Raw genomic sequence first — 48,695 nt, forward strand, 5'->3', positions numbered from 1 at the left:
GAATTCCTCGCGCAGGGCCATCAGGCCGGGCATCTCGGTCTCGGCGATCTTGATCTCGGCGCGGCCGAAATCGGCCAGGCCGATATCCTTGATGACGTAATCGTTCTTGGTGGCGGCAGTCGTGGACACGACGAAACTCCGTGCAAAATGGGGCCGACCAAGACGTGACACACGCCGATCGGCACGGCCGACGCCTTAGCGGCCTTCGCTTTACGGATCAAATATAAAGATATCTTTATATCGCGAAATGGAGTGTGCCCCTCAGGCGGTGCCGCCCCCCGTCACGAGCTGGCGCGGATCGACGCCCGCCGCGCCGAAACCCGCCTGCCACCGATCCTTGGCCAGCATGTCATACAGGATCTCCCGCTCGCCGGCGACATTGAACCAGCAGCCGGGCTCGCACAGTTCGTCCTCCAGCTGTCCGGCATCCCAGCCGGCATAGCCCAGCGCGACGACCCAGCGTTCCGGCCCGCTCCCCTCCGCAATGGCGCGCAGCACGTCGATCGTGCTGGACAGAACCCAGCGGCCCGCGACATCGACGCTGTCCTGCCCCTGCCAGTCATGGGTGTGGAGGACGAAGCCACGCCTGGGCTCGACCGGGCCGCCATAATGGACCGGCGCGTCAGGGGCGTCGCCATGCGCGATCTCGAACTGGTCGAGCAGCGCGTGGAAGCCGATTCCGTCGATCGTCGCGCCCAGTCCGATGCCCAGCGCGCCGCCTTCGTCATGGGCGCACATGGCGATGATCGCATGGTCGAACCGGGGGTCCGCCATGCCCGGCATGGCCAGCAGGAATTGGCCGGATAGAAAGGTCAGTTGATGCACGGGCCGACTATAGGGATCACCGCTTCGCCTCGCCATGCTTGAAATATCCCCGCGTTCGGCCACATCAACCGCTGCCGAAGCCCGGCATGGTGCCGGGACATTGCCCCTAGGATCCCCATAATGACGATCAAGGTCGGAGACCGTCTTCCCACCACCACGCTGGTCAAGGTCACGCCCGAGGGCCCCGAACAGGTATCAACGGCCGATTATTTCGCGGGTCGCCGCGTCGCGCTGTTCGCGGTGCCGGGCGCCTTCACACCCACCTGTTCGGCGCAGCACCTGCCCGGTTTCATCGCACAGGCGGATGCCCTGAAGGCCAAGGGGATCGACGAGATCGCCTGTATCTCGGTCAACGACGCCTTTGTCATGAAGGCCTGGGGCCAGACCAACGCGGCGGACGACATCACCATGCTGGCCGACGGCAATGCCGACTTCGCCAAGGCGATCGACCTGACGCTGGATGGCACCAAGTTCGGCATGGGCACGCGCAGCCAGCGTTATGCGATGCTGGTCAAGGACGGCGTGGTCGAGCAGTTGTTCGTCGAAGCGCCGGGCGAGTTCAAGGTCAGCTCGGCCGAGCATCTGCTCGACAATCTCTGATCGGACGAAAGGCCGAAACGTTCGGATCGCGCGCGGAACAGTGGCTCGGGCCTGCGCGTTTTCCCTGACGAAGCGTTCATAGATGAGAGGAATCCGGTCATGACCACCTATGTTCCCCCCGAAAAGCAGGAGCAGGCCAAGAGCTTTGCCGAAAAGGCCCAAGGGGCGGCCAGGGCAGCCGGCGACAAGGTCAAGGGCCACCCCTATGCGGCGGCCGGTATCGCGGCTGGCGTCGCCGCCGCCGTGGCTGGCGCGGCGCTCGGCGCGGCCAAGCTGCGCACCCCCGCCGATGACGACAACTCGGCCCAGGGTGCCTGATCCTTAGGGACGGTATCGATTGACGGGGCGCGGCTGGCGGCATCGCCGACCGCGCCCCGCTTGCCAGCTTCCGCAACAGGGCCTAGCTCCTGTGTGATGACCCAAGCCGCGCAGATCGTCGAGGAACTCGACAAGCTTTATACCGCCTCCGTCACGCGCCTGAAGGACGCGCTGACCGCCTATCTTGCCGACGGCGCCGTGCCGAGCCTGGAGGATCGGGCCCATGGCTGTTTCACCTATCCCGAAATCCGCCTGACCTATCGCGGCGAAGGCGGCCGACCGACGCCAATGCGCTCGTTCGGGCGGCTGGTATCGCCGGGCGAATACCGGATCAGCGTGACCAAGCCCGCGCTGTTCGCCGATTATCTGGTCGAACAGCTCACCCTGCTGATCGAGGATTACGACGTCACGGTCGAGGCGGTGGCGGGGCGGCAGGAAATCCCCTTCCCCTATGTGCTGGACCCCGGCCATGCCCTGAGCCTGGACACGGTGTCGGCCGCCGAATTGGCGCGCTTCTTCCCCGCGACCGAGCTGGCGCATATCGGTGACGAGATCGCCGACGGGCTCTGGATGACCGCCGACGGCAACCGGCCGCTGGCGCTGTTCGACGGGCTGCGCACCGACTTCTCGCTGGCGCGGCTTCGCCATTATACCGGCACGCCGCCCGAACATTGCCAGCGCTATGTCCTGTTCACAAACTATCACCGCTATGTCGACGAGTTCGTCCGCTGGGGCGCGTCGCAACTGGGCGAGGGATCGCGCTTCACCGCGCTGTCGGGCGCGGGCGGGATCGTGATCGAGCGGCCCGAGGATGTCGACAAGATCGTCACCGACAGCGCGTGGCGGCGGCACCAGATGCCCGCCTATCACCTGGTCGCCAAGGACGGCACCGGCATCACGCTGGTCAATATCGGCGTCGGCCCGTCCAACGCGAAGACGATCTGCGACCACCTGGCGGTCATGCGGCCCGAGGCATGGCTGATGATCGGCCATTGCGGCGGCCTTCGCCCCAGCCAGCGGATCGGCGACTATGTGCTCGCCCATGCCTATCTGCGCGACGACCATGTACTGGACGATGTGCTGCCCCCCGAAATCCCGGTGCCCGCGATCGCGGAGGTCCAGGTCGCGCTCGCCAAGGCGGCCGAGATCGTCTCCGGCCAGTCGGGCGACGAACTCAAGCGCCGCCTGCGCACCGGCACGATCGTCACCACCGACGACCGCAATTGGGAACTGCGCTATTCCAAATCGGCGCTGCGCTTCTCGCTCAGCCGGGCGGTCGGCATCGACATGGAATCGGCCACCATCGCCGCGCAGGGTTATCGCTTCCGCGTGCCCTATGGGACGCTGCTCTGCGTCTCGGACAAGCCGCTGCATGGCGAGCTGAAGCTGCCCGGACAGGCCAATCGCTTCTACGAACGCGCGATCAGCGAGCATATGCGGATCGGCATCGAAACGTGCGAGCAGCTTCGCCGCGAGGGCAACAAGCTGCACAGCCGCAAGCTTCGCGCGTTCAGCGAACCGCCCTTCCGCTGATCCGCAACCGGCGGCGGGGGTGAGCGTTACGGGTACGAACTGAAAACAGGGGATAGTCGATGGTCGAGCCTGCAGACCCGAAAAAGCCACGCCCACCCCGCCGCCGTGCCGCTCCGAAGACGGCAGGCAGCGCCGCGCCGCGCAAGCGCCCCGTGCCCAAGGCGATCGAAAAGCCCGAGCATTCGGCAGAAGAGCCCCCCGTCGCGTCGACCGGAGATACCGCGTCGGACGCGCCGCCGCCTGCGCCCCAGCCCAAGTCGCCGTCCAAGGCGCCGCCCAAGCCCCGCTCCACCAAGCGCACCGCGCCGCGCAAGGCCAGCCCACGCAAACCCGCCACGATCAAGCCCGCCCCCGCTCCGGCACTGGGGAAACATGGGCTGGACAGGATCGGCGGCAAATGGGGCGTCGCCTCGATCCTTGGCAGCCTGGCGGCGGCCGCGGGCGTAACGGCGGCTTTGCTGTCCCTGCGCGGCAGCAGCCCGAAGCAGGACGAGACCGGACATGAGGACGACAAGGAGGTTTAGGCAAGCAGAGTCAGGGCCGATCGACGTTCAGACCGGCCCTGGGATTCCGACGCCGCCCGCAATGGCGGGCCGCCGCCGTCAGGTGTTCAGGAATTGCGCGATCGCCGCGCCCAGTTCGGGCTTCGTCACCGAACTCATATGGTTGCCCGGTATCTCGACATAGCGGCCGCGCGGCAGGGCATCGGCCAGATCGACCGCCGCGCCATTGTCGAAATCATCGACGCCCGCCACGACCAGCGCGGGCAGGTCGAACCCCTCGATCGCGGACATCGGCGTATCGGCAAAGGTCTTGAGGATATGGAGCAGCGCCACCGGGTCGCCGCCGGTGGTCTTCAGGAACGCCTCCGCCATCCATTCCGGGCTGCCACGCTTGTGCTCGCCCAGCCGGGTCAGGATATTGGTGAAATGCTCGACCCGCCGCCCGGTGTGGAGCAGGCCCTCCAGCCCCATGCCCGCAAAGATCGCCTTGCCCGGCTCCGCCCCGGTCGCCAGCATCCGGCTGACCGTCCGCGCGCCCAGCGAATAGCCGCCCAGATCGTAATCGGTCAGCCCCAGATGCTCGACCAGCGCATGGCCGTCGCGGGTCAGGGCGTCCACCGGATAGGCGGCGGGATCATGCGGCTTGCCGCTTTCGCCATGCGCGCGCAGGTCGGGCATGATGACGCGATAGCCACCGGCCGCGATGGCGGCCGCGTGGCCATAGCGGATCCAGTTGGTATAGGCGTCGGAGAAATAGCCATGGATCAGCACCAGAGGCCGCCCCTCCCCCATTTCGCGCCACGCGATCGGCGTCCCGTCGAAGCTGTCGAAGAAGCGGGTTTCGGGGGCGGTGTCGGCCAAGGGTCATCTCCGGTCAGGGCGCGGGTTGGAGGCGTCCTATACCGTATCGCGCGGGATTGGCACGGGCTTTGGCAGGATCCCCGCGCCGCTATCCGATGGTGATGCCCGTAATCCGCCATTCGCCACGTTCGCGCTCCAGCGTGACCGTCTCGATCACATCGGCCGAGGATTCGAAGCGCGTCCTGAACCGGACCATCTGATATCCGGCGGGCGGCGCGGGGATATCGTCCTGGCTCAGGAAGGTCCGCGACACGAGTTTCCCCAGGGGTGTCCGCGCCTTTTCGGATGCCGCCGCCCAGACCGGCTCGGTGTTGAGCTTGCGAAAGGCCGAGCCGGTCGCGCGGTAGCTGTCGGCCCAGCGCCCCTGGTCGACCAGCGCCAGAAAGCGTTGCGCGGCATCCACCACCGCCGGATCGGGGGGCACCGTCGAAGTCGACGCGGTCATTTGCGCGGGAGGGGTCATATGGGTCAGGCCAGCAAGAGCCAGCAGGCCAAGGGCAAAGGTCATGAGCGTTGCTCCCATCAGGATCAGGGGACGGCGAACACCACCCGTTGCGCCGACGATCGGCGCCGGGCCGTCATCGGCCGACGCGGGCGATCGATCTTCCCCAATCCTTCTGTCCCCGACATTTTCGGGGAGCGACACGCCCCCTTCCGCATCGAGCAGCAGGCGGGCCGCCTCCCGACTGCTCGACACCGCCAGCTTGCGACGGGCGTCGCGCAGCCGCTCGTTGATGGTGTGGACCGACAGGTCGAGATTCTGCGCGATCGACTTGGCATCATGGCCCCGGACAATCAGGCGCAGCGTCTGCTTCTCCTTGTCGGTCAGCGCCGCGATCCCGTGTTTATCCCGCATGGTCATCGCCCCGCCCTATGTCCGCCCCCAGCGCGTCGCCACCCCCAATAATTTGTACCCGCGCTTCGAGGGCGTGCCCCATTTGGCTTGGCCCGGCAGATGCGTTAGAAGCGCGCGACCTGCCGCCAGAAGCAGGACGATCAGGATAGGATGCCGGACCCATAACCGGACCCTCGATGACCGCAGCCACAGCCGATACTCCGCCGCCCAGCCCGATCGGGCGGCCGCACAGCCTGCTTGAGGATGCCTATGCAATCTTCATCGGCTGTACGCTGCTGATCGTCGGGCTCGTGTTCCTGAAGGCGGCGGGGCTGGTCACCGGCGGGATCGCGGGTGTCGCACTGCTGCTGTCCTACCTGATCCCGCTGCCCGCGGGCGTGCTGTTCACGCTGGTCAACATCCCCTTCTTCCTGTTCGCGCACAAGGTGATGGGCGCGCGGTTCGCGGTGAAGACCGTGCTGGTCAATGTCGGGATCGGCGTCGCCTCGGCGATTACGCGCGTGTCGGTGCATGTCGATACGGTCCACCCGGCTTTTGCCGCGCTGGTCGGCGGCACGGTGATCGGCATGGGGATATTGTCGCTCGCCCGGCATCAGGCCGGGGTCGGCGGAACCGGGGTCATCACCATCTGGCTCTATCGCAAGCGCGGATGGAATATGGGACTGACCCAGGTCGCGCTCGACGTCTTGATCCTCAGCCTCGCCATCCCGGTGGTGACAGGCACCCAGTTGATCTGGTCGGCGATCAGCGCGGCGGCGATCAGCCTGATCCTCTTCGCCTGGCACCGGCCGGGGCTTTACATGGGGCGGTGAATCACTTCCTCCCCTGCAAGGGGAAGTGGCAGGCCGCCACGCCTGACGGAGGTGTGTCACCCCATCGAGCGCGGGACACCCCTCCACCAGCTTCGCTGGTCACCCTCCCCTTGCAGGGGAGGAATTTTCAGCTTCAGCCCTTCTTCAGGTGGCGACGGCCGAGAAGCTCGGCGATCTGCACCGCGTTCAGCGCGGCCCCCTTGCGGAGATTGTCCGACACGCACCACAGCGACAGGCCGTTGTCGACCGTCGAGTCCTCCCGCACGCGGCTGATGAAGGTCGCATAGTCGCCCACGCATTCGATCGGGGTGACGTATCCGCCGTCCTCACGCTTGTCGATCAGCATGACGCCGGGCGCCTCGCGCAGGATGTCCTGCGCTTCCTTGGCCGAGATTTCCTCTTCGAACTCGATGTTCAGCGCCTCGGAATGGCCGACGAACACGGGCACGCGGACGCAGGTCGCCGTCACCTTGACCTTGGGGTCGAGGATCTTCTTGGTCTCGGCCACCATCTTCCACTCTTCCTTGGTGGAGCCGTCCTCCAGGAAGCTGTCGATGTGCGGGATCACGTTGAAGGCGATCTGCTTGGTGAACTTCTTGGGCTCGGCAGGGTCGCCGACGAAGATGTTGCGGCTCTGCTCGAACAGTTCGTCCATGCCCGCCTTGCCCGCGCCCGACACCGACTGATAGGTCGCGACGACGACGCGCTTGATCGTCGCCTTGTCGTGGAGCGGCTTCAGCGCCACGACCATCTGCGCGGTCGAGCAGTTGGGGTTGGCGATGATGTTCTTGGCCGTATAGCCGTCGATCGCGTCCGGGTTCACTTCCGGCACGATCAGCGGCACGTCCGGGTCCATGCGATAGAGCGACGAATTGTCGATCACGACGCAACCGGCGGCGGCGAATTTGGGGGCATAGACCTTCGTCGCGTCCGATCCGATCGCGAACAGCGCAATGTCCCAGCCGGCGGGATCGAAATGCTCTATATTCTTGATCGTGAGTTTCTTGCCGGTCTCACCAAATTCGATCTGGTCGCCCTGGCTGCGCGACGAGGCGACGACCGCCAGCTCGTCGATCGGGAATTCCCGCTCCGCCAGAATGTTGATCATTTCCCGGCCGACATTGCCCGTCGCCCCGGCGACCACCACGCGATAACCCATTAAACCCTCCACTCGGAAGCGTGAGCCGGTAGCGTCATTGCGCGGACACGTCCACCGACTTTACGAATAGTGCGCATTTGGGAGAAGCAAGCGGGGGTTTAAGGGAGCCATCGCCAGGAAAGGCCCCAGCCTGCGCTGCCGGGGCGACGGAGTGGCGTTCAATCATGCGTGCTGGCCGCCCAGGTGGCGTGGGCGATGCCATGGACGGCCTGGAAATGATCGGTGATCCGGTCGAGTTCGCCCGCCTCGATGATGGTGCTGGTCAGGGTGGCAGTGACGGCCGCCTGATCCTCGCCGCGCTCTTCCGTTTCCAGTTCCGCAACGGGGAGGCCCGCGCGTTCCAGATGCTCGACCAGAAGATCGCCGACCGGCCCGGCATTGGCGGCGGTCGTCGTCAGGCTGACCGTGTAGGTCGCCTCGACATGTCGCCCCTCGACCGGGATGCGGTTGATCGCATCGACCAGCGGGCGCAGCGCGGTGTTCGCCAGCAACACCATGCCGGTCAGCAGGATGGCCTCCGCCACCATGTCGCTGCCCGCGATCGAGCCGACCGCCGCCGAGCACCACAGGGTCGCCGCCGTGTTCAGGCCACGGACGTTCATCCCCTCCTTCATGATGACGCCCGCCCCGAGGAAGCCAATCCCCGACACGACATAGGCGATGATGCGGATCGACTCGACATCGCCGCCCAGCCGCTGGCCAAGATCGACAAAGGCCGCCGCGCCGATCGCAACCAGCGCGTTGGTGCGCAGCCCGGCGGTGCGTTGGCGGTACTGCCGCTCCGCCCCGATCACCGTGCCCAGCACGAACGCGGTCAGATAGCTGACCAGCGTGTCGAGGAACGGCCAGAGATGGAAGGTCTTCAGGAATGCCATATGCGTCACCCTAGTTCCTCCCCTGCAAGGGCAGGGGAACCGCCGCGAAGCGGTGGTGGAGGGGTGTCACCGCCAGCGTGGACACCCCTCCGTCAGGGCTGCGCCCTGCCCCCCCCTTACAGGGGAGGAATGACGGCGTTATTTCGCCTTCTTGTCCTTCACCGTCCGGTCGAGGAAGTTCAGGATCGTGTGCCACAGATGCTCCGACACGCCCGGGCCGCCGACGCGGTGGGTCTGCCCAGGATAGAGCATCATCTCGAACGGCGTATCCGTCTTCTGCATCTCGGCCGCGAAGGCGGTCGCATTGTCGAGGAACACATTGTCGTCCGCCATGCCGTGGATCAGCATCAGCGGGTCGCGGATCTTCGCGGCATCGGTGATCGCCTGCGACGTTTCATAGCTCTTCGGGTCGGTCCGCGGATCGCCCAGATACCGCTCGGTATAATGGGTATCGTAAAGCTGCCAGTCGGTGACCGGCGCGCCCGACACGGCGGCGGCATAGACGCCCGGCGTCTTTTCCAGCATCTTGATCGACATATAGCCGCCGTAAGACCAGCCATAGGTCGCAATCCGCGCCGGATCGACGAAGGGCAACGTCTTCAGATAGTTCGCGCCCGCAAGCTGGTCGGCGACCTCGACCGTGCCCATCGCGTGGTAGATGGCATCCTCGAACGCCTTGCCGCGATTATACGAGCCGCGATTGTCGATCTGGAAGAAAATCCAGCCCTGATCGACCAGATATTGCGGCAGAGCGCCCTGCCATCCGCGCGTGACCTGCTGGCCGGTGCCGGGACCGCCATAATGCTGGAAGAAGACGGGGTAGCGCTTGCCCGGCTCCAGCTTGGGGGTGATCATCTCCCAATAGAGCGTCGTGCCGTCATCGGCCTTGATCGTGCCGAACTTCGTCTCGCGATGGCTGGCGAGATAGGGCGCATAGGGATGGCCCGCGACAATCGCATTCTCGTTGATCCAGCTCAGCCGCTTGCCGGTGGTGTCGGCCAGATAGACCTGGGTCGGCTGGCTCGGGCTGGAGCGCGAGACGATGAAGCGGCTGGCCGACGAGTCCATCGTCGCGCTGTTGGTATAGCCGCGCTCGGTCAGGCGGGTGATGACGTTCGGATGCGCGATGTCGACGGCATAGAGATGCTGTTCGAGCACATCGTCCTTCAGGCCGGTGAAATAGAGCCGCCCCTTGGCCTCGTCGACGCCCACCAGGTTGGTGACGACCCACGGCCCCTTGGTCAGTTGCGTCCACTGGCCGTTTGCGAAGCGATAGAGATGGCCATAGCCGTCGCGCTCCGACCGCCAGATCAGGCTGCCATCCTTCATCGGGCGATAGGCGTCGGACAGGTTCAGCCAGCTCCGCTCACCCGAACGCTCGGTGAAGAGCAGGGTCGACTTGCCCGTGGTCGGATCGACGCGCAGCATGTCGAGCGTCTTCTGGTCGCGGCTTTCGCGCTGGACGAGCAAAGTCTTGCCGTCCGGCGTCCAGTCGACACGCGCCAGATAGATGTCGGGATTCGGGCCGAGATCGACCTTTACCCGGCCCGATCCGTCCGCCTTCATGACATAGAGGTCGACCAGCGCGTTGGGCGTGCCCGCCGCCGGATAGCGTTGCTCATAGACCTTGGTGCCCGCCGCACCGATGGCGGCGCGGACGGCGACCTTGACGGGGGCCTCATCGAACCGCTCGACCGCGATGTAGCGCTCGTCGGGACTCCACCAATAGCCGGTGAAGCGATGCATCTCCTCCTGCGCGACGAACTCCGCCTCGCCGAAATGGACAGTGCCGCCGCCTTCGGTGGTCAGCGGCCGCGCCTCACCCCCGCCCAAGGGCATGGCCCACAAATTCTGGTCGCGCACGAAGCTGACATAGCCGCCCTTGGGGCTGACGATCGGGTTCAACTCACCGCCCGGCGTGTTGGTCAGGCGACGGACCTGCCCGTCAAGGCCGGCGAGATACAGGTCGCCGTCGAGCGGCACCAGGATCGACTTGCCGTCGGGCGCCCAGTCATAGGCGACGATGCCCTTCGATCCGCCGATGCGCGCGCGCTCGCGCTGCATCTTCTCCGCCTCGGACAGTTCGGCGCCCGAGCCGACCTTCTTGGAATCGACCAGCATCCGCTCCTCGCCGGTCCGCGTGTCGCGCGCCCAGAGGTCGAGCCGTTCGCGTTCGTCCGCGCGCGGGCGCAACGACGTCAGCAGCGTCCCGTCGGGCGACAGGCGCAGCCCGCGCGGCTGCGATCCCGACAGATCGGGGCTGCCAAAGACCCGCGCCAGCGTCAGCTCGCCCTGCTTCGCATCCGTCTCAGCGGCCATGGCCGGCGCTCCCGAACCCATTGCGATCGAAACCCCGACCGAAGCCAGCGCCAGCCCCAGCACCCATTTGCGCATCCATACCACTCCAGACCCTTCACCGCCGGATCGAACCCGGCGCATGGCGGCGCGTTATCGCGAGGGCATGGCGATCCGTAAAGCGGGTTTGCCGCAAGGCCGCCGCCTCACGCCGCCCCCGCCTTCGCCGCCGAGGCAATCCGTAAACTCCGCGTTAACAAATTTGGATTAAGATGTGCGATGGAAACGGTACCGGGACTGCCCATCTCTTGCCGTGGCCGGGGCTTTATCGGAACGGACATGGCGATCTCGACGGCAATCGACACTCAACCCGATCGGCGGGGTGACATTCTTGCTATCCTGGCGCAGCTCGGTAGCGCGGCGCACCCCCATGTCCATGCACTGCTGATGCCGCAGGCGTTGCTCCACGACCTGACCGATGCGGTCCACGCCATCTGCACCGTCCATGGCAACCACCCCAGCATGATCGATTACGCCATGGCGCGCGGTATCGAGATCGAAACGCTGCCCTGGCTGATCCAGTCCTCCAGGGCCTTTGCGCAGGAGCGCGCCTTCCTCGCCAATCTGACCTCCGCCGCCGGTCCCCTGCCTTCCACGCCCGGCCAGGCGCTGACCGACGCGGCGCTGACCCAGTTGCGCCACACGCTGGAGATGCTGGCCAATTCCGATCGGCGCGGTTGCGCCACGGGTGCTGTCTCCGCGCTGATCCTCGACTGGCGGGCGATCCGGCAGGTCCTCGATCAGGCCGCGCGCCGATTCGGCGTGCCAGTCCTGCCACTGGATCTTCCCCCGCCGATCCTCGACGTGGCGCAGGACGAATTCGCCCTCGGCCTGCCGCGCGCGCGGGGATTCGGGGCGACTCAACTGCTCGGCCAGCATCGCGGCCTGTGGGACATTCTGGAGGCCCGGGCCAGCGCCCGCAGGGGATAGTATGCCGACCGTCCGGGGGGTTCGCCATTCGGCGTGGATATCCCTCGACTCATCACCCTAACGCCGCGTTAACCGACTCGCACCATTCCCGATTAAGCGGTCGATGCTAGCGTGATCGCCATGAAAGCCATGGTGTTCAAAGCAATAATATCGCTCTGCGCACTGACGATCGCGTTGCCGCTCCAGGCGCGATCGTTGCTCGATTATGTCGGCCAGTGCGTACCCTTTGCCCGTCAAGCCTCCGGTATCCCGATCTATGGCGATGCCTGGACATGGTGGGGCCAGGCGGAGGGCAAATATCCGCGTGGCCACAGCCCCCGCGTCGGCGCGGTCGTCGTGTTCGAGAGGACGAGCCGCCTGCCGCTGGGCCATGTCGCGGTGGTCAGCCGCGTCGTCGAGGACCGCGTCCTGATGCTGACCCATGCCAACTGGTCGCTCCAGAATGGCGAGCGCGGCCATGCCGAACAGGACGTGACGCTGTTCGACGTCTCGCCCGCCAATGACTGGAGCATGGTCAAGGTCTGGTTCCGCGACTCGGACGGGCTCGGCAGTTCGACCTATCCCATATACGGCTTCATCTATGGCAAGGGGCGCACGGCCCCCGAACTGACCGGCGACAAGCCCGATTATGTCGGCGCGCTGATCGACGCCTATGTCGCACGCTGATCGGCGATAGGCACCCCCTCGAACGGTCCCCGAGCGGCGCTCGGGCAGCTCCGGCTCAGACCGATGCCGGCCGGTGCACCACGCCCCCCGTCATCGGCGCGGCCACCCCGGTCGTGCCCGGAAAGCTGATCGGCCGTTCCGTCAGCCGCCGCACCGCCATATAGGCGAAGCCCTGCGCCTCCAGCGCATCGCCGTCCCAACCCTGCCCATCGGTCGGCTCGGGAGTCAGGCCCGTCTCGGCCGCGATCATCGCCAGCATCGTGGCATTATGCCGCCCGCCGCCCGCGACCAGCAGGCGGTCTGGCCGCTCGGGCAGATGGTCCAGCGCGCGCGCCACCGTCCGCGCGGTAAAGGCGGTCAGCGTCGCGGCACCATCCGCCGCCGACAGCCCCCGCGCCGGCTGGATAGTGAAGTCGTTGCGATCGAGCGACTTGGGCGGGGCGAGGTCGAACCAGCCATTGTCCATCATGGTGTCGAGCACCGTCGGCTCGACCCGCCCCGCCGCCGCCATATCCCCGTTCGCGTCATAGCGCTGGCCGGTCTCCGCCTCCATCCAATGGTCGATCAGGCCATTGGCCGGGCCGGTGTCGAACGCGATCAGCGCCCCGTCGCGACCGATCCAGCTGATATTGGCGACGCCGCCCAGGTTCAGGATCGCCACCGGCTTGGCAAGATCGGCGGCCAGCGCGGCGTGATAGATGGGGATGAGGGGCGCGCCCTGCCCACCCGCCGCGACATCGGCCGAGCGGAAGTCCGACACGGTGACGATGCCCGTCGCATCGGCCAGCGCCTGTCCGTCGCCGATCTGCCAGGTCCAGCCGCGGTCGGGACGATGCGCGACCGTCTGGCCATGGAAACCGATGACGTCGACCGCCTCCGCCTCGACGCCCGCATCGCGCAGCAGCTTCTGAACGACCATCGCATGGGTCCGCACGATCAAATCGCTGGCCGCGACGATCGACGGGCTGGCGCGCGGCCGGTCGAAGGTCAGCGCCAGCGCGGTCGCCTCCGCCAGTTCGGCCCGGGCCAGGTCGGAATAGGCCTCGCCCCGAAAGGCGATCGGCCGAACGAGCGCCTCGCCATCGGTTTCGATCAGCGCGGCGTCCACCCCATCCAGCGAGGTCCCCGACATCAATCCGATCGCCAGCATCACGCCTTCACCCACCTATGTTATATGCCCCTCTTGCCGGGATCGCCGCACGCTGTCGACCACATGCGTTGAGGCCATCTGGAAAAGCGTCGCATTTTGCCCTATGTGCGCGCGTATCCCATGGCAACCAAACTCCCTACTCCGCCGCGCGTCGGCATGGTCTCGCTCGGCTGTCCCAAGAATCTGGTCGACAGCGAACGCATCCTGACCCAGCTTCGCGCCGATGGCTATCAGATGTCGCCCGACTATGCGGGCGCGGACGTCGTGCTCGTCAACACCTGCGGCTTTCTCGACTCCGCCAAGGAGGAAAGCCTTGAGGCGATCGGCGAGGCGATCAAGGAGAATGGCCGCGTCATCGTGACCGGATGCATGGGCAAGGAAGCCGAGGCGATCCGCACCCGATTCCCGGACGTGCTCGCCATCACCGGCGCGCATGAATATGAGCAGGTGGTGGAGGCCGTCCACGCCGCCGCGCCCGCCAACCTGTCGCCCTATATCGACCTGATCCCCGATGCCGGCCTGAAGCTGACACCGCGCCATTACAGCTATCTGAAGATTTCGGAGGGCTGCAACCATCGGTGCAGCTTCTGCATCATCCCGTCGCTTCGCGGCGATCTGGTCAGCCGCCGCCCCGACGCCATCCTGCGCGAGGCGGAGAAGCTGGTCGCGGCGGGCACGCGCGAGCTGCTGGTCATCAGCCAGGATACCTCGGCCTATGGCATCGACATCCGCAAGGAACCGCGGATGTGGAAGGGGCAGGAGGTCGTGCCGCACATGACCGACCTAGCCCGCGAACTGGGCAAGATCGCGCCGTGGGTGCGGTTGCATTACGTCTATCCCTATCCGCATGTGGATCAGGTGATCCCGCTGATGGCCGAGGGGCTGGTGCTGCCCTATCTGGACATTCCGTTCCAGCATGCCGCGCCATCGGTCCTTCGCCGCATGAAGCGCCCCGGCAATGACGCCAAGGTGCTGCAACGCATCCATCAGTGGCGCGACATCTGCCCCGATATCGCGATCCGCTCGACCTTCGTTGTCGGCTTCCCCGGCGAGACGGAGGAGGATTTCGAATATCTGCTCGACTGGCTGGACGAGGCGCAGCTCGACCGGGTCGGTGCCTTCCGCTTCGAGCCCGTCGAGGGCGCGGCCGCCAACGCCCTGCCCGATCACGTCCCCGAGGAAGTGAAGGAAGAGCGTTACGCGCGGATCATGGAAAAGACCGCCGCCATCTCCGCCGCCAAGCTCGCCGCCAAGGTCGGCCGCACCCTGCCCGTCATCATCGACGCGGTGGATGACGAAGGCGGCGCGACGGGCCGTAGCCAAGCCGACGCGCCCGAGATCGACGGAGAGGTCTTCCTGCGTGACGCCGGGCATCTGACGGTCGGCGACATCGTGGCGGTCGAGATCGAGGATGCCGACGAGCACGACCTGTACGGCGTGCCGGTCACAGGAAACGCATGAGCATCATCACCAATCCGGCCATCGACACCAGATAGGCCAGCGACCGGACATAGCGGACGCCAAAGAGGTACAGCGGCACATAGGCGACCCGCGCGAGGAACCATATCCACGCGCCGGTCGCCGCGATCCCGCCGCTCCGCCCGGTGACCGCCAAGCCCAGCGCCAGTGCGATGAAGACCGGCCAGGTCTCGCGATAATTGGCGAAGGCCCGCTCGGCACGCCCGGCATGGCGACCCAGCGGTGCGGGCGTCCCGTCCCGCGGCCCCGCATTCCATCCGATCCCCCGGTCGATCGTCGCCATCTGCGACTGCAGCGCGATGTGGATGAACAACAGGATGATCGACCAGCCCAGGATCGTCAGTTCGGTGGTCATGAGCTTCCCCTCCCGTTCAGTCCACCCCGGCGGGGGCCGGGGTCCCTTTACGGCGTCGCCCGAGGTGCAATATGCCCTCTCCAACGCAAGGCATTGCAACTCGACCCCGATCTTCGCGGGGGTGGCATCAATTTCTGCCGAACCGTTCGCATCGAGCGCAGTCGAAGCCCACGCCCCTGCCCCCAACGCTCCCGTTGCACCGTCCCCGCAAACCTGCTTCCTTGGGCGCCATGAAATACCCCTTTTTGCTGGCGGCCGTCGCGCTCGTCGCTCCCGCTCCGCTTCTTGCCCAAGCGCTGACCCCGGCCGAAACACAGAAGATCGATACGCTGGTGGCGAAGACGCTGGCCGATACCGGCGTTCCCTCCGCCTCGATCGCGGTGGTGCGGGGCGGCCGGATCGTGTTCGCCAAGGCCTATGGCAAGCAGTTCGAGGGACAGACCAGCCCCGCCGACCCCAGCCTCCCCTACCAGATCGCGTCCGTCTCCAAGCAGTTCACCGCCACCGCCGTCCAGTTGCTGGCGGATGAGGGCAAGCTGTCGCTGGATGATAGCGTCAGCAAATATGTCCCCGGCATCACCGATGGCGACAAGATCACCATCCGCCAACTCCTGAGCCACACCTCGGGCCTGCGCGACTATTGGCCGCAGGATTACAGCTTCAAGGCGATGGCGACCCCGACCACGCCGCAAGGAATCGTCGATCGCTGGGCCAAGGCACCACTGGATTTCCAGCCCGGCACCCAATGGCAATATTCCAACACCGGCTATGTCGTCGCGGGGATGATCGTCGAGAAGGTGTCCGGCCAACCGCTGCTCGATTTCCTGCAGGCGCGCGTCTTCCGCCCCCTGGGCATTCGTGCGGTCGATCAGGACAAGGCGGTCGGCCGCGGCTTCCCGCAGGGCTATCTTCGCCACGCGCTCGGCCCCGTCCGGGTGGAGACGCCCGCGGCGTCGGGCTGGCTCTATGCGGCGGGGGAACTCGCCATGTCGCCGGGGGACCTGGCCAAATGGGACGTGGCGCGGATGAACCGCACACTGTTGCCACCGCAGGACTGGGACGAGCAGGAAAAGGCGGTCAAGCTGACCGACGGCTCCAGCACCAATTACGGGTTGGGCGTCGGCGTCGGCACGGCGGACGGCCGCCGCGTCGTCGAGCATAGCGGCGAGGCGGTCGGCTTCCTGACCGAGAATATCGTCTACCCGGATGACAAGGCCGCCGTGGTGGTCGCGGTCAATGCCTGGTTCGCGGATGCGCAGAGCCGGATCGCGAAAGGCATTTCCAGCATCATCCTGCGCGCGCCCAAGCCGAGCGCCGAGGACGCCGCCGCGCTCGACCGGACCCGCCAGGTCTATACCCAGCTTCAGGCGGGGAAGCTCGACCGGTCGCTGCTGACCGAGGACGCGGCCTATTATTTCACGCCCGCGACCATGGCCGATTACCGGGCCAGCCTGTCGCCGCTCGGCGTGCCGACGAAGATCGAACAGGTGGGCAGGACGCGCCTGCGGGGCGGCTTCGTCAACCGGTCCTATCGCGTGACCTACCCGGCCCGCGCTCTGCGGATCAGCACCTATGCCGAGCCCGGCGCGAACGGAAAGATCGAACAATTCCTGGTGAGCCCTGCAGAATGATGGATTTTACCCCCCTGCTTCAACCCGATCGGGGACAACCCGCGCGGGCGATCACGCTGCTGGCCGCCGACGCCCTCGACGCCTGGCTGAACGGCCAGTCGGCGACGATCCGCGCGCTGGCCGCCGCGCAGCGTTTCGCCGCCAAACCGAATACGCATCTCCTCATCCCCAGGGATGATGGGATTGCCGTGGTCGCTGGCATCGCCGATGCCGGATCGCCCTGGGCGCTGGCGAAGCTGGCGGAGGCGCTGCCCGAGGGCGTCTATCGCCTCGACGGGATGGACGTCGGGGCGAATGCGCTCGGCTGGCTGCTCGGCCAGTATCGCTTCACCCGCTATCGCAAGGCGGAGGATGCGGGCGCTCGCGTCCTGCTGACCCGTGACGTGGCGCACCGCGACGAGGTGATCCGCATCGCCGCCGCGACCGCGCTTGTCCGCGATCTCGTCAATACCGGCGCAGGCGATCTCGGCCCGGCGGAGCTGGAAGCGGAAGCGGCGGCGCTCGCCAGCGCGCATCATGCCCGGATCACCGTGACGGCGGGCGAGACGCTGGCGCGTGACTATCCGATGATCCATGCGGTCGGTCAGGCCGCCACGCGCGACCGCGCGCCGCGCCTGATCGAACTGCAATGGGGCGACCCCGCGCATCCGCGCATCGCGATCGTCGGCAAGGGCGTATGTTTCGATACCGGCGGACTCGACATCAAGCCGTCCTCTGGCATGCGCCTGATGAAGAAGGACATGGGCGGCGCGGCGCATGCGCTGGCGCTGGCCGGGCTGGTGATGGCGGCAAAGCTGCCGGTGCGGCTCCACCTCTTGATCCCGGCGGTCGAGAATGCCGTATCGGGGGCGTCCTTCCGCCCCGGGGACGTGCTGCGCACGCGCAAGGGTCTGACGGTCGAGAACACCAATACCGATGCCGAAGGCCGCCTGATCCTGGGCGACGCATTGACCCGCGCGGGCGAGGAAAAGCCCGAATTGATCCTCGACTTCGCCACGCTAACCGGCGCGGCGCGCGTGGCGCTGGGCCCGGACCTGCCGCCGCTGTTCAGCGATGACGAGGCGCTGGCGACGGCGCTGCTGGCGGCAGGCGTGGCCGAGGACGACCCGGTGTGGCGGCTGCCGCTTTGGGATGGCTATGACGACATGCTCAAGTCCGACATCGCCGACATGGTGAACGCGCCGGACGGGGGTTTTGCGGGCGCGATCACCGCCGCGCTGTTCCTGCGGCGGTTCGTGCCCAAGGACACCGCCTGGGCGCATCTCGACGTGTTCGCATGGCGGCCCGCGGGCAAGCCGGGTCGGCCCAAGGGGGGCGACGCCTATGCGCTGCGGGCGGCGTACCGGATGTTGAAGGAACGCTATTCGGGAGCGTGAGCCGGGCTGGCGGGCCTGGCTTCCTACAGGCCCGCCGCCGCCTCGATGATCGGCACGAACTTCTCGGCGGTCAGGCTCGCCCCGCCGACCAGCGCGCCGTCGACATTCTCGACCGACAGCAGGGTGGCGGCATTTTCCCCCGTCACCGATCCGCCATACAGGATGCGCACGCCGTCCGCCGCATCGCCGATCAGCATGCGCAGCTTGGCGCGGGCGATGGCATGGATGCTGGCGACCTCTTCCGTCGTCGGGGTCCGCCCCGTCCCGATCGCCCAGCGCGGCTCATAGGCGAGCGTGAACCAACTGCCGTCCGCATTGTCGGGCACCGACTTCTCGATCTGCGCCTGCACCACCCGCTCGGCACGGCCCGCATTGCGCTCCGCCTCGGTCTCGCCGCAACACAGGATGACGTTCAGCCCGGCCCGACGCGCCGCCGCCGCCTTGGCCCAGGCATCCTGGCTGGTCTCGCCCTGATCCGCGCGCCGCTCGGAATGGCCGACGATGGTGAAGCGGGCCCCTGCCTCCTTCACCATCCCCGCCGAGACGCAGCCGGTATGCGCGCCGGAATCGCGTTCATGTACGTCCTCCGCGCCGATCGACAGGGTGGGCACCCGTTCGGCCGCCGGCGCGATCAGGGTAAAGGGCACCGCCATCGCCACATCGATCCCCGGTGCGGCGAGCGCCGCCTCCGCGATGGCGTCCAGTTCGGCCAGCGCCGCGCGCGAGCCGTTCATCTTCCAGTTGCCCGCCACCAATTTGCGCCGTGCCATTTCAGGGGCTCCTATCGAGTCTTCTGTTATACGCGTTCAACATCGATAGCGTATCGTGCGCGCGGCACAAGCTTGATGCGAGCGCGTGAGCCCCCTAAAGCACGTGCGTTTTTATTCCTTGCCGATCGGTCGTCCATGCTCAGCTTCTTCCGCCGGATCATCAATTCCAAGGCCGGCGTCGTCGTGACCTTCATCGTGCTGGGCGTCATCGCCATCGCCTTCGCGGCGGGCGACGTGTCCAACATCTCCGGCATGGCGGGCGGACTGACCGGCTCGTCCGTGGCCAAAGTGGGTGGCGCGAAGGTCACCGCCGACGACCTGCGCAACGCCGCACAGAACGAGGTGGCAGCCTATCGCCAGGAACAGCCGACGCTCGACATGGCGCAGTTCATCGCGGCCGGCGGGTTCGAGGGCACGCTGAAGCGGGAGATCACCGGCCTGGCGCTTGAGGAATTCGGCAAGCAGCAGGGCATGATCGTGTCGCGCCGCCTGATCGACGGGCAGATCGCCTCGATCCCGGCCTTTCGCGGCCCCAATGGCCAGTTCGACCCGGCGCTCTATCAGCAGCTTCTGGCCCAGCGAAAGATGACCGACGCGCAGGTCCGTACCGACCTTCAGCGCACGCTGTTCGCCCAGCAACTGACATTCCCGACCATCGGCGCGACCCAGATGGCGCAGCAGATGGCGCTGCCCTATGCCTCGCTGCTGCTCGAAAAGCGCAACGGCGAGGTCGGCTTCCTGCCGACGCGCCTGGTGCCGGCGAGCGCCGCGCCCAGCGACGCCGATATCCAGACCTTCTACACCCGCAACGTTCAGCGCTACACGCTGCCGGAACGTCGCACCGTCCGCTACGCGCTGGTCGACCCGGCCGCCGTCGCCGCCAAGGCGACGCCCAGCGAGGCGGAGATCGCCCGTTATTACCAGACCAACGCCTCGCGCTATGCCGCCACGCAAAAGCGTGACGTGACCCAGGTGATCGTCATCGACCAGGCGGGCGCGAACGCGCTGGCCGCCAAGACCAAGGGCGGCGCCAGCCTGGCCGAAGCCGCCCGCGCCGCGGGGCTGGAGGCATCGGTGCAGAAGGGCGTCGACAAGGCCGCCTATGCCGCACAAAGTTCGGCCGCGGTCGCCGATGCGGTGTTCGGCGCAAGCCAGGGTTCGATCGTCGGCCCGGTGCGCGGGTCGCTCGGCTTCGTGGTGGCGCGTGTCGATGCGATCGTTCAGGTGCCGGGCAAGACGCTGGCGCAGGCCCGTCCCGAGATCGTCGCCGAACTGACCAAGCAGAAGCAGGCCGCCGCCCTTGGCGAATTGCGCAACGCGATCGAGGATTCGCTGTCGGGCAATGCCACCTTCGATGAGGTGGTCGCCGACCGCAAATTGCAGGCGCAGACCACTCCGGCGGTCACCGCGCAGGGCCTTGCCCCCGATGCCCCGTCCTTCCAGCCGACCCCCGATCAGCGCGCGATGATCACCGCCGCCTTCACCGCCGAGCAGGGCGACGCGCCGCAGATCGTGCCGGTCGGCAAGGATGGCGGCTTCGCGATCGTCGGCCTCGGCCAGATCCAGCGCGCCGCGCCGCGTCCGCTGGCGCAGGTTCGCGCGCAGGTGCTCGCCGACCTGACCGCCGACCGGGCGCGTGCCGCCGCGCGCAAGCTGGCCAATGCCGTGCTCGCCAAGGTCAACAAGGGCATGACGATGGCGCAGGCGCTGAAGGAAACCGGCCTTGCCGTGCCGCCGGTCCGCCCGATCGCCGCCTCGCGCCGCGAACTGGCCGCCGCGCAGAATAGCCCCGCCGCCGCGCCGCTCGCGCTGCTCTTCTCCATGCCGCAGGGCAAGGCGAGAACACTCGAAGCCCCCGGTAACGAGGGCTGGTACATCATCCGCGTGACGAAGATCGATGCGGGCGATGCGACCGGCAACGAAGCCGCGATCCGCGCCACACGCGCCGATATCGGTCGTCTGATCGGCCGCGAATATGTCTCGCAGTTCGCGCGCGCGGTGGGCGACTCGATCGGCGTGAAGACCGATGCCAAGGCCGTCGCCAAGGTCCGCTCCGAGTTGCTGAACAATGGGAGCAACTGAGCCCTCCATGGCTGACGGTGCGGTCGCCCGGCTGGCCGGTGGCCGCCCCGTGCTCGTCTGGCGGCGGCAGATCGCCGATACCGAGACGCCGGTTGCCGCCGCGCTGAAGCTGATCGAGCCGGGCCGGGGCGACTTCCTGCTCGAATCGGTCGAGGGCGGCGCGACTCGCGGCCGCTACAGCCTGATCGGGCTGGCCCCCGATCTGGTGTTCCGCGCGCATGGGCATGAGGCCGCGATCAACCGCCACTGGGCGACCGATCGGGACGCGTTCGCGCCCTGTGCCACACCGACGCTGACCGCACTGCGCACGCTGGTCGCCGAATGCCGCGCCGATGTGCCGGAGGGGCTGCCCCCCGCGCTCGCCTGTCTGGTCGGCTATTTCGGCTATGAGACGGTGGGGCTGGTCGAGACGCTGGCGCAGCCTGAGGCCGATCCGCTGGGCCTGCCCGACATGATCTTCGTTCGGCCCACCGTCATCCTGGTCTTCGACCGGCTGGCCGACGCGCTCTACCTCGTCGCGCCGGTCTGGCCCGATGCGGCCCGCGATCCGGCACGCATGATCGGCGAAGCCGGGGAACGGCTGGACGCCACCGCTGCCCGCCTGGCCTCGACGGCGCTGCCCGCGCCGGTTCGCGCCGATTTGCCTGAGCCCGCTTATACGCCCGCGCTGCCCGCCGGTCGCTATGCGGAGATGGTCGCGCGCGCGAAGGATTATATCGTCGCGGGCGACATCTTTCAGGTGGTGCTGGCGCAGCGTTTCTCCGCGCCCTTCGCACTGCCCCCCTTCGAGCTGTATCGCAGCCTGCGGCGGATCAACCCCTCTCCGTTCCTCTATCATCTCGACCTGCCGGGCTTCTCGCTGATCGGGTCGAGCCCGGAGATCCTCGTCCGGGTGCGCGAGGGCGAGGTCACGATCCGTCCGATCGCGGGCACGCGTCCACGTGGGCGCACCAGCGCGGAGGATGCGGCCAACCGCGACAGCCTGCTCGCCGATCCCAAGGAACGCGCCGAGCATCTGATGCTGCTCGACCTCGGCCGCAACGATGTCGGTCGGGCCTCCTCATCAGGCAGCGTGCGGGTGACCGACAGCTATACGGTCGAATTCTACAGCCATGTGATGCACATCGTATCCAACGTGGTCGGCCGTCTGGGCGAGGACAAGGATGCGCTGGACGCGCTGTTCGCGGGCTTCCCGGCGGGCACGGTCAGCGGCGCGCCCAAGGTCCGCGCCTGCCAGATCATCGCCGAACTGGAGCCCGAGCGGCGTGGCGCCTATGCGGGCGGCGTCGGCTATTTCTCGCCCGACGGATCGATGGATTCGTGCATCGTGCTGCGGACCGCCGTGGTCAAGGACGACACCATCCATGTCCAGGCGGGTGCGGGCATCGTCGCCGATAGCGACCCCGCCTATGAGCAACGCGAATGCGAGGCCAAGGCGGGCGCGATGTTGGCCGCCGCGCGCGATGCCGTCGCACGGGCCGGTGAAGGGGCGTTCGGGCAATAGATACAGGCGACAGGGCTGACCGGCATCAACCCGACATGCCGCCCCTTAAGGGTGGGGTCCTCCGTCATCCGCAATGCATTGCGGAGGCCCTGTCCCAACCCCTCCCCTGACGGAGGGGGGTCTTCGCCGTCGCTATCCGATCATTCGCCGTTATCGGCGGGCGGGGTCTGCTCCGCGCGACGGGCGCGGCGTTCGGCCTGATATTGCTGGTTCCACATCATGCTGCATCCGCTCTGCCCACCCGTGCCGACCGGCGAGCAGGTGTCGGGAATGCCGCCGGCGACACGGCCAACCTGATCCATGGTCGCGGCGCGATTGACCCAGCTCTGATTCTGCGCAGGGATCGGGCGATTGTCGCGCAGCGCCTTGGGAATGCGGTATGGCTCGTCCAGCCGGCCGCAGACCACCACCTCCTCGGCGGTGCTCTCGGGGCATTTCTGGTCGCCGGTCAGGGTCACGTTTCGCACGCGCTTGGGCGGCTGGCCCGATTCGGCCTGCTGGTTGACAGCCTGCTGGTTCTGGGCCGCGGCCTGACCTTGGACGGCCTGCTGGGCAAACACCGCCCCGGGGGTCAGCAGCAGGGCAGCGATCAGAGCGGCACGAACCATGACGAAGAAACTCCTTTGACATCATAACGTCGGATGCCGCGCATGGCTCCACGATGAACGGCGCCACGAGGCGACGAATTTCAGGCGGAATTGCGGCCATCGGTCACCGCCCGCGACATTTCCCTCCCCTCCCACGTCCCATGCGGTCAAGCGGGCGTTGCACCGCCCGCACGATCAGCTATGGCGGTGTCATGATCCTGGTCGTCGACAATTACGACAGCTTCACCTGGAACCTCGTCCATTATCTTCAGGAATTGGGCAGCGAGGTGGAGGTCGTCCGCAATGACGCGATCTCGGCGGGCCAAGCGCTGTCGTCGGGGGCGCAAGCCTTTCTCATCTCTCCCGGCCCCTGCACGCCGACCGAGGCGGGCGTCAGCCTGGACCTGGTCGCCGCCGCCGCCGATGCGGGCCGCCCACTGCTGGGCGTGTGCCTGGGCCATCAGGCGATCGGGCAGCATTTCGGCGGGCTGGTGCAGCGCGGCGGGCTGATGCATGGCAAGACATCGCCGGTCCATCATGACGGGACCGGGCTGTTCCGCGGCCTGCCCTCCCCCTTCACCGCGACGCGCTATCACTCGCTGATCGTCAACGACGTGCCTGACAGCCTGGTGGTCAACGCCCGTGCGGAGGACGGCACGGTGATGGGATTCCGCCACCGGACCCTGCCGATCCACGGCGTCCAGTTCCACCCGGAGAGCATCGCCACCGAATATGGCCATGCCATGCTCGCCAATTTCCTGCGCGAAGCGGGCGTGGCGCATGACCTGCCCGAGCGGCTGCGCCCGCCGGTCGAGAATGCCGCGTGACCACCATCGCGCTGCTGCCCGATCCCGCCAGCCCCCTGTCGCGGGAAAGCGCCTATGCCGCGTTCGCCGACATTCTGGACGGCCGCGCCGATGACGCGGCGATCGCGACCTTCCTGATCCAATTGTCCGAACGCGGCGAAACCTCGATCGAGATCGCCGAGGCGGCGCGGGCGATGCGTGAACGACTGATCCCGATCGAAGCGCCCGCGGGCACGGTCGACGTCTGCGGCACCGGCGGCGACGGGCATCACACGCTCAACGTCTCGACCGCCGTATCGCTGGTCGTCGCGGCGCTGGGCGTGCCGGTGGCAAAGCATGGCAACCGCGCCGCCTCGTCCAAGGCGGGCGCGGCGGACACGCTGGAGGTGCTGGGCCTCGACATGAACCGCGCCGGGCAGATGGCGCAGGCGAGCCTGACCGATATCGGCATCGCCTTCCTCTTCGCGGCGAATCATCATCCGGCCATGGCGCGGATCACCCCGATCCGCCGGCGCATCGGGCGGCGGACGATCTTCAACCTGATGGGTCCGCTCGCCAATCCGGCGCATGTCCGGCGGCAGTTGATCGGCATCGCACGGCCCGACTACGCCCCGGTCTATGCCGAGGCGCTGTCGCAACTGGGCGCCGAGGCCGCCTTGGTGGTGTCGGGCGAAGAGGGGCTGGACGAACTGTCGGGTGCCGGCGCGAGCATCGCCGTGTCGGTCGGCGCCATCACCGCGCCCGCGACGATCACCCCGGAGGATGCGGGCCTTGCCCGCCATCCCATCACCGCCATTCGCGGCGGCGACGCCCGGCACAATGCCGAGGCGCTTCGCCGCCTTCTCGCCGGAGAGCCGGGCGCGTATCGCGACGCGGTTCTTCTCAACGCCGCCGCCGCGCTGCTGGTCGCGGGGCATAGCGCCGACCTGTCGCAGGGCGCGGTCGCCGCCGCCCGAGCGATCGACAAGGGCGAGGCCACGGCGCTTCTCGATCGATGGATTGCCTACCGATGACGATGCTCGACCGCATCCTGGAAACCAAGCGCGCCGATGTAGCCGCGCGCAAGGCGACGATGTCGCTCGCCGATCTGGACGCCCGGATCGCCTCCGTCTCCGCTCCACGCGGCTTTCGCGCCGCACTCGATGCCAAGACCGGCCATGCGCTGATCGCCGAGGTGAAGAAGGCCAGCCCGTCCAAGGGGCTGATCCGCGCCGATTTCGATCCCCCCGCCCATGCCCGCGCCTATCAGGCCGGTGGCGCGGCCTGCCTGTCGGTGCTGACCGACGAGCGCTGGTTCCAGGGAGCCGACATCTATCTGGAGCAGGCGCGCGCGGCGGTATCGATCCCGGTCCTGCGCAAGGACTTCATGGTCGACCCCTGGCAGGTGCACGAATCGCGCGCATTGGGGGCGGACGCCATCCTGATCATCGTCGCCGCACTCGACGACACGCAGATGGAGGAGATCGAGGCGGCTGCGATCGAGTGCGGCATGGACGCGCTGGTCGAAGTACATGATGCCGCCGAGATGGAGCGCGCCGCACGGCTGAAGTCGCGACTGATCGGGGTCAACAACCGCGACCTGCGCGATTTCTCGGTCGACTTCGAGCGGACCTATGAACTGGTCGGCCGTGCGCCGCAGGGCTGCACCTTCGTGGCCGAGAGCGGGCTGACCACCCGCGCCGACCTGGACGCGATGGCCGCGCACGGCATCCATTGCTTCCTGATCGGCGAGGCGCTGATGCGTCAGCATGACGTAGAGGCGGCGACGCGCGAACTGATCGGATGACCGGCCTCACCCATCTGGACGAAAGCGGATCGGCCCGGATGGTCGATGTCGGCGCCAAGACCGTGACGGCACGGCAGGCGGTGGCGCAGGGGCGGATCGCCATGTCCCGCGAAGCCGCCGCCGCCATTGCGGCCGGCAGCGTCCAGAAGGGCGATGTGCTCGCCGTCGCGCGGGTCGCGGGGATCATGGCCGCCAAGAAGACCAGTGACCTCATTCCGCTCTGCCATCCCCTGCCGCTGAGCAAAGTCGAGATCGAGTTGACGCTGGACGCGGACGGCGTGACCGCCACCGCCACCGCCGCCACCGCCGGGCAGACGGGCGTGGAGATGGAGGCGCTGACCGCCGTCTCGGTGACCTTGCTCACCGTGTACGACATGGCCAAGGCGCTCGATAAGCGCATGGCGATCGGCGATATCCGCCTGCTCTCCAAGACTGGCGGCAAGTCGGGCGACTGGCACGCCTGACACCGGGGAACGCGAGCGCCGACGGCGCGTCTTTTTCGCCAACAGGAGTGACCGTCATTCTTCTACCCGTTGCCGAAGCCCAGAAGCGCCTGCTTGCGCTGGCCAGCGACCGTCCGGTTATCGAAGTCCCGCTGCGGGAAGCCGCCGGACGCTGGGCGGCATGCGATATTCCGGCACGCCGGACCCAGCCGTCGAGCGACCTTTCGGCGATGGACGGCTATGCGATCCGCTTCGCCGACCTGCCCGGCCCCTGGACCGTCATCGGCGAAAGCGCCGCGGGACGCCCCTATGCCGGGCAGGTCGAAGCGGGACAGGCCACCCGCATCTTTACCGGAGCGGCCCTGCCGCCGGGCACCGACACGGTACTGGTGCAGGAAGAGGCCGGACGGGACGGCGCGACGCTGACGCTGGCGGGGGAAGGCCCGGCGTATCGTGGCCGCAATGTCCGGCGTTGCGGGCTGGACTTCATGACCGGCGATCGACTGATCGCGGCTGGACAGCGGCTGACCCCGGCGCGCATCGCGGTCGCGGCGACCGGCGGGCATGGCACCCTGCCCGTCCGCCCGCGCGTCCGCGTCGCCATCGCGGCGACCGGTGACGAACTCGTCGCACCGGGGATGGCCGATCCCATGGCGCTGCCCGAATCGAACGGCGTGATGCTCGCGGCGCTGCTGGCGGACCTGCCCGTCGACATCATCGACCTGGGCATCCTCCCCGACGATCTGGAGCAGTTGCGTGAAGCCTTTGCCGGGGTCGAGGCCGACCTGCTGGTCACGACGGGAGGGGCATCGGTCGGCGATCACGACCTGGTCCAGCCCGCGCTCAAGGCCGCCGGGGGAAGCATCGATTTCTGGCGGATCGCCCTGCGGCCGGGCAAGCCGATGATGGCGGGGCGACTTGGCGAGACGATCGTGCTCGGGCTGCCCGGCAATCCGGTATCGGCGTTCGTCACCGCAATCCTGTTCGTCAAGCCGCTGGTCGCGCATCTGGCGGGCGCAGCCGACCCGTTTCCGACGGTCATCCCCGCCGTGCTGGGCGAGGACCTGCCAGCCAACGGCCCCCGCATCGATTATCTCCGCGCCGCGATGATCGACGGCCGGGTCCATGCCGCCGCCATCCAGGACAGTTCGATGCTGCTGACGCTGGCCCGCTCGACCTGCCTGGTCATCCGTCCGCCCCATGCCCCGCCGGCCCATGCGGGCGACTCGGCGGAAATCCTGATGATCGCTTGACGCAAGCCATTCCGTTCCATATAAGTTCCACGTCTGTTCTGGACGGAGGATCGCGATGCTCACCGCAAAGCAGCATGAGCTTGTCTGCTTCATCAATGACCGTTTGAAGGAAACCGGCGTCTCGCCGTCCTTCGAGGAGATGAAGGAGGCGCTGGACCTCAAGTCCAAGTCGGGTGTCCACCGGCTGATCTCCGCACTGGAGGAACGCCATTTCATCCGTCGCCTGCCCAATCGCGCCCGCGCGCTGGAAGTGTTGCGGATGCCCGATCGACCGGAAAAACCCGCACCAGCGGCTCCCTCGGGCAATGTCCGCACCCTTGCGTCGCGCAGCGTGGCCGAACCCGCCAATGACGTGGTCGAGATTCCGTTGCACGGCCGGATCGCCGCCGGTGTCCCGATCGAGGCGTTCGAGGGCAGCTCGACCCTCGCCGTTCCTGCCGCGCTGCTGGGTTCTGGCGAGCATTATGCGCTGGAGGTTTCTGGCGATTCGATGGTCGAGGCGGGGATTCTGGATGGCGACTATGCGCTGATCCGCCGCACCGACGTCGCGCGCGACGGGCAGATCGTGGTCGCGCTGATCGACGATGCCGAAGCGACGCTGAAATATTTCCGGCGCGAAGGCTCGATGGTCCGCCTCGATCCGGCGAACCGGGCCTATGATCCGCAACGCTATGCCCCGGCGCAGGTGCGGGTGCAGGGCAAGCTGTCGGGAATCCTGCGCCGCTACGATTGAGGCGAAATCCCTGCCGTTCCGCCACGGCGCTGCCCGCCATGATAAATTTCTCACGGCGGGCCGGGATGGATCATTCCAGGGGGCATCAGTCCCCTTCCGCGCTCGACGGTGCCAATGGTGCCTGGGGCCCTGGAAACTGACGCCTTATCGTCCTGCGACGTGCGAACCCATTGTCCAGGGATGCCGGTCGCCGGGCTGTCGCACCATCTGCACCATCGGCGGTGCCAGCCGGATCGCCACGCCCCCGGTTTCGCGCAGAGCCACGCTATCCAGCTTCAGCCAGCGCGGGCGGCACGCATCGGGCAGACGGCGATCGGCGATGATGATATCCACGCTCTGGCACAGTCCGATCAGGCCCGCCCATGGCACCGCATAACCGCTCCGCGTCGCCGCAACGCGCCAGTCGCGCCCCTGCCGCCGGATCGCGGTGACGCACAAATCCGGCCCGCAACGCGCATCGGCCTGGTCGATCAGCGCGGTCGGCTCTGCCGAACTGCCACCGATTTCGGACAGCGAACCACGAATATAGTCCCCTGCCCTTTCGCGCAGCAGCGCGATGCCCTGCCCCTGGCGGATCGCGGCATGGCGACCGTCCCCCGTGACGATCAGGTCGGGCATCGGCGCGAGCAACATCGCGACCGATCCCGCCGCCAGCGGCGGCACACCCAGCCATCGCCCGCCCGTCCGCCACAGCGCGATCCACAGCCCGCCCATGACGGTCGCCGCAAAGGCCCAGTCGGGCGCCACCGCCAATGCCATCACCGCCCCCGGCATATCCGCCACCCGGTGCGCCAGCCATAACAGGGCGGACAGCGCGTGCTGCAGGAGCCACCAGAAGGGCGCGGCAAGCCCAAGCGGCTCCAGCAACAGCGCGATCATTTCCAGCGGCATCGCGACGAAGGTCGTCCACGGGATCGCGACGATGTTGGCAAAAGCACCGTACAACCCCGCCTTGTGAAAATGATGGACCGCGATCGGCAGCAATGCAGCCTCGACCACCAGCCCGGTGATCAGCAGCGCGCCCAATTGCCGCAATGCCGACCACCGCCAGTCGGGATGCGGCCCGAAACGGCGACGCATGGCGGGATGCTCGTGGAGTGCGACGATCGCGGTGATCGCGGCGAAGGAAAGCTGAAAGCTCGCCCCCATCAGCGCCTCGGGCCGGGCGATGAGGACGATCAACGCGCCCGCCGCGACCAGCCGCAGCGTCATCGCCTCGCGCCCCATCGCCAGCGCCGCCAGCACCAGCATCGCCGCCACGCAGGATCGGATGGTCGGCACCTCCGCGCCGGTCAGCCAGGTATAGCCGATCGCCGCCACCGCTCCCGCCGATGCCCCGACCAGCGGCAGCCGCAGCCGCAGGCCGAGCCACGGCCACAAGGCGAGCAGTCGGATCGTCAGGACCATGACGATCCCCACCACCGCCGTGATGTGCAACCCGCTGACCGACAGGAGATGCGCCAGCCCCGCGCGCCGCATCGCCTCGGCATCGGCCTCCGCGATCGCGCCGACATCGCCGGTGGCCAGCGCCGCCGCGATCCCGCCGGCACTGCCCGAGACGCGCTCAGTGATCCGCATCGACAGACGCTGCCGCAGGCCGCTACCCTGCGGCGTCGGGCTCAGGATCGTGACCGGCGCAAGGCCTCGCCCCGTTGCACCGATCCCCTGAAACCAGGCCGCCCGCGCAAAATCATATCCCCCGGGTGCGATGGGCCCGGCAGGCGGCATCAGCCGGGCGCGCAACCGGATCACTGCGCCCGGCCCCAGACCGGCCGGCACATCCTCCTGGTCGAGCGACAGCCGGATGCGTGGCGGAAGCGCCAGCGCCTGCCCCCGTCCGTCCCGCGCAAGCACGGGCCGAAGCATCACCCTCACCATGCGCCGCGCCGCCAGCCGGTCGATGCCGTCCACATGCGCCACCATCTCGGCCATGACGGGACGCGGCAGGATCGGCGCCGCGACCGATTCGGCGCGGAGCCAGGCCAGGACCAGTCCGACCGTGATCGCCAGGGCGGCCGTCCAGACCATGCGCGCCATCCGACCGCCATTGGCCCATGTCGCCGCCGCCAGGCCGCAAGCCGCCGCCATGCACAGCGCGGCGGTCCAGGCACGGGGATCGGGCAGGACGAACCATAGCGCGATGCCCGTGCCCAGCATGACCGGAATCCAGGCGCCGATCTGCGTCCGCTCCGCCTCGGCCCAGCGCTCCAGCATCGACGCCCACGGCATTTGGCGGCGCGGGCGCATGATGCTAGGGGCTGCGGCGGCTGAATGGGCCATCGAATCTTATGCTTGGGAGTATGCGCGGTTGAGCGCAACAGATGATATCGCCACGGGATCGACCGCCAACGGCGTCGTGACCCGCTTTGCCCCGTCGCCGACCGGGTTCCTTCACATCGGCGGCGCGCGCACCGCGCTGTTCAACTGGCTGTTTGCGCGTCACCATGGCGGCAAGTTCCTGCTGCGCATCGAGGATACCGACCGCGTCCGCTCGACCCAGCCCGCGATCGACGCGATCCTCGAGGGCATGCGCTGGCTCGGCCTGGACTGGGACGGGGACGCGGTGTTCCAGTTCGCCCGCGCCGACCGCCATGCCGAAGTCGCCCAGGAGATGATGGCGCGCGGCCATGCCTATCGCTGCTTCATGACGCAGGAAGAGATCGCGGCGCAGCGCGAGGCCGCACAGGCCGCCAAGCAGCCGCTACGTATTCGCTCGCCCTGGCGCGACGCCGATCCCGCCACCGCGCCCGAAGGCCAGCCCTTCGTCGTCCGCCTGCGCGCGCCGCGCGAGGGATCGGTCACGATCGAGGATCGGGTACAGGGCAGCGTCACGGTGCAGAATGCCGAGCTGGACGACCTCGTCCTGCTCCGCTCGGACGGCACGCCCACCTATATGCTGGCGGTGGTGGTCGACGACCATGACATGGGTGTGACCCACGTCATCCGTGGTGACGACCATCTGAACAACGCCTTCCGCCAGTTGCCGATCTACAAGGCGATGGGCTGGCCGGAGCCGATCTATGCGCATATCCCGCTGATCCACGGCGCCGACGGCGCCAAGCTGTCCAAGCGCCACGGCGCGGTCGGGATCGAGGCGTATCGCGACGAGATGGGCATCCTTCCCGAAGCGCTCGACAATTATCTGCTCCGGCTCGGCTGGGGGCATGGCGACGCGGAGATCATCGCCCGCGACGATGCCGTGAAGTGGTTCGATCTCGCCGCCGTGGGCAAGGCCCCGTCGCGATTCGACCTGAAAAAGCTCGAAAACCTCAATGGCCATTACATCCGCGAGGCCGATGATGCGCGGCTGGCGGCGCTGGTCACCGCTCGCCTGGGCGAGGACGATATCGCGCTGCTGACCGCCGCCATGCCCTCGTTGAAACCGCGCGCCGCCAATCTCAACGAGTTGGCGGAGGGCGCGCGGTTCCTTTTCGCACGTCGCCCGTTGACGCTGGACGAAGCTGCCACCAGCCTTCTCGATGAAAAGGCACGGAACATTCTCTTTTCCGTTCACGCCGCGCTTGACGCGGTGCACAACTGGGATACGGAGCTTTTGGAAGACGCGGTACGCAAAGTGGCCGAAGCCGAGGGCGTGAAACTCGGCCAGGTTGCCCAGCCACTCCGCGCCGCCTTGACCGGACGCAAGACGTCACCGGGGATCTTCGACGTGCTCAGTCTTTTGGGCCGCGAGGAAAGCCTGGGTCGGATCGCGGACCAGATGACCGCAGATAGGAAGGATCATTGAGTATGAGCGACACCGCGAAATTCGACATTGGCGGCAAACAGTTCGACTATCCGGTCATGTCGGGCTCGATCGGCCCGGACGTGGTCGACATCCGCAAGCTGTACGGTCAGACGGGTGCCTTCACTTATGATCCCGGCTTCACCTCGACCGCATCGTGCCAGTCGAAGCTGACCTATATCGACGGTGACGAAGGCGTGCTGCTGCACCGCGGCTATGCGATCGGCGACCTGGCCGAGAATAGCAGCTTCATGGAAGTCGCCTATCTGCTCCTGAACGGCGAACTGCCGAACAAGGGCGAACTGTCCGACTTCACGACCACCATCACGCGCCATACCATGGTGCACGAGCAGTTGGCGGCGTTCTTCCGCGGCTTCCGTCGCGATGCGCACCCGATGGCGATCATGTGCGGCGTGGTCGGCGCGCTGTCGGCCTTCTATCACGACTCGACCGACATCCATGACCCGGTGCAGCGCACGATCGCCTCGCATCGCCTGATCGCCAAGATCCCGACGATCGCGGCGATGGCGTACAAGTACAGCGTGGGCCAGCCCTTCCTGTACCCGGACAACTCGCTGTCCTACACCGGCAACTTCCTGCGCATGACCTTCGGCGTTCCGGCCGAGGCCTATGAGGTGAACCCGGCCGTCGAAAAGGCGATGGACCGCATCTTCATCCTGCACGCCGATCACGAACAGAACGCATCGACCTCGACCGTCCGTCTGGCCGGTTCGTCGGGTGCGAACCCGTTCGCGTGCATCGCGGCGGGCATCGCCTGCCTCTGGGGTCCGGCACATGGCGGCGCGAACGAAGCCGCGCTCAACATGCTGCGCGAGATCGGCACGCCCGATCGCATCCCCGAGTTCATCGCGCGCGCCAAGGACAAGAACGATCCGTTCCGCCTGATGGGCTTTGGTCACCGCGTGTACAAGAATTACGACCCGCGCGCGACCGTGATGCAGAAGACCGTGCGCGAGGTTTTCGACGCGCTGAAGGTCAACGATCCGCTGTTCGAGACGGCGCTCCGCCTCGAAGAGATCGCGCTGAACGACGAATATTTCGTCGAGAAGAAGCTGTTCCCGAATGTCGACTTCTATTCGGGCGTGATCCTGTCGGCGATCGGCTTCCCGACCGAGATGTTCACCGTGCTCTTCGCGCTCGCCCGCACCGTCGGCTGGGTCGCGCAGTGGAACGAGATGATCACCGATCCCGACCAGAAGATCGGCCGCCCGCGTCAGCTCTATACCGGCCCGACCCAGCGCGCCTATGTTCCGGTCGAGCAGCGCTAAACCATGAACCGGGTCCGGCCGATCCTGATCGCCATCGGCGTCATGCTGGCGCTGACCGGCGCGCTGTGGATCGGCCAGGGCCTGGGCTATATCCACTGGCCTCAGGAGAGCTTCATGCTCGGCCAGGGCGAATGGGCCGATCGCGGCGCCTTCGTCGCGGTGGCCGGGCTGGTGCTGATCCTGGTCGCCAGGCGGTTGCCCAGGCGGCGCTGAGCCGCTCTCCGGCACATGCACAAGGGGCTCCTCCGGGAGCCCTTTTTTTTATCGCGTGCGCAGGCGGAAGGTGAAGGTCGCGCCCTCGCCGGGCGCACTCTCGACGCCCAGATCCCCGCCCATCGCGCGCGCCAGGCGGCGGGCGATATACAGGCCCAGGCCATTGCCGCCGGGCTCGGTCGGGTCGACGCGTTCGAACTTCTCGAAGATGCGCGGCTGGTCCTCGGGCGCGATCCCCTTGCCGTGATCGGCGACGCGGACGACCGCCCATTCCTCCTCATCCGCGACCGAGACGAGCACCTCGCCGCCCCGCGGCGAATACCGCAGCGCGTTGCCGATCAGGTTGATGAGAATCTGGAGCGAACGTCCGAAATCGCCCAGGGCGGGCAGGCTATCCGCCGGACCCGGACGACTTACCGCGACTCCGGCCGCATCCGCCCTGACGCCGAGTAGCCCGGCGGCACGGCGCGCGACATCGGCCAGATCGATCGGGGTCGCGGCCAGCGTGAAATCGGGCTGCTCGATCGCCTGCAACTCGACCAGATTGTCGACCAGTCCGATCAGGTGCCGCCCGGCATGGGCGATGTCCGTCGCATATTCGGCATAGTCGCTGGCGATCGGGCCATCGGCGCGTGCCGCGATGCTGTCGGCATTGGCGACGATCCGCGCGAGCGGGGTGCGCAACGCCCGGTCCAGCCCGGCGGTGAAGCTGTCGGTCAGCGGTGCGGCCCTCGATGGCCGCGCGCCTTCGTCCTCGTCCGGCGGATCGATCAGATAGGTCGCGCCCACCAGTCCCGCGATCCCGCCCATGCCATCGTGACGGATCGCCGCCGACAGCCGGACCGGCGCGTCGGTCGGACGCAGCCTGGCCCCCCGTCCGTCGAGCGGGGTGGAATCGCTCAACAGTCCCGGCCCGCTCGCGCCGTCCAGGACGAACAGGGCATTGAGCGGTCGCCCCAACATCGCGGTAGCATCGAAGCCGTGGCGGCACCCTGCATCGGGCGAGAGGAAGGTCAGGCGCAGGGCCGCATCGGCCTCCCACAGGAAATCGGCCCCGGCCGCCGCATAGTCGCGTGGGGTCGCGCGCGGCCGCCAGGCGGCACGATCGCGCCAGCCGCTGACGCTCAGGCGGATCTGGCCGGTTTCGGGGCGGGCCTGGACCCAGAGATCGAGGTCGCCCTCTTCATCCGCGACGCACACCTTGCGCGATACCGCGATGCCCAGTCGTCGCGCCAGCCGCACGATTCGCGCGATCGGCGCCACCGCCAGCCGGTCCTCTGCCGCCCCGCCTGCGCGGATATGCAGCAACTCGATCGGTGGATCGGCGGACAGGATCCGATCGCTGCTGTCGAGGATGGCACGCGCCACCATCGACTCGCCGGGGCTGTCCATCGACGTCATCGGCGAGGCTCGCCGTCCAGCCGATCGATGGCCTCCCGAAAGGCGGCGGGCAGCATCAGCGATGATAGGGCACGACGGGCATCGGCGGGTGATACCGCCATGATCGCGTCCAGCGCATCCGCGAATTGTTCGACATCGCGCCGCCCATCCGCGTCGCTGAGGCACAGTCCGATCCGCGCGATCGTGGCCCGGTCCATGTCCAGCATCCTCAGGAGCAGCCACAGCCGATCGCCCTCGGGTTCCAGCACGATCTCCCGCACATCGCGGTCATCGAGCCGGGCCGCATGGGCGATGAAGGCGATGAACACACCCAATTGCCGGTCGGACAGGCATTCGATCAGCAGGTCGGGCAATTCGGCCACCCGCGCATCGATCGCGGCCACCAGACGGCGCGCGGCGGTTCCGGCGCGTTCGCCTTCGCCGCGCGAGGCGATCAGGCGCTCTGCCGCCCCCGCCAGCGCATGGTCGACGGCCGGGTCATCGCCGTCCCGCAAGGCCGCCGCGACGTTCCAGACCAGCGGCCGGTACAGCATGTCCGGCAACCCGAGCCCCTCCCCACCGGCACGAATCTGCCCTTCGGATGACAGGACCGCGCGCGCGGCCGAGGCGACGATCCGGTCGGGTGATTCGGTCAGGCGGACGAGCAGACTGGGGGCGTCGCTGGCGAGCGACTCAGCCGGCAGCGCATCGGACAACAGGGTCTGGCGCAACTGGGCGAGAATCTCATCGACCAGAAGCGGATCGGCCACCAATCCGGCGCGCCGCAACCGCGCCATCGCATCGATGGGGGGCAGCGCGGCACCGTCGCGCCCCTCATCGGCGATCAGGCGAGCGGCCTGATGCCGCAGATCGCGCGCGATCGTCTCGACCAGATCGGCCAGTCGCCGGGTCAGCATCAAGCGAAGCTGGTCGGTCAGCCGGGCTTCATCGTCCAGCAGCATGTCGATGACCGCGCCGTCCCGGCGGCGCGCCGCGCGCGCGCCAGCCCGCCTGACGCGCGAGGACAAGCGCGAGCGTTGCCAATTATCGGCTGAATATGGGTCCGGTTCGACCGCCATGAGGCATGGCTAATCCCTTTGATGTTAAAGCGACACTAAACTTGCGCCCGCAATGTCTCGATTGCGGACACCAAAGTGACGATCGCATAGACGGTCGTCAGCGCCAGCCCCCACAACGTCACCCCCAGCATCGCCGCGGGCAGGATGACGAGCAGATAGGCGGGCGGGCTCGCCCACCAGCGGCGACGGAAACGATACAGCCCGGCACGCTCGGCCAGGATGGCGAAGATGATCAGCATCAGCGCCAGGACCGGCCCCATATCCTCGCCCCATAGCCGGTAATGCTGCCAGCCCAGGGCCGCGATGGCGAGTGCGGCGAGCAGCGCGATCGCCGCCGACTGAACCCGCGCCACATTCTGTTCGTCGCGCAGACCGGCCAGCGTCTCACCCAGCCCGAGCCCCAGTGCGCCGAGGATCGTCACGCACAGCCCCAGCGCGGGAAAGCCCGCAAAGATCAGGATCAGCCCGACCGCGCCCACCCCGGCCCCCGCCCCGCCGGCGACGTGCGAGGGCACGGCCCGTTCGACCAAGCGCGGCAAGGCGAGGCGGGCGACCGGTGCCAGGATATAGCGATCGAACCAGCTTCGCCGTCCCGCCACCAGCCGCGCGACGACCGCACGGCCGCGCGCGTCCAGTGTTTCGGCACGATGGACGATACCATGGCCCGCTTTTTCCGCGTCGCCCGGCAACAGGATATGCGTGGCACGCGCCTGCGCCGCCATCCGCAGGAGCGTGGATTGCAGGTCATAGTCGCGGGGCAGCGCGGCGACCTCCGCCACGCGGCGCGGGTCGAGTCGGGCGACACCCGCCCAGGCCATCTGCCCCCCGACCCGCTCCAGCCCGGCCTCGGCCCCCGCCTCGGGCACGACCATCAGGGCATCGGTGCCGGTGTCGCGCAGGACGATCGCGATCGTATCCTCGGTCGTGATCAATCCGTCGGCAAGCACGACCAGACGCGACAGCGGGTGCAATTTCTCCGCCGCCTCCACCGCGCTACGCACCGTATCGACCACGACGCCACGCTGCGCGATTCGTGCGATCGCACCCAGCAGCTCCGGGGTCAGACGGGCAACGACGATAATGATCTGCGCCGCGCCCGCCGCGATCAGCAGCCGCGCCTGATATTCGATCAGGGTCACGCCCGCGAACGGCAGGGTCGCCGTCAGCCGCCCCGGGCGGTCATCTGCATCATCAATCGCGAATAAAAGGCCGGACAACATCCTGTGCTGTTAGGGCTTTGCCGACATCCTTGCCAGCCCCGTCGGAGGCGGTTCAACCGATCAGAGGCGCGCGACGTGATCCCCGATCCGCTCGAGCAGATCGGCGTCGGGCGCGTCCAGCCCGGCCGCTTGCCCGGCCAGCGTCATCAGGGGCAACGCACTGACACTGGCCGCCAGCCCCTTCAGGCGAAGCGCAGCCTCGCGCCATTCCCCGCCGACCTGCGCCATATGCATGGCCTCGACCGCCCGGGTCACGCCGTCCATGAACGCCCGACGCAAATCCTGGATCAGCGCAGGCTCGTCACCCGCAACCGCCGCCAAAGTGGAGTCGATCGTTCCATGGTCATACGTCATGGCGCTCCCATAAACCCAAGCACTGCCCGCACGGAATAGCGCAATTCGCTTTCTGCCGCCGCCAAACATGATAAACCGACCCATTGTGACACGGGGGCTCGGATGATCGTGGATTTGCGCGTGGAGCGTCAGGACAGGTCGGACTTGGCGGACCAGCAGCGGTCGGATGACCCGGCCTGCACCCCGCAACCCTATGCCGAAACCGTTGAATCTCCATCATTTCCCTTATCATCCAGCCCTTGGTTGGATGACAGTGAACGCGCCATGGTCGAGGAGGCACCGGCGCCCTCGCTCTGGCCGCTGGTGGTGGCGATCGGGGCCGGCATGCTCTGGGCGGGTATTGTGCTTGCCTGGGGGTGGCGGATGACCCCGGCCTTCACCCCCGCGACGCTGGCTCCCATCCTGACGCTGGCACTGGCCGGGCCGATGCTGATCGCGATCCTGTGGCTGGTGGCACAGCGCAGCAGCCGCGCCGAGCAGCGCCGTTTCGCCCTGACCGCTCGCGATATGCGCGATGAGGCGGCGGCGCTCGAACGCGCGGTCGGGGCGATCGGCCGGGCGCTGGAGGCCAACCGGTCGGAATTGTCGGCACAGGCGATCGCGCTGTCCGAAATGGCGCAGGCGGCGGAAACCCGCTTCAACGCCATCGCGCGCGACCTTTCGGACGACATCCAGATGGTCGAGGCCCATGGCCGGACGCTGGCCGATGTCGCCGGGACCAGCCAGGCCAGCCTGACCCAGTTGCTCGACGCCCTGCCCCGCGCGGCCGGTGAAGTGGGCGAGGCCAGCGACCGCATGGCGGAAGCGGCGCGCGCGGCCGAGACGCACGCCGCCGCGCTCGATGCGCAACTGGTCGCGCTGGGCCGCCGGGGCCAGGATGCCGACACGATCGCCAGCGGTGCCGCCCAGCGGCTGGCCGCGCATATCGAGCAGATGGAGACGACCAGCCGAACCGCCGGCAACCATCTGGAAAAGGTCACCGCCAATGTCGCGACGACGATCGACGCACTGCTCGATCGCACCGCAGAGGCGATCGAGACGTCGCGCCAGGGCATCGCCGCACAGGGCGAGGCGATGCTGGCGACGATCGGCGCGAACCAGGCCGCGCTCGACAGCGCGGCCCGCGACAGCGCCGATGTGCTGGCCGAGCGGATCGGCCGGGTCGATGGCGCGATCACCCGCCTGACCGCCGAGCTGGAGGCGCAGCGTGTCGCGGGCGAGGCGCTGATCGACACGCTCGACACGCAGCTTGACCGCGTGGAAGCGCGCATCGCCGTGCTCCATGCGCAGGGCACCGAGAAATCGCAGATGCTCGCCGCCTCGATCAGCGCGCTCGGCGGATCGGCGGATGCGATGACCGGCGCGCTGGAGGCCGGAGAAACCATGGCCAACCGCGTCATCGGCACGACCGAGACGCTGCTGATCGCCCTCGACGCCGCAGCGCGAGAGATCGATGAGACGCTCCCGGAGGCGCTCGGGCGGCTCGACCAGCGGATGCGGGCCAGCCACGAAGTCGTGGTGGAAACCAAGCCGGAGTTGCTGGCACTGGTCGCCGCCGCGGAGAGCACCCATGAAGCGATCGAGGCGATCGCCGACGTCATCGCCGAACAGCGCCAGACGCTGGAGAATTTGTCGGGAAGCCTGCTCGAAACCCTGTCGAGCGGCCGCGCTAAGGCCGATGCGCTGGGCATGATGGTCGACGAGACGATCGAACGCTCGCACCGTTTCGCCGACGAAGCCGCGCCCAAGCTGGTCGATGCCCTGTTGCGCGTCCGCGAGACCGCCGCCACCGCCGCCGACCGCGCCCGCGAAACGCTGGCCGAGGTCATTCCGCAGGCGGCGAGTGCGCTGGGACATGCCAGTGCCGAGGCGATGCGCCGCGCGACCGGCGATACGGTCGAGCGACAGGTCCATGCCATTGTCGACGCCACCCAGGAAGCCGTCGACGCCGCCACCCGCGCGACCGAAAGGCTGGCGCGCCAGGCAGATATCATCGCGGAAAAGACCGCGCTGGTCGAAAGCCGGATCGATGAGGCGCGGACCGAGCGCGAGGAAGCCGACCGCGACAGCTTCGCCCGCCGTGCCTCGCTGCTGGTCGAGTCGCTCAACTCGGCGTCGATCGACATCGCCAAAATCTATGCGCCCGAGGTGACGGACAGCGCCTGGGCGGCCTATCTGAAGGGCGATCGCGGTGTCTTCACCCGCCGCGCGGTCCGCATCCTGGACTCGCATCAGGCCCGCAACATCGCCGAGCTGTACGACGAGGACGTGAAATTCCGCGAGCATGTGAACCGCTACATCCACGATTTCGAAGCGATGCTTCGCGGTGTCCTGAACCAGCGGGACGGATCGCCGCTGGGCGTGACCTTGCTGTCGTCGGACATGGGCAAGCTCTATGTGGCGCTTGCCCAGGCGATCGAGCGGTTGCGGTAAAGATCATCCTTCCCTTGCGGGATAGGCCTCTGAACGTCGATCGGGCCCGGGGCCGTATCAGGCGCCTCGGCTCACCCCGCTCCAGTCGAGCATGTCCGCCGTGATCCAGCCGAACACATAATTCAGATAGAACAGGCCGAACAGGATCGTGGCGACGATGGTCGTGCGAAGGAAGAAGCGGCCGACCAGAAAGACATGCGGAGCACTCTCGGCCGTGCCGGGGATATGCTCCGCGCCTGCCTCGTGCGCGGTCCTGACCCCGAAGGGCAGGACCAGGAACACGGCGAGGAACCAGAACAGGACGTAGATCGCAAGGGCCGACGTCCAATGCATGGCCTTACCCCTCGATCAACAGCACGTCGACGATCGGCTTCTTGCCCGTCCAGCGGGTCGCGACCTTGCGCACCGAAAGACGGATATCCTCGCGCAGCTTGTCGGTGGCGCGGCGCGGGCCGTCCACCGCCTTGGCCGCCGCAGCGACCGCTTCGGCGATAAAGGCATCCCGCTCATCCTCGACGGGCACGCCTTGCACGCGAACCTGCGGGCTTCCGACCAGACGTCCCTTGGCGACCGCGACGCCGACCGAAATTTGGCCGTTGATCGCCAGCTTGCGCCGCTCGTTCATCGTCGAGCCGTCCGAGGGCAGGATCACATCGCCGTCCAGCACGAGCCGGCCGACCGGCGCCTGGCCGATCTTGGTCGCATTGCCGGGCAGCAGACGGACGATGTCGCCGTCCGACTGGACCAGCGTGGCGGGCACGCCCTGCGTCGTGGCGAAGCGGGCATGCTCCATCATATGGCGCATCTCGCCATGCACGGGCATCAGCGTGCGGGGACGCAGCCACTTGTACATCTGCGCCAGTTCGGGTTGCCCCGGATGGCCCGAGACATGGACATGCGCCTGACGCTCGGTGACCATGCGGACGCCCTTGCCCGCCAGGATGTTCTGGATTCGGCCGACCGCCGTCTCGTTGCCCGGAATCTGGCGCGCGGAGAAGATCACCGTGTCGCCGGTGTCGAGCCGGATCGTGTGGCTGCCCTCTGCGATGCGCGACAGCGCGGCGCGCGGTTCGCCCTGCCCGCCGGTCGCGACGATCAGCACGCGGTCCTTGGGCAGCCGCATCGCGGTTTCGGGGTCGACCGTCTCCGGGAAGCCCTTGAAGTAACCACAGGCCTTGCCGACCTTCAAAATCCGGTCGAGCGAACGCCCGGTGACGCACAGCTTGCGGCCCGTCTCCTTGGCGACTTCGCCCAGCGTCACCAGGCGCGCGGCGTTGGAGGCGAAGGTGGTGACGACCACCCGCCCCTTGGCCTTGGCGACCGTCTCGGCGATGCCGGGTCGAACGCTGGCTTCCGAACCCGACGCCTCGGTGTTGAAGGCGTTGGTGGAATCGCAAACGAGAATGTCGACGCCGCGATCGCCGATCGACGACAATTGGGCGGGCGACGCGGGCTTGCCGATCACCGGGGTCTGGTCGAGCTTCCAGTCGCCGGTGTGGAATACCCGGCCCACCGCCGTTTCGATCAGCAGCGCATTCGCCTCGGGGATCGAATGCGAAAGCGGCACGAAGGTGAAGTCGAACGGGCCGACCTCGAACGCCTTGCCCGGCTCCATGATGCGCAGCTTGACGCGGTTGGCGCTGCCCTCTTCCTCCAGCTTGCCGCGCACCAGCCCGGCGGTGAAGGCCGTGGCGTAGATCGGTACGCCCAGATCCTCGGCCAGATAGGGCAATGCGCCGATATGGTCCTCATGACCATGGGTCAGCACGATGCCGACCAGATCGTCCAGACGGTCCTCGATGAAGCTCAGGTCGGGCAGGATCACGTCGATGCCGGGATAGGCCGGATCGGCAAAGGTGATGCCGCAATCGACCATCACCCACTTACCTTCGGTGCCGTACAGGTTCACGTTCATGCCGATTTCGCCCGATCCACCGAGCGCGCAGAACAGCAATTCTTTCTTGGGAGTCATTCACTTCCTGACAATAGACGCCCCTCCCGCTGAAAGCGGGTTCGGGGCGATAGGGGTGCGCCGGTCAGGGCGCGGTCATCTCTTCCTGCGGATCGGGACGCCCGGCGGTCGATCGCGGGCCTTCCGTTTCCGAAACTCTTATCGTTGAATATGGGCGCGTTCCCACAGGATCGCCAGCCCCTGAATGGTCAGATCGGGCTCGATATGATCGAATACGTCCGTATGCGGCGACAAAAGCGCGGCCAGGCCGCCCGTCGCCAGCACCTTTACCGGCCGCCCGACCTGCGCCTTCAGCCGCGCGACCAACCCCTCGATCATCGCGATATAGCCCCAGAAGATGCCGATATGCATCTGGTCGACCGTATTGCGACCGATGACGCTGCGGCTCTCGGGCTCCTGGATCGCGATGCGGGGCAGTTTGGCGGCGGCGGTCACCAGCGCATCCAGCGACAGGTTAATGCCCGGTGCGATGATCCCGCCCTTGTATGCGCCCTGATAGTCGCTGACGTCGAAGGTGGTCGCGGTACCGAAATCGATGGTGATCAGGTCGCCGGGATATAGCGCATGCGCCGCGATCGTGTTGACCGCCCGGTCGGCCCCCAGCGAGGCCGGCTCGTTGACGTCGATCACGATCCCCCACTCGGCGGCATCACGCCCCGCGATCAGCGGCTCCACGTTGAAGTATTTCTGCGCCAGCACCTCCAGATTATGGAGCGCTCGCGGAACGACCGTGGCGATGATGACGCCGGTCACATCCTGGCGCGCATAGCCTTCGAGCGCGAGCAGCTGGTTGATCCACACCGCATATTCGTCGCCGGTCCGGCGCGGATCGGTCGCGATGCGCCAGCGCCCCTTGATCGTGCGCCCTTCGAGCAGCGCGAAGACCACGTTGGTATTCCCGGCATCGATCGCAAGCAGCATGGGAGTCCTCAAAGCAGGAAAATATCACCGGCGTGGATGACATGGCTCGCGCCATCCGCCAAGCCGAGCCGTAGCGCGCCGTCCCCCGCCAGTCCGTGGAACACACCCTCCAGCGTCTGGCCATCGGGCAGTCGGGCGCTCAGCGGCGTGCCGAGCGGGTGCGCCCGCGATTCCCAGCGCGCGATCACCGCGGACAGCCCCCAGGTCCGCCACGCCTCGACCCAGCGTGTCATCGCCTCCGCCAGCCGGTCCTGCATGACAGCGGCCGGGACCATCACACCATGCGCCGCCAGCGAGGTCGTCGCGCGGTCAGGCAGGTCGGGCGCTGACATGAGGTTGATGCCGATACCGATGATCACCGCATCCCCTACCCGCTCCAGCAATATGCCGGAAAGCTTGGCGCCATCGATCAGCAGGTCATTGGGCCATTTCAGCCGAAGCCGATCTTCGATGGCGGGGAGGCAGGATCGCACCGCCTCTTCAATCGCCACCGCGGCGACCAGTGCCAGCGTCGCGGGGCTCGAATCGCCCGGGCGCAGCCGCAACAGGGTCGATCCGTAATAATTGCCATCGGGCGAGGACCATTCCCGCCCCTGTCGGCCCCGCCCCGCCGTCTGGCGGTCGGCGCGGAGCCAAAGGCCGTCTTCGCCGCCCGCCTCGGCGAGCTCGCGAAGATCGGCATTGGTCGATCCCGTTTCCGGGACGTGCAGCAATCGGCTCAGAACAGCGCCCGAGCAGCAGCGAGCGACCAGGCGCCCAGCAGCGGGATCGCCAGATAACCGACCGGCGAGACGAACAGCGCCGACAGGGCGATCAGCCCGCTCTCGATCGGCTGGACATCATTGGCCCAGCTTGCCGCCGGCTCGTCGAAGAACATCGTCTTGACGATACGAAGATAATAATAGGCACCGATCACCGAGGCGACGACACCGATCACCGCCAGCGGGAACAGCCCCGCCGCGACCGCCGCGTTGAACACCGCGAACTTGGCGTAGAAGCCGAGCAGCGGCGGAATACCGGCGACCGAGAACATGAAGAAGGCCATCGCCCAGGCCATCGCCGGACGCGTGCGCGACAGACCCGACAGGCTGGCGATCGATTCCATCGGATTGCCGTTCTCGTCCCGCATGCGGATGACGATCAGGAACGCACCCAACGTCATGATGACGTAGATGGTCAGATAGGTCAGCACCGCCGCGACGCCCTGCGCCGTGCCCGCCGCCAGACCGATCAGCGCGAAGCCGACATTGTTGATCGACGAATAGGCCAGCAGCCGCTTGATGTTGGTCTGCCCGATTGCCGCGACGGCGCCCAGGATGATCGACGCCAGCGCGGCGAAGGTCACGATCTGCTGCCACTGCTGCGCCGCGGAGCCCATCGCCACCACCGCGACACGCATCGCGAGCGCCAGCGCGGCGACCTTGGGGGCCGAGGCGAAAAAGGCCGTCACCGGCGTCGGCGCGCCTTCATAGACGTCCGGGGTCCACATGTGGAACGGCACCGCCGACATCTTGAACGCCAGGCCGGCGAACACGAATACGAGGCCGAACATCAGGCCGAGCGAGCGCGTACCCGTCGCCGCATCACGGCCATAGGCGAGCGCGATCTGCGCGAAATCGGTGCTGCCCGTAAAGCCGTACACCAGCGAGATACCGTAGAGCAGGATGCCCGAGGCCAGCGCGCCCAGCACGAAATATTTCAGGCCCGCTTCCGCAGAACGGCTGTCGCGCCGCATGAAGCTCGCCAGCACATAAGCCGAAAGGCTCTGCAGTTCGAGACCGACATAGAGGGTCAGCAGGTCGCCCGCCGACACCATCATGCCCATGCCGACTGCCGACAGCAGCATCAGGATCGGATATTCGGGTCGCAGATCCTCACCCGGCGTCTTGGCGAAGAAGCCCGGCGCCATGATGATGGCAACCGCCGTCGCCAGATAGATCAGCACCTTGGCGAAGCCCGCAAAGGCGTCGGCCCGGTACAACCCGCCAAAGGCCAGGCCGCCGGTGGTCGAAGGTCCGGCAAGCGCCACCATGGCGCCGGCCAGCACGAACACCGCCGCGATGGAGATCCCACGCGTCGAGCCCGTGCCGCCCCAGGCGGCGACGAGCATCAGCGCGATCGCGCCGAGGGTCAGCACCAGCTCGGGCAGGACCATCAAGAGGTTCAACGAAGTGCTCATCAGTGCGCCTCCCCGTGCGCAGCTTGGTGCTTAGGGGCATGGGTGGTGGCAAGCGCCGGATTGCCCGCGGTGGGGCGGCTGTCCGAACCGGGGTTCGCGCGGTCGACCCGCTGGAGCAGGATCGTCACGTCCTTGCGCATCGGTGCCAGGAAGCTTTCTGGATAGACACCCATCCACAGCGTCACCGCCGCGATCGGCGCCAGCAGCCACAGCTCTCGGCTCGAAAGGTCGGGCATCGCCGCCACCTCGTCCGACTTGATCTCGCCATAGGCGATCCGCCGATAGAGATAGAGCATGTACGCCGCACCCAGGATGATACCGGTGGTGCAGAGCAACGCGGTCCAGGTCGACACCTGATAGGTGCCCATCAGCGACAGGAACTCGGCGACGAAGCCGCTGGTGCCCGGCAGACCGATCGACGCCATGGTGAAGAACAGGAACAGCACGGCGTACTTGGGCATGTTGATCGACAGGCCGCCATAACGCGCGATCTCGCGGGTATGCAGCCGGTCATAGATGACGCCGACGCACAGGAAGAGCGCGCCCGACACCAGACCGTGGCTGAGCATCATGATCATCGCGCCCTCGATGCCCTGCTGGTTGAAGGCATAGAGGCCGATGGTCACGATCGCCATATGCGCGACCGACGAATAGGCGATCAGCTTCTTCATGTCGGACTGCACCAGCGCGACGAGCGAGGCGTAGATCACGGCGATCGCCGACAGCGCGAAGATCAGCCAGGTCAGTTGTCCGCTCGCCTCCGGGAACATCGGCAGCAGGAAGCGCAGGAAGCCGTAACCGCCCAGCTTCAGCAGCACGCCCGCCAGGATGACCGAACCCGCCGTCGGCGCCTGGACGTGCGCGTCGGGAAGCCAGGTGTGGACGGGCCACATCGGCATCTTGACCGCGAACGAGGCAAAGAAGGCGATCCACAGCCAGGTCTGGACCGAGGCCGGGAAGTCATAGGCCAGAAGCGCCGGGATCGAGGTCGTGCCCGCCGTGCGCGCCATATAGAGCATCGCGACGAACATCAGCAGCGAGCCGAGCAGCGTGTACAGGAAGAACTTGTACGACGCGTAGATGCGGTTCGCCCCACCCCAGATACCGATGATCAGGTACATCGGGATCAGGCCGGCTTCGAAGAAGACATAGAAGAGGAACAGGTCCTGCGCCGCGAAAGTGCCGATCATCAGCACTTCGGTGAACAGGAACAGCCCCATATATTCGGGAACGCGCTTGTCGATCGAGCGCCAGCTTGCGCCGATGCAGATCGGCATCAGGAACACGCTGAGCATGATCAGCAGCAGCGCGAAGCCGTCGATGCCGAGCGACCAGCCGAACGGACCGAAAATGCCCGGTGCATGCTCGACGAACTGCCATTGCGCGCCGCCCACGTCGAACTGCGTCCAGAGCAGGATGCCCAGCGCAAAATCGACAAGGGTCGCGGCCAGCGCCAGCCAGCGCGCACCGTTCGCATTGAGGAAGAGGCAGGCGATCGCGGCAATGGCCGGGACCGCCAGCATGACGGAGAGGATGGGGAAGCCCTGCATCACGCGATCAACCCAAGATGGCCCAGGTGACGGCCGCGGTCAGGCCGATCAACATGACGAACGCATAGCTGTAAAGATATCCCGTCTGGAAGCGCGCCGCACCCTTGCTGCCCTGCTGGATGATCCAGGCGACACCATTGGGGCCGAAGCGGTCGATCGTCTTCTCGTCGCCACGGTGCCACAGGAACCGGCCGATCGCGAAGGCGGGGCGCACGAAGAGGAAATGGTAGATCTCGTCGAAATACCATTTGTTGAGGAGGAAGCGGTACAGGATGCGGAACTGGTCCGCGAACTTGGCCGGGAATTCCGGCGCGCGGATATAGGTCAGATACGCGGTCAGCAGACCGAGCAGCATCACCACCGTCGCCGACAGCTTCACCCACACCGGCACGCCGTGCATCGAATGCATGAGATGCTCGTTGAAGGCGATCGCGCCCTTCCAATAGGTCTCGCCCGACTCCGGCTCGATGAACCAGCCGTGGAAGACGAAGCCCGCCGCGATCGCGCCGATCGACAGGACGATCAGCGGGATCAACATGACCAGCGGACTCTCATGCGGATGATAGCCGCCGGTGCCATCGGGCATATCGGCATGACCGGCACCGTGCACGTGCGGCTCGTGCCCGGCATCTTCCGAATGCGCGTCATCATGATGTGCATCATGGGCATGGCCGTGTGCATGGTCGTCATGGCCGTGGCCATGCGCGTCGTGCAATGCGTGCTGGATATGCTCCGACCCGGTCCAGCGCGGCTTGCCCCAGAAGGTCAGGAACATCAGGCGCCACGAATAGAAGCTGGTCAGCAGCGCGGCAATCACGCCCGCCCAGAAGGCGAAGCCCGAACCACCCGCATAGGCGACCTCGATGATCGCGTCCTTCGAGTGGAAGCCCGCGAAGCCGAACGCCATCGGATTGCCGAACAGAGCCGGAATACCAACGCCGGTGATCGCCAGCGTGCCCATCATCATCGCCCAGAAGGTGAGCGGGATGTGACGGCGCAGGCCGCCATAATAGCGCATGTCCTGCTCATGGTGCATCGCATGGATGACCGAGCCCGCACCCAGGAACAGCAACGCCTTGAAGAAGGCGTGTGTGAACAGGTGGAACATCGCCGCGCCATAAGCGCCGACGCCGGCGGCGAAGAACATGTAGCCGAGCTGCGAACAGGTCGAATAGGCGATGACGCGCTTGATGTCGGTCTGCACCGTGCCGACGGTCGCGGCGAAGAAGCAGGTGCAGGCGCCGATGACGGTGATGACGCCAAGCGCGGTCGGCGATGTTTCGAACATCGGCGACAGGCGGCACACCATGAACACGCCCGCGGTCACCATGGTCGCCGCGTGGATCAGCGCCGACACCGGGGTCGGGCCTTCCATCGCGTCCGGCAACCAGGTGTGCAGGCCGAGCTGCGCCGACTTGCCCATCGCGCCGACGAACAGCAGCAGGCACAGCACGGTCATCGTGTCGAAGCGGTAGCCGAGGAAGCCGATGGTCGAACCCGCCATGGTCGGCGCGGCCGCCAGGATTTCGGGGATCGATACCGTCTTGAACACCAGGAAGGTGCCGAAGATGCCGAGCATGAAGCCCAGGTCGCCGACGCGGTTGACGACGAACGCCTTGATCGCGGCCGCATTGGCCGACGGCTTGCGGAACCAGAAGCCGATCAGCAGGTAGGACGCGAGACCCACGCCTTCCCAGCCGAAGAACATCTGGACCAGATTGTCCGCGGTCACGAGCATCAGCATCGCGAAGGTGAAGAGGCAGAGATAGGCGAAGAAGCGCGGCTGATCCGGCTCCTCGCTCATATAGCCCCAGCTATAGAGGTGGACGAGCGCCGAGACGCTGGTGATGACCACCAGCATGATCGCGGTCAGCGAGTCGACGCGCAGCGCCCAGTCGACCGACATGTCGCCGCTGGTGATCCAGTGGAGCACCGGCGTGACCGTCGCGACATTGGCGCCGGTCAGATAGCCGATGAAAATCGGCCAGGACAGCGCGCAGGAAATGAACAGCGCGCCGGTCGTGACGACCTTGGCGGGCACGTTCCCGATGGCCTTGTTGCCGAACCCCGCAATGGCGGCGGCCAGCAACGGCAGGAAGACGATAGCGAGGATCA

Annotated in this window: 45 protein-coding genes; 22 read left to right on the forward strand and 23 right to left on the reverse strand. The window is 67.2% G+C overall.

The genetic code is table 11. From position 1 onward, the window contains the following. A partial coding sequence (locus ABDV78_RS14640; RefSeq protein WP_343528198.1) for an adenosylhomocysteinase occupies nt 1-129 on the reverse strand: 129 nt, incomplete at its 3' end. Nucleotides 130-261: 132 nt separating this feature from the next. Beyond that, nucleotides 262-825 (reverse strand): YqgE/AlgH family protein, encoded by a 564-nt coding sequence (locus ABDV78_RS14645; protein WP_343528146.1) that lies wholly within the window; start codon nt 823-825, stop codon nt 262-264. A gap of 120 nt (nt 826-945) precedes the next feature. Between ABDV78_RS14645 and ABDV78_RS14650 the strand changes: the two genes are divergently transcribed. The 4 genes from ABDV78_RS14650 (at nt 946) to ABDV78_RS14665 (ending at nt 3,800) form a co-directional block, all read left to right on the forward strand. Then, nucleotides 946-1,425, forward strand: coding sequence for a peroxiredoxin (locus ABDV78_RS14650; RefSeq protein ID WP_343528147.1), 480 nt, complete (start codon nt 946-948; stop codon nt 1,423-1,425). A gap of 99 nt (nt 1,426-1,524) precedes the next feature. Further along, nucleotides 1,525-1,743, forward strand: a complete 219-nt coding sequence (locus tag ABDV78_RS14655; protein WP_343528148.1) for a hypothetical protein — start codon at nt 1,525-1,527, stop codon at nt 1,741-1,743. 96 nt (nt 1,744-1,839) lie between these two features. Next, nucleotides 1,840-3,276, forward strand: coding sequence for an AMP nucleosidase (locus ABDV78_RS14660; RefSeq protein ID WP_343528149.1), 1,437 nt, complete (start codon nt 1,840-1,842; stop codon nt 3,274-3,276). 59 nt (nt 3,277-3,335) lie between these two features. Continuing rightward, nucleotides 3,336-3,800, forward strand: coding sequence for a hypothetical protein (locus ABDV78_RS14665; protein WP_343528150.1), 465 nt, complete (start codon nt 3,336-3,338; stop codon nt 3,798-3,800). Between the two features lie 78 nt (nt 3,801-3,878). On the opposite strand, the gene ABDV78_RS14670 is transcribed toward ABDV78_RS14665, so the two are convergent. After that, nucleotides 3,879-4,640 carry an alpha/beta fold hydrolase gene (locus ABDV78_RS14670; RefSeq protein ID WP_343528151.1) on the reverse strand — a complete coding sequence of 254 codons (762 nt, stop codon included), beginning with the start codon at nt 4,638-4,640 and terminating at the stop codon, nt 3,879-3,881. Between the two features lie 88 nt (nt 4,641-4,728). Beyond that, entirely contained in the window at nt 4,729-5,502 is a 774-nt protein-coding gene (locus tag ABDV78_RS14675) for a DUF4019 domain-containing protein (protein ID WP_343528152.1), read from the reverse strand. A gap of 170 nt (nt 5,503-5,672) precedes the next feature. Between ABDV78_RS14675 and ABDV78_RS14680 the strand changes: the two genes are divergently transcribed. Further along, nucleotides 5,673-6,308 (forward strand): YitT family protein, encoded by a 636-nt coding sequence (locus tag ABDV78_RS14680; RefSeq protein WP_343528153.1) that lies wholly within the window; start codon nt 5,673-5,675, stop codon nt 6,306-6,308. A gap of 133 nt (nt 6,309-6,441) precedes the next feature. On the opposite strand, the gene ABDV78_RS14685 is transcribed toward ABDV78_RS14680, so the two are convergent. From ABDV78_RS14685 to ABDV78_RS14695, 3 genes are all read right to left on the reverse strand, one after another. Beyond that, the gene (locus ABDV78_RS14685; protein ID WP_343528154.1) at nt 6,442-7,467 is read right to left on the reverse strand and encodes an aspartate-semialdehyde dehydrogenase; all 1,026 of its coding nucleotides are present in this window, start codon (nt 7,465-7,467) and stop codon (nt 6,442-6,444) included. 158 nt (nt 7,468-7,625) lie between these two features. Beyond that, nucleotides 7,626-8,342, reverse strand: a complete 717-nt coding sequence (locus tag ABDV78_RS14690) for an MgtC/SapB family protein (RefSeq protein ID WP_343528199.1) — start codon at nt 8,340-8,342, stop codon at nt 7,626-7,628. Between the two features lie 138 nt (nt 8,343-8,480). Then, complete coding sequence (locus ABDV78_RS14695; protein WP_343528155.1) at nt 8,481-10,736, reverse strand: DPP IV N-terminal domain-containing protein; 2,256 nt, start codon at nt 10,734-10,736, stop codon at nt 8,481-8,483. A gap of 240 nt (nt 10,737-10,976) precedes the next feature. Here ABDV78_RS14695 and ABDV78_RS14700 point away from each other — a divergent pair, with 240 nt between their 5' ends. Both ABDV78_RS14700 and ABDV78_RS14705 read left to right on the forward strand, forming a co-directional pair. Beyond that, complete coding sequence (locus ABDV78_RS14700) at nt 10,977-11,627, forward strand: hypothetical protein (RefSeq protein ID WP_343528156.1); 651 nt, start codon at nt 10,977-10,979, stop codon at nt 11,625-11,627. Between the two features lie 129 nt (nt 11,628-11,756). Next, on the forward strand, nt 11,757-12,293 hold the full coding sequence (locus ABDV78_RS14705; protein ID WP_343528200.1) for a CHAP domain-containing protein: 537 nt from the start codon (nt 11,757-11,759) through the stop codon (nt 12,291-12,293). Nucleotides 12,294-12,348: 55 nt separating this feature from the next. Here the strand turns inward: ABDV78_RS14705 and ABDV78_RS14710 are convergent, their stop codons facing one another. Beyond that, nucleotides 12,349-13,443, reverse strand: a complete 1,095-nt coding sequence (locus ABDV78_RS14710; RefSeq protein ID WP_343528201.1) for an anhydro-N-acetylmuramic acid kinase — start codon at nt 13,441-13,443, stop codon at nt 12,349-12,351. 120 nt (nt 13,444-13,563) lie between these two features. Between ABDV78_RS14710 and rimO the strand changes: the two genes are divergently transcribed. Further along, nucleotides 13,564-14,904, forward strand: a complete 1,341-nt coding sequence (gene rimO, locus ABDV78_RS14715; protein WP_343528157.1) for a 30S ribosomal protein S12 methylthiotransferase RimO — start codon at nt 13,564-13,566, stop codon at nt 14,902-14,904. Here the strand turns inward: rimO and ABDV78_RS14720 are convergent. Beyond that, nucleotides 14,888-15,277 (reverse strand): MAPEG family protein, encoded by a 390-nt coding sequence (locus tag ABDV78_RS14720; RefSeq protein ID WP_343528158.1) that lies wholly within the window; start codon nt 15,275-15,277, stop codon nt 14,888-14,890. The genes rimO and ABDV78_RS14720 overlap by 17 nt on opposite strands. Nucleotides 15,278-15,507: 230 nt before the next feature. Between ABDV78_RS14720 and ABDV78_RS14725 the strand changes: the two genes are divergently transcribed. Together ABDV78_RS14725 and ABDV78_RS14730 are read left to right on the forward strand one after the other, a co-directional pair. Next, nucleotides 15,508-16,908: a serine hydrolase domain-containing protein gene (locus ABDV78_RS14725; RefSeq protein WP_343528160.1), complete on the forward strand. Its 1,401-nt coding sequence runs from the start codon at nt 15,508-15,510 to the stop codon at nt 16,906-16,908. Beyond that, entirely contained in the window at nt 16,905-18,284 is a 1,380-nt protein-coding gene (locus ABDV78_RS14730) for a leucyl aminopeptidase family protein (RefSeq protein ID WP_343528161.1), read from the forward strand. Before ABDV78_RS14725 ends, ABDV78_RS14730 begins: the two co-directional genes overlap by 4 nt. A 23-nt stretch (nt 18,285-18,307) precedes the next feature. Here ABDV78_RS14730 and tpiA read toward each other — a convergent pair whose 3' ends face one another. Beyond that, nucleotides 18,308-19,054, reverse strand: a complete 747-nt coding sequence (gene tpiA, locus ABDV78_RS14735) for a triose-phosphate isomerase (protein ID WP_343528162.1) — start codon at nt 19,052-19,054, stop codon at nt 18,308-18,310. A 135-nt stretch (nt 19,055-19,189) separates the two neighbouring features. Here tpiA and ABDV78_RS14740 point away from each other — a divergent pair, with 135 nt between their 5' ends. Together ABDV78_RS14740 and trpE are read left to right on the forward strand one after the other, a co-directional pair. Continuing rightward, nucleotides 19,190-21,136 (forward strand): SurA N-terminal domain-containing protein, encoded by a 1,947-nt coding sequence (locus tag ABDV78_RS14740; RefSeq protein WP_343528163.1) that lies wholly within the window; start codon nt 19,190-19,192, stop codon nt 21,134-21,136. A gap of 7 nt (nt 21,137-21,143) precedes the next feature. Further along, nucleotides 21,144-22,640, forward strand: a complete 1,497-nt coding sequence (gene trpE, locus ABDV78_RS14745) for an anthranilate synthase component I (RefSeq protein ID WP_343528165.1) — start codon at nt 21,144-21,146, stop codon at nt 22,638-22,640. A 140-nt stretch (nt 22,641-22,780) separates the two neighbouring features. Here the strand turns inward: trpE and ABDV78_RS14750 are convergent, their stop codons facing one another. Continuing rightward, nucleotides 22,781-23,248, reverse strand: coding sequence for a hypothetical protein (locus tag ABDV78_RS14750; RefSeq protein WP_343528167.1), 468 nt, complete (start codon nt 23,246-23,248; stop codon nt 22,781-22,783). Nucleotides 23,249-23,439: 191 nt separating this feature from the next. Between ABDV78_RS14750 and ABDV78_RS14755 the strand changes: the two genes are divergently transcribed. The 6 genes from ABDV78_RS14755 to lexA are packed head-to-tail and all read left to right on the forward strand — an operon-like array spanning nt 23,440 to nt 28,248. Continuing rightward, entirely contained in the window at nt 23,440-24,054 is a 615-nt protein-coding gene (locus ABDV78_RS14755; RefSeq protein WP_343528202.1) for an aminodeoxychorismate/anthranilate synthase component II, read from the forward strand. Next, complete coding sequence (gene trpD, locus ABDV78_RS14760) at nt 24,051-25,046, forward strand: anthranilate phosphoribosyltransferase (protein WP_343528169.1); 996 nt, start codon at nt 24,051-24,053, stop codon at nt 25,044-25,046. Before ABDV78_RS14755 ends, trpD begins: the two co-directional genes overlap by 4 nt. Next, the gene (trpC, locus tag ABDV78_RS14765; protein ID WP_343528170.1) at nt 25,043-25,819 is read left to right on the forward strand and encodes an indole-3-glycerol phosphate synthase TrpC; all 777 of its coding nucleotides are present in this window, start codon (nt 25,043-25,045) and stop codon (nt 25,817-25,819) included. The genes trpD and trpC overlap by 4 nt, the downstream gene beginning before the upstream one ends. Next, nucleotides 25,816-26,283, forward strand: coding sequence for a cyclic pyranopterin monophosphate synthase MoaC (gene moaC, locus ABDV78_RS14770; RefSeq protein ID WP_343528171.1), 468 nt, complete (start codon nt 25,816-25,818; stop codon nt 26,281-26,283). The genes trpC and moaC overlap by 4 nt, the downstream gene beginning before the upstream one ends. Nucleotides 26,284-26,330: 47 nt before the next feature. Next, nucleotides 26,331-27,515 carry a gephyrin-like molybdotransferase Glp gene (gene glp, locus ABDV78_RS14775; RefSeq protein WP_343528172.1) on the forward strand — a complete coding sequence of 395 codons (1,185 nt, stop codon included), beginning with the start codon at nt 26,331-26,333 and terminating at the stop codon, nt 27,513-27,515. A gap of 55 nt (nt 27,516-27,570) precedes the next feature. Continuing rightward, on the forward strand, nt 27,571-28,248 hold the full coding sequence (gene lexA / locus ABDV78_RS14780) for a transcriptional repressor LexA (protein ID WP_343528174.1): 678 nt from the start codon (nt 27,571-27,573) through the stop codon (nt 28,246-28,248). 144 nt (nt 28,249-28,392) lie between these two features. Here the strand turns inward: lexA and ABDV78_RS14785 are convergent, their stop codons facing one another. Next, nucleotides 28,393-30,495, reverse strand: a complete 2,103-nt coding sequence (locus ABDV78_RS14785; protein WP_343528176.1) for a ComEC/Rec2 family competence protein — start codon at nt 30,493-30,495, stop codon at nt 28,393-28,395. A gap of 61 nt (nt 30,496-30,556) precedes the next feature. Here ABDV78_RS14785 and gltX point away from each other — a divergent pair, with 61 nt between their 5' ends. The 3 genes from gltX to ABDV78_RS14800 are packed head-to-tail and all read left to right on the forward strand — an operon-like array spanning nt 30,557 to nt 33,492. Further along, nucleotides 30,557-31,993 carry a glutamate--tRNA ligase gene (gene gltX, locus ABDV78_RS14790; RefSeq protein WP_343528178.1) on the forward strand — a complete coding sequence of 479 codons (1,437 nt, stop codon included), beginning with the start codon at nt 30,557-30,559 and terminating at the stop codon, nt 31,991-31,993. A 2-nt stretch (nt 31,994-31,995) separates the two neighbouring features. After that, nucleotides 31,996-33,279: a citrate synthase gene (locus ABDV78_RS14795; protein ID WP_343528179.1), complete on the forward strand. Its 1,284-nt coding sequence runs from the start codon at nt 31,996-31,998 to the stop codon at nt 33,277-33,279. 3 nt (nt 33,280-33,282) lie between these two features. Continuing rightward, on the forward strand, nt 33,283-33,492 hold the full coding sequence (locus ABDV78_RS14800; RefSeq protein WP_343528181.1) for a hypothetical protein: 210 nt from the start codon (nt 33,283-33,285) through the stop codon (nt 33,490-33,492). A 48-nt stretch (nt 33,493-33,540) separates the two neighbouring features. On the opposite strand, the gene ABDV78_RS14805 is transcribed toward ABDV78_RS14800, so the two are convergent. The 4 genes from ABDV78_RS14805 to ABDV78_RS14820 all read right to left on the reverse strand — a co-directional run bounded on the left by ABDV78_RS14805 (nt 33,541) and on the right by ABDV78_RS14820 (nt 37,525). Continuing rightward, the gene (locus tag ABDV78_RS14805) at nt 33,541-34,884 is read right to left on the reverse strand and encodes a HAMP domain-containing sensor histidine kinase (RefSeq protein WP_343528183.1); all 1,344 of its coding nucleotides are present in this window, start codon (nt 34,882-34,884) and stop codon (nt 33,541-33,543) included. Nucleotides 34,885-34,889: 5 nt separating this feature from the next. Next, nucleotides 34,890-35,900 carry a hypothetical protein gene (locus ABDV78_RS14810; RefSeq protein WP_343528185.1) on the reverse strand — a complete coding sequence of 337 codons (1,011 nt, stop codon included), beginning with the start codon at nt 35,898-35,900 and terminating at the stop codon, nt 34,890-34,892. 86 nt (nt 35,901-35,986) lie between these two features. Beyond that, nucleotides 35,987-37,090: a hypothetical protein gene (locus ABDV78_RS14815; RefSeq protein WP_343528186.1), complete on the reverse strand. Its 1,104-nt coding sequence runs from the start codon at nt 37,088-37,090 to the stop codon at nt 35,987-35,989. Between the two features lie 141 nt (nt 37,091-37,231). Next, entirely contained in the window at nt 37,232-37,525 is a 294-nt protein-coding gene (locus tag ABDV78_RS14820; RefSeq protein WP_343528188.1) for an Hpt domain-containing protein, read from the reverse strand. Between the two features lie 243 nt (nt 37,526-37,768). On the opposite strand from ABDV78_RS14820, the gene ABDV78_RS14825 reads away from it, so the two are divergent. Continuing rightward, complete coding sequence (locus tag ABDV78_RS14825; RefSeq protein ID WP_343528189.1) at nt 37,769-39,958, forward strand: hypothetical protein; 2,190 nt, start codon at nt 37,769-37,771, stop codon at nt 39,956-39,958. A 57-nt stretch (nt 39,959-40,015) separates the two neighbouring features. Here ABDV78_RS14825 and ABDV78_RS14830 read toward each other — a convergent pair whose 3' ends face one another. From ABDV78_RS14830 to nuoL, 7 genes are all read right to left on the reverse strand, one after another. Further along, nucleotides 40,016-40,291 carry a DUF1467 family protein gene (locus ABDV78_RS14830; protein ID WP_343528190.1) on the reverse strand — a complete coding sequence of 92 codons (276 nt, stop codon included), beginning with the start codon at nt 40,289-40,291 and terminating at the stop codon, nt 40,016-40,018. Between the two features lie 4 nt (nt 40,292-40,295). Next, nucleotides 40,296-41,930, reverse strand: a complete 1,635-nt coding sequence (locus tag ABDV78_RS14835) for a ribonuclease J (RefSeq protein WP_343528191.1) — start codon at nt 41,928-41,930, stop codon at nt 40,296-40,298. A gap of 138 nt (nt 41,931-42,068) precedes the next feature. Next, nucleotides 42,069-42,851 (reverse strand): type III pantothenate kinase, encoded by a 783-nt coding sequence (locus ABDV78_RS14840; RefSeq protein ID WP_343528192.1) that lies wholly within the window; start codon nt 42,849-42,851, stop codon nt 42,069-42,071. An 8-nt stretch (nt 42,852-42,859) separates the two neighbouring features. After that, on the reverse strand, nt 42,860-43,564 hold the full coding sequence (locus ABDV78_RS14845; RefSeq protein ID WP_343528194.1) for a biotin--[acetyl-CoA-carboxylase] ligase: 705 nt from the start codon (nt 43,562-43,564) through the stop codon (nt 42,860-42,862). Nucleotides 43,565-43,569: 5 nt separating this feature from the next. Continuing rightward, a complete protein-coding gene (gene nuoN, locus ABDV78_RS14850) occupies nt 43,570-45,030 on the reverse strand; it encodes an NADH-quinone oxidoreductase subunit NuoN (protein ID WP_343528195.1) in 1,461 nt (486 codons plus the stop codon). Continuing rightward, nucleotides 45,030-46,580, reverse strand: coding sequence for an NADH-quinone oxidoreductase subunit M (locus ABDV78_RS14855; RefSeq protein WP_343528196.1), 1,551 nt, complete (start codon nt 46,578-46,580; stop codon nt 45,030-45,032). Before ABDV78_RS14855 ends, nuoN begins: the two co-directional genes overlap by 1 nt. Before the next feature lie 7 nt (nt 46,581-46,587). Beyond that, nucleotides 46,588-48,693, reverse strand: coding sequence for an NADH-quinone oxidoreductase subunit L (gene nuoL, locus ABDV78_RS14860; RefSeq protein WP_343528197.1), 2,106 nt, complete (start codon nt 48,691-48,693; stop codon nt 46,588-46,590). Between the last annotated feature and the right edge of the window lie 2 nt (nt 48,694-48,695).

Source organism: Sphingomonas sp. (genome assembly GCF_039594485.1).
Classification (GTDB): Bacteria; Pseudomonadota; Alphaproteobacteria; order Sphingomonadales; family Sphingomonadaceae; genus Sphingomonas.

Excerpts from the sequence above, each read along its gene's own strand:
- ABDV78_RS14710 (WP_343528201.1), bottom strand. The coding sequence starts at position 13,443 with ATGCTGGCGATCGGATTGATGTCGGGGACCTCGCTGGATGGGGTGGAC.
- ABDV78_RS14660 (WP_343528149.1), top strand. The coding sequence starts at position 1,840 with ATGACCCAAGCCGCGCAGATCGTCGAGGAACTCGACAAGCTTTATACC.
- ABDV78_RS14855 (WP_343528196.1), bottom strand. The coding sequence starts at position 46,580 with ATGCAGGGCTTCCCCATCCTCTCCGTCATGCTGGCGGTCCCGGCCATT.
- ABDV78_RS14805 (WP_343528183.1), bottom strand. The coding sequence starts at position 34,884 with ATGGACAGCCCCGGCGAGTCGATGGTGGCGCGTGCCATCCTCGACAGC.
- ABDV78_RS14720 (WP_343528158.1), bottom strand. The coding sequence starts at position 15,277 with ATGACCACCGAACTGACGATCCTGGGCTGGTCGATCATCCTGTTGTTC.
- ABDV78_RS14680 (WP_343528153.1), top strand. The coding sequence starts at position 5,673 with ATGACCGCAGCCACAGCCGATACTCCGCCGCCCAGCCCGATCGGGCGG.
- ABDV78_RS14830 (WP_343528190.1), bottom strand. The coding sequence starts at position 40,291 with ATGCATTGGACGTCGGCCCTTGCGATCTACGTCCTGTTCTGGTTCCTC.
- ABDV78_RS14725 (WP_343528160.1), top strand. The coding sequence starts at position 15,508 with ATGAAATACCCCTTTTTGCTGGCGGCCGTCGCGCTCGTCGCTCCCGCT.
- rimO (WP_343528157.1), top strand. The coding sequence starts at position 13,564 with ATGGCAACCAAACTCCCTACTCCGCCGCGCGTCGGCATGGTCTCGCTC.
- ABDV78_RS14690 (WP_343528199.1), bottom strand. The coding sequence starts at position 8,342 with ATGGCATTCCTGAAGACCTTCCATCTCTGGCCGTTCCTCGACACGCTG.
- ABDV78_RS14800 (WP_343528181.1), top strand. The coding sequence starts at position 33,283 with ATGAACCGGGTCCGGCCGATCCTGATCGCCATCGGCGTCATGCTGGCG.
- ABDV78_RS14650 (WP_343528147.1), top strand. The coding sequence starts at position 946 with ATGACGATCAAGGTCGGAGACCGTCTTCCCACCACCACGCTGGTCAAG.
- ABDV78_RS14740 (WP_343528163.1), top strand. The coding sequence starts at position 19,190 with ATGCTCAGCTTCTTCCGCCGGATCATCAATTCCAAGGCCGGCGTCGTC.
- ABDV78_RS14835 (WP_343528191.1), bottom strand. The coding sequence starts at position 41,930 with ATGACTCCCAAGAAAGAATTGCTGTTCTGCGCGCTCGGTGGATCGGGC.
- trpE (WP_343528165.1), top strand. The coding sequence starts at position 21,144 with ATGGCTGACGGTGCGGTCGCCCGGCTGGCCGGTGGCCGCCCCGTGCTC.
- moaC (WP_343528171.1), top strand. The coding sequence starts at position 25,816 with ATGACCGGCCTCACCCATCTGGACGAAAGCGGATCGGCCCGGATGGTC.
- ABDV78_RS14840 (WP_343528192.1), bottom strand. The coding sequence starts at position 42,851 with ATGCTGCTTGCGATCGATGCCGGGAATACCAACGTGGTCTTCGCGCTG.
- nuoN (WP_343528195.1), bottom strand. The coding sequence starts at position 45,030 with ATGAGCACTTCGTTGAACCTCTTGATGGTCCTGCCCGAGCTGGTGCTG.
- ABDV78_RS14750 (WP_343528167.1), bottom strand. The coding sequence starts at position 23,248 with ATGGTTCGTGCCGCTCTGATCGCTGCCCTGCTGCTGACCCCCGGGGCG.
- ABDV78_RS14700 (WP_343528156.1), top strand. The coding sequence starts at position 10,977 with ATGGCGATCTCGACGGCAATCGACACTCAACCCGATCGGCGGGGTGAC.
- tpiA (WP_343528162.1), bottom strand. The coding sequence starts at position 19,054 with ATGGCACGGCGCAAATTGGTGGCGGGCAACTGGAAGATGAACGGCTCG.
- ABDV78_RS14795 (WP_343528179.1), top strand. The coding sequence starts at position 31,996 with ATGAGCGACACCGCGAAATTCGACATTGGCGGCAAACAGTTCGACTAT.
- ABDV78_RS14695 (WP_343528155.1), bottom strand. The coding sequence starts at position 10,736 with ATGCGCAAATGGGTGCTGGGGCTGGCGCTGGCTTCGGTCGGGGTTTCG.
- ABDV78_RS14655 (WP_343528148.1), top strand. The coding sequence starts at position 1,525 with ATGACCACCTATGTTCCCCCCGAAAAGCAGGAGCAGGCCAAGAGCTTT.
- ABDV78_RS14755 (WP_343528202.1), top strand. The coding sequence starts at position 23,440 with ATGATCCTGGTCGTCGACAATTACGACAGCTTCACCTGGAACCTCGTC.
- ABDV78_RS14785 (WP_343528176.1), bottom strand. The coding sequence starts at position 30,495 with ATGCGCCCGCGCCGCCAAATGCCGTGGGCGTCGATGCTGGAGCGCTGG.
- ABDV78_RS14685 (WP_343528154.1), bottom strand. The coding sequence starts at position 7,467 with ATGGGTTATCGCGTGGTGGTCGCCGGGGCGACGGGCAATGTCGGCCGG.
- ABDV78_RS14705 (WP_343528200.1), top strand. The coding sequence starts at position 11,757 with ATGGTGTTCAAAGCAATAATATCGCTCTGCGCACTGACGATCGCGTTG.
- lexA (WP_343528174.1), top strand. The coding sequence starts at position 27,571 with ATGCTCACCGCAAAGCAGCATGAGCTTGTCTGCTTCATCAATGACCGT.
- ABDV78_RS14675 (WP_343528152.1), bottom strand. The coding sequence starts at position 5,502 with ATGACCATGCGGGATAAACACGGGATCGCGGCGCTGACCGACAAGGAG.
- ABDV78_RS14820 (WP_343528188.1), bottom strand. The coding sequence starts at position 37,525 with ATGACGTATGACCATGGAACGATCGACTCCACTTTGGCGGCGGTTGCG.
- ABDV78_RS14665 (WP_343528150.1), top strand. The coding sequence starts at position 3,336 with ATGGTCGAGCCTGCAGACCCGAAAAAGCCACGCCCACCCCGCCGCCGT.
- trpC (WP_343528170.1), top strand. The coding sequence starts at position 25,043 with ATGACGATGCTCGACCGCATCCTGGAAACCAAGCGCGCCGATGTAGCC.
- ABDV78_RS14730 (WP_343528161.1), top strand. The coding sequence starts at position 16,905 with ATGATGGATTTTACCCCCCTGCTTCAACCCGATCGGGGACAACCCGCG.